We start from the raw sequence: 48,441 nt of genomic DNA on the forward strand, positions 1-48,441 counted from the left end.
TAGTTTTTCTTATGTCGGCGGAAAGTTTTTTATACTCCCTCTATATACTAACGTTTTCTCTTGTTTTCTTCGTTTTTCTTAGAATTTCATTTTAATTAAAAGAGATTATTAACTTTTTTATTTAAACTTACCAAAGAATATATAGCGATTATGCGAAAAAAGGTGTACGTAATAAGCCATTCTTTTCTTTTTCAAAAAAATGGAAATCTATTGTGTTATGATCGCACAATTAATCCCACAATACTCATAGCGACAAACCCTCCCACATCTCACTGCGTCAAATTGCGCATACATTCCTTCGTTCGGTCTATCCATGAAGTGGGGTCGGCAATGCTTTCCTCCAGGGTCATTGCCCGCTAGTATAAATATTTGCCGACTGCTCCGTGCTTCAGATGTTGTTATTTACCCTATATAAATTTAAATGAAATTTGAAAAACTTTTAAAATCAGGAGTAACGCGTTAATTTTTAGTTAAGCTGCATTCTGCAAGCTAAAATGCGGTATATCATTCATCATTTTTTCCGGACTAAATGCCACTTGCTTTTTTCCTACGGTAAACAAAATTCGAATCAACTTGCAACACAATGCAATTAATGATTGTTTCTTCTTCAAAGGATTTTCTTTTCTTGTTGTAAAATATTCATGTAATGCCTTAAATGCGGGGTTGTGATTCACTAATGGCAGAATGACCTTATACAACAGAGCACGTAGTTTTGGTCGCCCTCTTTTGGTGATTATCGTTCTGCCTTTCCATTTTCCAGAAGTGGCCAGCTTTAAATTCAATCCTGCTAATTTAACAATTTGTTCCGGATGACTATAGTTATTTAGATCGCCTACTTCTGCCAAAAATGCAGCGACTGTAATGTCCCCTACACCTTTTATGTCTACCATTTCCTTTACACCAGGAATCGTTCTAGTAAGTCCCTCAATCATTTCCCACATTTCACGAATCTTTTCATGAAGAAGGACATATTGAGCCATTAGGGTTTTGATTTTGAACCTTGCCATCGTTTTACCTTCTAGAATTCCGATAGAATGACGAGCTATTTCTTTTAATTGTCGTACCTTTTTCAATCCAACTCCTCTTTTAACCTCTTTACGGATTTCTTGAAGAATGGTTATTTCATCTGTTTCTACTATTTCATCAGGAAACAAACCCATCTTTAAAACTTGCAAGGATGATTGGCCTTCCCAGTTCGCAAAGACAGTTGTATATTCTGGAAAATACCTGTCTATCCATTGGTGGACGCGTCCTTGTACTGCTTGAAGATCTTTCATTAATTGATCATACATATTCATGCCTTCTCGAAGTTCTGCGTAAATTCCTTCTGGTAAATTCGGTTCAGAATAACGGCCATCTTGGACTAAACGTGAAATAACCCTGGCATCTTTTACGTCATTTTTGGTAGGAGAATTATCATCCAGCTCTTTTGATTTTTTCACATGAGCTGGATTTACGACAACAACCCTTTGGTGTTTCTCTTTTAACCAGTAAGCAAGTGGTAACCAATAATGGCCAGTAGGCTCCATACCAATAGTTCTATTACTCTTATAGTGTTCTGTGGATAATTCATCCATCCACAACATAAAACGTTGAAAACCTTCAAAATTATTTTCAAAGTATATAGCTTTCCCAAATTGAATCCCTCGATTATCTTGGGCACGGGCAACATGCCTCTCTTTAGCAATGTCAACCCCAACAATCAAAGTTTCTTCCGTTAGTTGATTAATCTTTTCATTTTGTTTATAATTCATGATAGTCCTCCTTGGTTTATTTAAGGGTCCATTTTTGCTGAACAGCTGTGGACACCTCGTATCATACCAAGGGGGCTTTTTTTGTACAACCTTCATTTTGCTTTATTACAGGAATGCTTTCCTAACTACTTAAAAATAGTACTACATTCTTTCACTCTAAAATATTGATGACAACGAGTGTTCACCAAAAATTTACGTCACATTTTTTGACGGTATCCCACCCGTACAATACTATATAAGAATAAACAGATTGTTGGGGTGGAATGAATGAAAATCTTATTGGTGGAAGATGATCGAACTATTGCTTCAGGTTTAGAGTACTCATTGAAACAAGAGGAATTCGAGGTCATACTTTGTCATCATGTAGTTTCTGCAATGGAAGTAATTCAAAATAATATAACGGAAATTGATTTATGCCTATTTGACCTTAACTTACCTGATGGTAGCGGGTACGATTTATGCGAGTTAGTGAAGAAAAAGCAGGATATCCCTGTCATCTTTTTAACCGCTTTTGATGATGAAGTAAATGTTGTCATGGGTCTTGATATTGGAGCGGATGATTACATTACAAAGCCATTTCGGATCCGTGAACTTATTTCCAGAATTAAATCAGTATTACGCCGCTATCATCGTCATATGCAATCAAAGAACGTTATTAAAATTAAAGATATACAAATAAACACAGCTGAGGGTAAAGTATATAAAAATGAAAAAGAAATCTTATTGACCGCCTTAGAATATCGGCTCTTCCTTATTTTCGCCAATCATATTGGGCAGGTTTTAACAAGGACACAGCTACTTGATCGAATTTGGGATGTCGCCGGTGATTTTGTCAACGACAACACTTTGACTGTATACATAAAAAGATTACGTGAAAAATTAGAAGATGACCCACAAAACCCAACGCTAATTAAAACGATTCGGGGCATGGGCTATAAGGTAGGTGAATGAGTTGCTGCGTAATAGAGAAATTAAAATCCTACTGACGATTCTCTTTTTAATTAGCTTAATTGGAACTATTGTAGCATTATTTATTTCTATACCTACATCCCTTTTCGTATTGGGTATTTCGATAGTACTGATTAGCTGTATATTTCTTTTTACGAAATGGCGATACCGTGAGATTGAAAAAGTTTCCGAATACTTGCAGCACATTGCAAATGGAGACTTTCGCCTGGATGTCCGTGATAATTATGAAGGGGAACTAAGCCTATTGAAAAGCAATATATACAAAGTGACAAAAATGCTTTCCGAACAAGGAAACGTGTTACACGAAGATAAAGTGAAACTTACAAATGCCATTTCAGATATTTCTCACCAATTAAAGACCCCACTCACTTCGATGATGGTGATGGCGGATTTACTAAGGGATAAACGATTGGATGATGATAAGCGTGCTGAATTCACTCGGAATATACATGTACAACTAGAACGCATGGAATGGCTCGTTTCTTCCTTATTAAAGCTTTCGAAAATCGATGCAGGAACCATTACACTAAAAAAAGAAAAGATTCCAGTGCATTCCTTGATACAGACAGCAATTGAACCATTATTGATTCCAATGGATATAAAAATGCAAACCTATTCTATTACTGGCGATGATCAGACAAGACTCATTGGTGACTTTAATTGGACCGTGGAAGCACTCATTAATATCATCAAAAACTGTGTCGAACATACTCCAGAAAGAGGAGAAATCTCTATTCACTATTCTGAAAATGCCCTTTTCACCGAAATTATCATATCTGATAACGGAAAAGGTATTCCCAAAGAAGAGCTCCCCTATATTTTCAAGAGGTTTTACAAAGGGAAAAATGCAGGGGATGACAGTGTTGGTATTGGCCTTGCGATGGCATACAGTTTCGTCACAAGTCAACAAGGGGATATAAAAGTGACTAGTGAACTAGGTGTCGGGACAACCTTTCATATTAAATTTTACAAGCAGGTGATTTGAGAAATCATTCCCCTGCTTATTTTCATGGTTTCATTAACCTTAGAACATCTCCTAAGTGAATAAACTGTCACTTAAGAGTCACCTTAGAGTCATACTGGATGGATATACTGAGCTATAGACAAAGAACTTATGGAGGTTTTCTTATGAATATATTAGAAGTTAAAAATCTAACGAAGGTGTATGGCAAAGGAGAAACAGCAGTAAAAGCACTTGATGATGTTTCATTTTCTATTAAAAAGGGCGAATTTGTTTGTATTATTGGTCCATCTGGCTCTGGAAAGTCTACACTTCTTCATCTACTTGGCGGAGTAGATAGACCAACGAATGGAAAGGTTCTTATTGATCAAACAGATATTTATGACTTGAATGAAACACAGTTAGCTATTTTTAGAAGAAGACAAATAGGCTTGATTTATCAATTTTATAATCTTATCCCTATCTTAACCGTTGAAGAAAATATTAAATTACCAATGCTTCTAGATGAACAAAGGGTAGACAAAAAACAATTTAATAAGATTACGGAAATTTTAGGCCTAAACCAACGACTCACCCACCTACCAAATCAGCTATCCGGTGGTCAGCAACAACGCGTCTCGATTGGGAGAGCGTTAATCAGCAATCCAGCTATTATGCTAGCTGATGAGCCAACTGGTAACTTGGATAGTAAAAACAGTGAAGAAATTATGGAACTACTTAAGATGTTTAACAAAACCTATAATCAGACTTTAATTGTAATCACCCATGATGAGCGTATTGCGCTCCAAGCAAATCGCATCATCTCCATTGAAGATGGCAAGGTTGCCAAAGATGAGGTGATCCGCCCATGAACATCGTCAATAAAGTCACTATCAGGCATTTAAAAGAGAATAAACGCCGATCACTCGTGACCATTATTGGAGTTATCATTTCGGTGGCAATGATTACAGCAGTTGCGACACTTGGTGTTTCCTTTTTAGATGTGATGATTCGGCAGGACATAGCCAAGAATGGAGAATGGCATGTTCAATATAAAAATGTTATTGCAGAACAACTAGAAACAATTGAACAAGACAGCGAAACAAAAACGCTAGTACTATCTAGTGATGGTTATGCCGCTTTAAATGAATCACAAAATGATAGTAAACCATATTTATTTTTTCAAAACTACAACCAAAAAGGTATGGAACAATTTCCGATAGAAGTACTCGAAGGTAGACTTCCTAATAATGAGAATGAAGTAGTTATTTCAGAAGCCATTCAAACCAATGCTAAGGTAGATTACCAAATTGGTGATCAACTAACCGTTGACATTGGTGAACGCTTGGATAAAACAGATGGAAAAACACTTACACAAAGCCATCCCCTACAACGGGAAATAGACTCAGTGAATGAAGAACTACAAATAAACGAAACGAAAACTGTAACCATTGTTGGGACCATTGAACGTCCTTCCTGGGAACCAACTTGGTCACCTGGTTATACGGTCATTGGCTATGTTGATGAAGAGTCTTTAGCCAAAGATGAAACGGTTGATGCTTTTATCGTATTAAATAAAGTAAAAGGTTCTCTATTTGACCATGCAAAAAGCCTAGCACAAGGACAGGGAATAGAAGCTGTGAATTTTAATAGTGAACTGCTCCGTTATTATGGGGTAACAGCTAATGATAATTTACGCCTAACTCTGTTTTCTTTAGCTGGCATTATTATGGGTGTCATCATTATCGGTTCCGTGGCATTAATCTATAATGCGTTTGCTATTAGTGTATCTGAACGCGCCAGACATTTAGGAATGCTATCAAGCGTTGGAGCAACAAAAAAGCAAAAACGAAACTCTGTCTTCTTTGAAGGAACAGTCATTGGAATAATAAGTATTCCCATTGGGATTATTGCAGGTTTAGTTGGTATTGGAATCACCTTCTTGTTTATTAACACATATTTGGATGGTGCCCTTGGTGTTTCTGAAAAACTAGAATTAGTAGTCACACCTGCTTCAATCATCGTTGCTTGTGTCATTTCAATAGTAACCATTTTTATCTCTACCTATTTACCTGCAAAAAAAGCATCCAAAATTTCGGCCATTGATGCGATACGCCAAACTCACGATATCAAATTATCTAGAAAAACAGTAAAAACATCTAAACTTGTCCGAAAAGTATTTGGTATCGAAGCAGAAGTAGGACTGAAGAACACCAAAAGAAATAAAAAAAGATATTTGGCAACCCTGTTGTCATTAGTGATTAGTATTGTATTGTTTTTATCTGTTGCATTTTTTACCGACAATTTAAAAAAGTCCCTTGAAATGTCTCAGAATGATTATCAGTACGACATACTAATTTACAGTGGTCAGTTAGAAAAGGATGAACTCGCAAGTTATACCAAGTTGGATTATGTAACAGATTATACGATTACCGAGGAAGTATACGAACACTTGCAAGCACCTATGAGCATCGAAGAATTATCACCTGAGTTGAAGAAACAAGTTGAAGCGAATGAGTTACCGCTAGAAGATGGAAAATACCCTTATTATGTTACTCTTCAAAGTTTGGATGACGAAAGTTTTCAAGCTTATGCGGAACAAATTGGTGTAAATCCTAACGATTTCATAAATCAGGATACCACTCTAGCTATTGTTATTGATCAAATTTCGTATCAGAATGGTGCCTCAGGAAAAATGGTTGAAACAAAGTCAATCGATACAGAAGTTGGAAAAACAATTGACTTATATAAAGCTCTGTTCGAGGATATGGAGGGAAATGAACTACAACCGGAATTGATTCAGTCTATTCAAATTGGAGCACTCACAGATATCGTACCAATGGGCGTCCAATCAGCTAGTCTAGGAGGCGTTAACCTAATTATACCCCAATCCACGATGGATAAATTAGGCTTGGAAGTGACACCTTATATCTATTTAAATAGTTCCGACCCAATGGGAACGCAAGAAGCAATCGATGAACTAAAGGATACAAACGTTAACGTGTTTAATGTGTACCAACGACGACAACAAGAGGAGCAAATGATTTTGCTCATGTCCATTTTCATCTATGGATTCATAACACTTATTTCCTTAATCTCGATTGCCAATATATTCAATACTATTTCAACTAGTATCAGTTTGCGAAAAAGAGAATTTGCCATGTTACGATCCGTTGGTATGACTCCAAAAGGTTTTAATAAGATGATCAATTATGAAAGTATTTTTTATGGGGTAAAAGCTTTAGCCTATGGACTGCCAATAAGTGTACTTATTATGTTAGGTATACATCAATCCATGAGCTATACCTTTGAATATGGCTTTCGTCTACCATGGCTGAGTATCTTACTCGTTATAGTTATGATTTTCTTAATAGTAGGATCTGCGATGTTGTATTCCATCTCAAAAATTAAGAAAGAAAATATTATCGAGAGCTTAAAGCAAGAGAATATATAAATATATGCGGTTAGCTAATAGGCTAACCGCTTTTCTATACCCTTTTTCTCTATTAAATGTAAGACTGAATGCCTCTCTATTGCTTTCGCATAAAAAGATTGAAAACTTCTCCTAACCCTCTATCTATTATTGTTACTGATTGCTAATAAGTCATCTGTTTTTCCATACATGTACATTCTTCATTCTAAAATTCATATTTTGTTCACAATGTTAAGTCATGTTGTGGAACCTGTCACACCGCTCAGTTTTATTAATTTATGACGTCGGTTTTGCTTCTATAGGACAAGTATCCTTATAACACAATTGAAATACTCTAAAAGAATGTACTACATAGATATTTTATTTTGTATGTTAAATCTGACCCACAATACACGAATTTCATAATTATGTCAAAACATTGTTACTAATATGTGAAACGATGAGCATTGAGGATTGAATTTTTTATACCCGTGCTATACTTGCATCGTAGCAATATTATATTCGATTATATTGTGAAACAATGAACAAAAAAACACATAATGGAGTTGGTAAGGATGATTATGAATTTTATTCGTAGTAATAAAATAGTAGCAGGTGTTCTTGCACTATTAAGAATATATATCGGTTTAAAATGGATCAATGCAAGTATTTCAAAGATTACTAGTGGTGGCTTTGATGCTGGTGGTTTTATCAAAATGGCATCAGAAAGTTCTGCAACCCCAGAATGGTGGGCTACATTTCTGAAGACAGTAGCTCTCCCAAATCAAGAAATATTTTCTTTCATGGTAATGTGGGGTGAATTGTTAGTTGGTTTCGCTTTAATTGTAGGGATATTTACTAACTTTGCAGCATTAATGGGCATTACTATGAACCTATCATTCCTATTTAGTGGATCAGGTATGTTAGATGCTCAAATGGCTATTCTCACGGTATTCATTGTCATTGCTGGAAGAAATGCAGGGAGAATTGGTTTGGATCGATGGGTACTTCCAACGTTAACAAACCTAATAAAAAATAAACTTCATAAGAAGCAAGAAAAAGACACTGTAGTTCTTGTGTAATAACAAAAGGCGTTTCCTCCCTTCAGCATATGTCTGCGAAGGGAAGAGCAGCCTTTTTTTATTAATTACAGCTTCTTTTGTTATTAATAAGGAGTATAGGAATAACTAACTAAGGGGCCTAATAAGTCATAAAACATCGCACTCGTTTATGTAAATCTAATCTAACAATCACCGACTTTGGCCCGATAAAGGCAGATAACATAAAGTCATAGCTTATTCAATAAATCCCCAATAGCTTCTTCACCAAATTCCTGCCATTTACTTTTATCTCGGATATAACCGTCCTTATCCAATGGTTCCTGGAATTGAGTAAAACCAGTTGCAGATAGTAACGAAGTCTCGTCCTTATCCAGTCCAATATTGACAACATGTTTGATTACAAAAGGCTTTTGAAATTCAATCCATGCGTCTTTTCTATCCAGTTCACCATCGAGCACTTGAAACGGCATGCGAATGTAATATGTTTCACCATTCTCACGGTGCATTATACTATCAAAAAGTCCGCTATCATAATCCCAATTGCCACCAATATGAAAACCGAACTCTTTCAGCTTTTTTTGTGCTTCACCAAATGTCATTTGCTTACCTTCCATATCTGTTTCTAAATGTAACACCAAATCACCTCTTGCCCTATTTTCCTTAGTATTAACAACTATGGAAAATACATACAAACCTATTAAAAGAGCTACTGTATAGAAGTTATACATTATCCCATACTAGAAAAAACTGTCTTTTTTGTAGGTGATAAGATGAAAGCCATACTGATCACTGGAAGTATCGTGCTTCCTTTAATCATGTTTTATTCTCAAAAAACTTGGACACGACTAAGACTTATTTATAATTTAGTAACAATTATAGCCCTATTAGTATTTGGAAATATTGCTTCATTATCGGTGTATCAAATCATTAAAGATAAAACAGTTTTTATGACAGCCATCCATGCAATATTTTTAAATCCTCTATTCTTAATATCGGGAGCATATATAGGCATTTACGTTCTATACAGGATGCTGCTATTAAGCATAGAAGAAAAACAAAAGTAGCAAAGCGAAATTATCTAACAATAAAAATAGGATGTGGGTCTAATGGAAACAGCTCTTTTCTTCTTACTTGCACTCGGTTATATTTGTCTTTTTATATGGGGGCTAATACTTTCGAAAAATCGTGGTTTGTTTAAACTTACAAACGTACTTCTGCTTGTTATTCTTGGTTTGATTTATGATAATGCCATCATTGCTTTCGGAAAATTTATTGGTAAGGGGACGGTACTGGAATGGTTAAGTTATGGTCGATTTTGGCTACATGCCCTGTTTACGCCTACCCTAATTCTTTTCGCCTGGAGTGTTTGTTTCAGGACTGATTTACCATGGGCAAAACATGCTTTTAGCAAAGTTCTAGCCTATCTCCTAACCATCGGATTAATTCTCTTTGAACTGTTTGTATCCATAAGGGGGCTTAAGCTTGAGGCAGTCTGGAAAAACGGTTTATTAACATATGAAAGTGTTGGGTCAACTAATCCTTTTATGGTAATAGTGATCACTTTACTCCTTGGAATTGTTGGGTCAATTTTAATGGTGAAGTTTCGGTTCTTTTGGCTTTTAAGCGGTACAGTCGTTATGGTCTTAGGTAGTGTATTAGCAAATTGGATTAGCTTTCCAATCATGAATGTATTAGAATTTCTTTTTATTGTCTCTTTACTTTTAACAAAGAAATTTATACTTCAGTTTAAAGGAACAGGCTTATAATTACATTGAGGTAATCTCCTTGAGTTTACTAATTATCCAGTTTATCCAGTTTTCACCTTTATTCTCTTCTTATTACCCTGTTTCAAAAGGTCCTAAGTTCCTCCACTTCAGGGTTTTCTTTCTATAGATAAATACTTCTATCCAAATACAGAAAAAAACAGAGTGACATGCACTTTAATTAACAATTAATTTAGGCTGCTTTTCATATTTACAAAAAGTAGTGATACTCCTCCCTAACCAAAAAAAGACCGGATTTAAATAATCCTGTCTTTTTCTAGTTACTTATTCGTGTTTATAATGCTGATACCGGTGGACCGTTCTCTACGTTATACACACAATTATTATATTCACTAAGTGCCTTATCGATTAACTGTTGTATTTTTTGGTTACCGTCTTCAATGTCTTTTTGGTCAAGTTTCAGCCTATCTAATTTTTCGATTATAGATTTAACATTCAACAATAGTTTTAATTCTTCTTTCCTAAAAGAAAAAGAAATCTCCAGCTTAGTACGATTATACCCTTCCTCATCTTGTATTTCGACAACTTTAACAAAATTCCTTGTGATTGCTCCAATTTGATTGATTTCTAGTTTCGCCATATTATTAAAATTAAAGTCATCACAAAAAGTCTCTTGAATCAAATCCTTTAGTTCTAATAACGTATCCTTCATTTTCTCACTCTGAGTATTTTTCTTTAATTTCCTTTCTAAACTTTCAATTTCTACATTTCTAATTTGAATTTCATTCTCATACTGTCCAATTAATTGTTCATTTTCTGTTCGAACAATTAATTTGAGAAAGCGGCTTTGTTCTTCCTTCAAATCCCCTATCTTCCTCGTAATCTTGTCAATCTCTCTTAACCCTTTCTCGATTTCTTTACTAAAACTAGAATAAGTTTGTTTATACATATCTACAAAATTATCCTCCTGAAACAATTCTATTATTGCATCATTAATTATTTGATCAATACGATCAATTCTTAGACCTCTTTTATTTGTGCAGTAGGGTTTTCCCTTTGTTTTATAACCCCCACAAACATAGTAATCAAACTTATTCCCAGAGCCGTTTCTTCTCGGTCCATGATAATATCTATGACCACAGGTGGAACACTTCAATATACCACTTAAAAATTGATTTCCACTTACTCTCTTATCTAAATTCTCAGGTTTGGAGCGATTTCGTTTTTTCATCAACCTTTGGGTCAGTAAATATTGTTGTTTTGAAATAATAGGCGGATGATTTTTTTCAACAATTATCCACTCATCTTTGTCAGTTTTTTTCTTCCTAGTTCTACTAATATTTTTTCGCTTTGAGTATACAAAATCACCAGTATATTGGACATTTTTTAATATAGATTGAAGTGTTCCAACAGAATAATCATCTCTTCCAAGAATTACATTCCAATTTAAATAGTTTCTAATTTTAATGATGCCATCTCCATTTAAATATCTTTCAAAAATCAGTTTTACAACTTCAGCTTCATCTTCTTTTATATCAAATTTTTGAATATCTTCATTTAAATAATATCCAAAAGGAGGGATCCCTCCTAAGAATTTACCCCTTAAAGCCTTGTTTCGCATATTATCACGTACATTTTCGGCAATTTGTTCCCGCTGAAGCTGAGCAACAGCACCAATTATATTAATTAGAAATTTCCCATACATAGTATCAGTTCGCAAAAATTCCTCGGTACATGATACAAAATCAACTTTATGCTCCTCAAGAACAACCAAATATTTATTCAAATCTAAAACATCTCTTGCAAATCTACTTAGACTATATACAATTACTGCGTCGATATCTTGATTTGTCCTTATCTCATGAAACATTCTTTGAAAATCAGGCCGGTCATCTGTACCTCCACTGTAATCTAAGTCTTCATAAATATTAATAATCTCATAACCTTTTTGTTCACAATACCTTTTTATATGCTCCATCTGGGTTTGAGGACTTTCTTTATCTCGATATTTACTATTGGAAGTCTTGGATTTTTCTTTTCCTAACCTTGAAACTCGAATATAAGCTAATGCTTTTTTTAAGTTATTCAATTCCACCCCTCCTTATTTTAGATGTATTATAACGGGCCAATAAAAAAAGAACGAGTCAATACTCGTCCTCTTTAAACCGCAAATCCTAGTTCTTTCATCTGTGAAATAACATTTGTAATCAAAATAAATGAATCATACTCATAATCATCATCGCTAAATTCTAATTCCTCCGGTAAGTTTCTTTGGCCTCTTTTTATAGTAGTCTTAATAGAAGGGATATCTTTTTTAAAAATAATTTCTACTGAAGATTCATTGGAATTACTAATGTCAGTAATAATAATTTCTTCTATATAGTACTTCACCAAGTTTTTTATAGTTCGAAAAGAAAATGTTTTTAAGAATTCTAATTTATATACACTATCCTCTAGTACTTCGATCATTTGGCTGGAATTAGGCAAGTCTTCTTTAATAAACTTAATATTATTTCTGCATACCTGCTTATCTAAATCAGATATTTGTTTGTTAATTTTATTTACCCTTTCTTTGTAATCATCAGTAAGAACACTTATTTCCTGTTTTATCTCATCAGTAATAATATCCAAATAAATATTTTTTTCTTTGATTAAATCCTGAATCTTTTTGTAAGTGTATCTATCATGTTCCAAACTGATGCTTATTCTTTTTATTACTTTTTCATACTCTTCCATATATAATTCCTTAAGTATTTCTGGATTAAGTATCTCTGCAACAGATTGTAAAACGAAGTGTTCAAGTTGCACCTTCCTAATCTTTTTCTGGGAACACTTTTTATCGCTGCACATATAATAGTAATAGTCTTTGTAATCACGTGTGCTCGATGATACGTGATAATGGCTATCACAACGACTACATTTTACTAGTCCTGTTAGAAGTTTCTGTCCCTTAGAAGGCTTTTTGTCTTTAACCGCTTTTATTATTCTTCTATTTACTCTTTCTTTTTGGACTTGCTCAAATATTTCTCTTGAAATTATTGCTGGATGATTGTTATTAATAATCACCCAATTTTCCATGTTCTTTTTCCCATCACCATTTGGATTGTTTTTTGTTTTCCCATATTCGTATTTCCCTGTATATTTTTCATTTGTTAAAATTGTTGCAATAGAACTTTCGTTTAATTTCACTTCTGATTTAGCACGGGCCGATTTAATCTCTTCAACAATTTGGGTAGTTTTCTTACCTTCCAAATAACTATTAAAAATATATCTTACAACCCCTGCCTTACCTTCCACAATTTCATATTTTCCACTTTCCTTGCTTACTTTGTAACCATATGGAACCTTGCCTCCCATATGTTTTCCTTGTCTTGATTTTAACATCATTGCGCTTCGTACAATTTCTGCATTCTGTTCTCGTTGCAGCTCGGCAACGGAACCTAAAATGTTAATCATAAATCCTCTTGCAGAACCCGATAATTCGCAAAATGGCTCCATAACAGATAAAAAATCAATATCGTACTTATCTAGTATTTTTAGATACTCCTTTAGATCCGTTAGATTTCTAGAAAATCTACTTAAATTATATACAACCACAGCATCAATTTCCTTATGGTGTTCTTCCAAAAATGAATACATTAACTGGAAATCAGGTCTGTTGTCATTACCTCCACTATAATTTTTATCAACAAATGATTCTACTATTTCATAATTTTTTCGCTCACAATAACCCTCAATTTCATTCATTTGTGCCTCAATACTTATTTTCTCGTGAAAATTAGGACCCATTTCACTAGTTCTTTTATAAACAATTGCTTTCTTCATTTATGTACTCCCCCTTTAGAGGGAAGGATATGTTATCATAATTAAGTTTATAGACATCCTTCCTTCATAGTATTTTTGGTACTCCTTTTAGTGTCAGGAAGATACCCGATATTCACTTTTGTATCTTCCATGACTATTATTTTACTAATCAAAAATTCATTTTAATTTTAAGACCTTATTTTTCGCATTTACTATATATTGACCAAAAGCATACGAAATTGATATTTCTACCTCACTATTTTTATTCATTGATAATTCCTTAAACATTTTAATCATTTCAGGTGTTGGATCATTAGGTTTGTCCTTTTTATCCTCGTAGATTTTAACTAATTCCCAATCGTTTCTATTACAAACCAATTGAAAACCTTCTAGAACCTTTTTATGTTCTTTACTTCTTGCATCCTTTTTTAGGACAGACACATATCCAACTGCTTTCTTTTTCATAGTAATTCCCCCTCAATTTTGTTTATGACACTTAATTTTGAATGGCCCGCATCAATTAGGCATTTTTCAGACTATAAATAAACATTTCCTTTTCAACTTCTTTTCCTATCTTTAAGTCCTCTATTAACACAAAGTCAATTTCATCAGGTCCATAAATTACATATTCGCCAAAACAAAAAATGATTGTTATATCAGCAGAGTCTTTCCCCGCATTTCTAGTGTCATTAAATAGTTTTCTAGAGGCCTTTTTAGGACTTGATTTTCGAGTAACTTTATCTTGGTAGATTTTAATTAACTCCCAATTTTTTCTTTCACATATTTCTTCCATTCCTTTTTGAACTAATTTATTTAATGGGCTGTTAATAAGATCGTTCCTTACTTTAATATAGCCTACCGCTTTTTTCATAAAACTCCCCCTCTGCGTTAATTTCTTATTTATAGGTTATTCTGTACATTTTTTTTAACGGTGCATTAAAATATATTTCAACTTTTCTCTTCACATTAATCTAACCTTGTGGTAACATATGTGATAACAATAAATTTTTAATAGATACGCCAATATCTATATAACTTCCTAATCTAGTTTATTGTTTTAAATGAATAGTTTTAGTAATTAAAACAGTGTTAGCCTTTTTCTATTAATTCTGGAAAATAGTGTTCAATTTCATTTGTTTTATTCCTTAGTTCTAACCATGTAATTACTTGAAGACTATCCATAAGAATAATAGTTTCGATTCCCCATGTTGAATTATTATTTGATTCACTATATATCGTTAGTGGACCACCTTGAGCATGTAAAAAAAATTGTCCTTTCTTTGTTACATATAAATCCTCATACACGTGACTAAAATCACTATTAGATAACCCATTTGAATACTCTGCTATCAGGGTTGACTCCTCGGTATCATATACTTTCTTATTAATAACTTTTTTCATACAAAGCATCCCCTTTCTTTTATTTTAAGTTAAAAACCTATAATTTTTCCTCCTTTCGTAAGTTACATCAGAACATTTGTTTTTATGTTTTTTGATGTTGATTGTAATTATATAGCACCTTAAAAAACCTTGCAACCCCTGTTCCGACAGTATTTATACCCCCATTTCGTAGATAAAAAATCTTTATTCGATAAAAATACTATTATATCAATTGTTTCTATTACTCTTCTTGTTAAAAATTCCCACAAAAAAATCTATAGAAAAATATTCGTAGATAAAAAATATACTATATTATTCAACCTCAATTCTTGTGTTTATATTGTTTAATCTGCGACATCCAACAGACAAAACAGTACCTCTAGCCATCACTTGATCGTCATCCCACTAAAAATGTCATGAATATGCCGTTTTCCCTATTTTTGGGCGATTTTAACCACTTTATAATTAAAAGACGAATTTATTCGGGCTTTTGCTAATTTCTTATTTTTTTCACTAATATAGATGATAGTAAAATCTATATGTATTACATGAAATAAATTGAAAAAAATGAAAAAAATAAACGATTAGTAACTATTGATAAGAGTTATTAATCGTTTGTTTTCATTAATAACTGCTGTATTTCAATATAAAAGTTAAAATCATTTTAATGAAAATCAACAGTTATAATGATTAACCATAAAAACCAATGATTAATGCAGCCAACTTTCTCAAGCTGACTGCATTAATATTACTTCATAAAATCTATTAATTCTTTTTGTGAAAATGATATGTACTCAGCGCCAACAACAGGTAGATTACTAAGAATAAGCACTTTGGCAGGGTATCTATTTACCCTCGCCCTCCCTATAGCCTGCAACAATTGACTTTCAACAAGATAGAATTGGATTTCCTTCAATAAAGTATCATTGCTATATGTGGTAAAATAGAATCTTAATCCATTTCTTTCAACAGGCCTATACTCCATCCTACTTTCCTCAAGACCCATTCGATAGCCTAAAGTAACGCTTATTAATAGATATGCAATTGGATTAAGATGCGGTGTTCCAATTACTGTGATATTTTCTCCTTTAAGGTTATCAATTCCCTCAGTATTACCAAAATAGATTTCTTCATGTTTGCTACCTGTGGAAAAGTCCTTATATGTAATGATTTCGCTTTCTGGGTTATAATGTTCCAAAAGGTTTTCCGCAAGGGTTTTTAACTCCTTATGATTTTCTTTGATCGTATATCTACTAAAACTCTTAGATGTTACTTGAAGAATACTGCCAGTAGGTTTAACCAATCCCAAATCTACAAATGTAACATCCTCTCCAAATACTAGTTTAGAAATCTTCTCATTTATAGTTGCACTTAGAATAATAGTCTTTTTACTCATAGATAGTTTTTTTCTTTGTATAAAATATATGTAGTCTGTATTATGAATTCGCATTTTTATGAAATAATCGCAATTCAGAAACCCTAATATATTTGAACTTATGGTCCTTTCCTCAACTATTGTTTGTTCAAGGTCTTTTACAGATGGTAATAAAAATGATGACCGTTCCTGAACAATATCAAATGGAGCATTCAATATCATGTTTTGAAAAGTAATGATAACATCCTTGTTCACTTCGTTGTCCTGTAATTTCGTGAATGCAAAAACTAAATCGGATACTTTCATTTGAGATATTGGAAAAAGACTAGGTATTGGGTCCTCATCGAAAATAACAGTTGAATTTGAATCATCATTAGTGAAAATCGAACGTTGATGAGTTGTTAGTAACAACTCATTTTTTAAAGTCTTTACTTTTTCCAAATCCTCAAGAAATATTGACACATCTTCATTTTCATTGGAAATCTGTCTGAGGTACTTATTAACTGTCTTATATGCACCAATATTATATAGATGCTCAATCTTTTCTGAGAATGGCTCTTCAAGTAAAGGTAATTCCGGTACTTTTATGTGCTTTATCTTTTTAGAATTTAAACGTTGTGAAACTTCCTCTTTCAACCTATGTGTAGGAAAGGCAATGCTAAAGTTATTTTCTGCTGCAAATTTGACAATGGCTACCGTCTTCCCAATTCCAGTAGGGGCTTTTATGACATATACACCATTATCAGTACTATTTAACATATCCCTTAATACATTCTCTAATTTCTTATATACCTCATTAACATCTTGAAATTGGGGCTGGTGTAAAACTTGCACACTACCACGCGGCAACTTCCCTTGCTCTATCATATTTGTTGAATGGATACATTCATTAGCAAAAGGACAATATGTATTGCACCTTGTTGGCGCATAATTCATTTTCCTAATCTGGTTCATCATTAATGACCATTCTTCTTGTTTTTCAAGATATTCTTTCCTAGAATTAATAATTTCTACTATCTTGGATTTTCCACCTTCTACATTTAACAGATTCGTCATTAAACCAAACATTTCATTATGATACAACCAATAGTCCCCTGAGATTCCTTCCCGATAAAGTTCGCATCTCTTTTGCAAATTTTCAAAAGGAAAGTTTCGTACCTGTTTCACTTCTTGTTCTTCATAGGTTTTAGATTCATAGGAAAAGCATTCATTATCCTGAATGGAATCCTTAGAGAAGACTAAGTAGTAGTCAAAATGACTATTTTCTCCACGCGTACTATAGTAATTAATAGTGTTGGTGCGGTTTTTAGTCTTAGAAATAAATAGATTATCCCAATTACTTGGTAATTCCATTTCCTCAACCTTCTTATAATGAGGATACCCTTTATGAAAAGCCAGTCCAGAGGCTTTACAGAATCTCTTCATCTCTCTTGTTGAATTTGAACTTGATTTGATCTTACGTACCACCCCATCTAATATATCTGGTATACTCACAACTCCCTTATGTAGAAATTCAATTTTCTTACCTCCGAATAGTACCCTGGCAGCATCATTAGCATTTTTATCAGAAGTCGGAAATAATGTCGTTAATGCCGTTTGAATTACATTCCGGACACGTATATCTTGAATTTCCTCATCCAAAACAAATATCATTCTAAACTTGTGAGATTGATCCGAATGACTAAAGGTTGAATAAATAAAGGTAGGTTTAACTCTCCATTTAGCACTGAGTTGAACTGCCTCCTCAATCGCTAGTCCCGAATCAATATCTAATGCAAATATCTGCTGACTTTTCCAATTTTGATTTAACCTTTTCGAATTAACAAATGTAGCAGGTGTAAATGACTTTGCGTAAGGTAAAGTTACACTATCCATTAACTCTTTAATTGTAATCGTAGTTACCTGACCTGCTATTCTTTCCGATATCCTAACGACTTCTTTCTTGTCAGGTTTTTGATTAAAACCTTCTTGATCTAAACATACGTTAATTTTCTCTTCTAAAAATCTTTTCTTATTAACCATCGTATCCCTCCTCTCAAAAAGGAGGAGCATGGTATTCTTAATAATAGTATGATAATATTCTATAATTTTTCTTCTAAATCAACTCCTCGATAAATTATTTCTCAATGGTTACAGCTATATAATATGTCACTTAAAATTTCCTATCAAATTTTTAGGGTAGGTATTTTATAATATAAACGTTTATATATACAGATTTGATTTATTAAATTCCCATAAAAAAAAGCATCTAAATACAATTTTGTGTTTGCATTTAGATGCTTTTAAAAATATTTTTTATAGAACTAGACTATTTATAGTTCGTTGTATACTTATCTATAAACTGTGCTTCTTTAAAAGAATATCTTTTCAATAATTCATCAACTTTGTTAACATCGTTCGCATTTGCAGCTATTCCTTGAGCGAAACTCTTCAAATTTGTTTTTATGTTTTCCAAATTAGTTTCATTTATAATTTTTATATTTTTATTAGGAGATGCTGCATACTCAAACTCATTAGACCTATGCACCATAATAGGTACATGATGGTTTCCCTCATCATATTTTTCATAAAACCAATTTATTGACCCATTCAGTTGATTACAGTCACTTTTACTAATATATTCTGTAACGGCGCCATTTTTACACTCAATCACAAAATAGTTCGATTGTCCAACAGACCATAGGTTATCTGGACCTTTTCTAAACTGTTTTTCAGGTCGTTGTCCTCTAAAGCCTAAGACAAATGCCAAATCCATAATTGCTTGTTCAAAAGTATTTGCAGTTTTAGGTAAGAAAACCAGTTGCTCTATTAATTTATTTACAAATAAAATATATTTATTTGGTCCCCTAAACTTTTGATTAATGTAATTTGCTAATTCTTGAGCTTGAGAAACATCTGTTGGTATTAGCCTATCATATTGAATCCCCTCAATCGGGTGAATAACTTGACTATTATCTTTCACAGCAGACATAAGGGTTTGTTGAGTTTCAACAGGGTCATAAAAATGGAGGTATTCTGCTAATTTTTGCTTCATAACTCCTCTTATAATTTGGTTTTCCTCCTCATTAATTACGTTTAATAAGATTTGAGTCGATTCTCTATGATTATTATTAAGTGCATGGTTGTAAGCTTCACGTTCTTTTATAATTCTATCATCAAATTTAACACTTGGATCATATTTCACTTTCACTAATGCACCTCTTGAGGTTCTAATCCAGTCCTTATCCCGATTTAGTGAATAATTTATTACATCTTTAAGTTCTTCCAAATCTTTACCACGTAGTTGTTTTGATAACTGGGATGAGAGTTCAATCTGCTTTCTCGTTGCTGCAGTAAATCTAGATATTGCACCATTAACATATAAATGATTGACTAGAGAGCGCCCCATTAGAAATACAACACAATAATCATCTTTTGATCGAATTCCCCTACCCATCCCTTGTTCAATTTTTTGTATTTTATTATTTAGTAGTAATTCATTACCTTGTAATGCAGACTCTTCTATTTTATCTATCTTTCTCCTAACATCAGGAAGTCCATCTATTACTAACACCGTACAAGCACTTTTAGGTAGATCAATTCCATCATATTTATTTATTACTACAACTAAACCTACATGTCCTTTTTTTAGTTCTTCAACACCGGCGTGTAAATTTTTAGAGTTTAATATCTTATCAGCTACGTCTTCCCAATATTTTGCTCTATAATTAGATGGTACTATTATTACAACATTTTGAGTTTGGGAAATTTCTTTATAAAATATTTTTAATTGATCATCAGAAATATCAGGATTTAATTCTTGAGGTACAATTATCATTCTTTCACCAATATCGTTTGAACTGTTAGGCGTAATAGCCTGTGATATCATGGTATGATCTATATTAAAATGGGAAACCAGAACACTATCATCAGAAATTGTCGCACTCATAAAAATTCTTCTTTGTGCATTTTGAAAACTTGGGATATTATGTATAGGTAAAAATTTAGGTGATATTTCTAATCCGTCACTACCTATTACACAATAACAATGTTCTATATTATTTTTTATTAATGGCCAGCCAAACATTAATGACTTTAAATTTTCATCATTACTATCCTTATTATTGTGTAGTATTCTAATGATTTCGCTTTTATTATCAATCCAACTCCAAAATGGTACAATTCTATTAGCATTAGGGTCCCCTGCTTCTAATTCTATTAATCCTACTTCTGACTGCTGTTTTATACTTTCTCGAAACAAATTTAGGAATTCCCCATATACTTCGGTATTATAAGGTATTTTTATGGAGAATTGATTTTCAGCAATATCAAGGCACGCGTGGGCATCATCAATTATAATGCTTCCTATATTAATCTTAACATTTTCAGTTCCAAAAACTGACTTGCCATTTATTAGCTTAAATATATTTATAATTAGGATTGATTCACCTTTCAAGAAACTAGGATCATTCGTATTTTCCGTAACATCTATACCTAGACTCATAGCCTCATTTACTACTTGTTTAACTAAATACGGATCGGGAACTACATACACTGCTGGACCATTATTTTCATTGAGACAACTCTTTAGCATCAAAAGTCCAACGACGGTTTTGCCGCTACCCGTATTCATTTTAATAATAACGTCTTTTTTGTCCCGATAATCTTCAAACCATTTATTTAGCACCTCAGTCTGGACATCTCTTAAATATTCTTCATATTTATCATCCTTTTCTGGTAAAACATCAAATAGCTCTCTTGGATTAATAACTGTGTCTACCGAGTTGTTACCATTTAATTTTCCAAAATCAATAATCACAAATAAACCCCTCCGCATCTTATTATTTATCACTACCTATTTTAAACCTTTAAATAATATTAGAAAAGTATGACAACATTTCATACGAGTTTATATACCTATAAGTTCCTTTTATCACCAATTAATAATATTTAACAGGAAAACAACTTTCCATATTGAATCATGACAAAGAAACAGTATAAATCTTTACACAAGACACGAAAGGGGATGTCGTAGAAAAATTGCGTGGAACTATTATTCTACGACATTATAGACTTTATTTACATTTGATTCCGGCCAAAAAATGTACATTAACTCAAGAAAATTTTGTCGTGGAATTATTTAACTCTAAAAAGAGGTGATTTTATGTTAAACACTTATCAGGAAGATGGACTTAGAGGTAAGTCGAAACAAACTAGGAAAACCTACCTGTTCTGTTTATCAAAATTTGAAGAATGGCTAGATGGAGCTGGCACAGATTTAGAAGAATACTCCCGATCAGATGTACAACAATATATTGATTATCTTGTAAGCAAAAGATATTCAGCAACAACAATTAATAAAACTTGGAGTGCAGTAAAACATTTTAGTCGCTGGCTGAATAAATTAGATGCCATTGAAGACATCTCAGTCATTACCCCACCGAACATTCTAAATCAAGCGCCAAAAGCACTTTCTAGAAATGAAGTAAACAAACTAATTAGAGAAATTGATCGTTCTGGTAATGATAGAAACTTTGCCATCACACACACATTAATTAATACGGGCATTAGACTTAATGAACTTGTCAATTTGGATCGTGAAGATCTTGAGATTAGCAAAAGAAAAGGGACCTTAAAGATACGTTTTGGTAAAGGAAACAAAGAAAGAAAACTACCATTATCATCAGAAACTAGGAGAGCAATTACGAAGTACTTAGACACAAGAGACGATTCGGTAGAGGCAATGTTCCTTTCTAATAGAAATAAAAGAATATCGGAACGAACAGTTCAGCATATTTTTGAGAAGCATGGAGTCAATGTACATTCATTAAGGCATACGTTTATTACAAAACTTGTGCGGAATGGAGAAGACTTCAGTTTAATACAATCTTTATCTGGCCATTCTAACGCGGATATGATAATCAGGTATTCTGCTCCAAACGAAGAGGATAAAGAAGAAGCGGTATCAAAATTATGGTTATCAGATTAAAAGAGGTGGATTTGTCTAACGGGTTCCGTTTCCTATCACAAAACTCTATTTTGTATATCGAAATGTAAGAGGAAATGTATATTAAATTGCGCTGTATATTGCAGCGCTTTTTGTATGTAAAAAAATAACCCAGTTCAATATGAACCGAGTTATAACTAGCGTATTTTTATTTATCTCTTCTTAAACTAAAGCACCCGTTACTTTAAGTACACTAATTCACAATCCAAATTATAATTTTAACATAAATTGCCAATTACTTAGTTATTTATCAGAGGAATTAGCTTAGTTATTAGGGGGTGTTTTGCTAATGAATTATGCAGTTGACACAAGTTTATGTCATCTTGGTAAAATAAGTGCCAAATAAGTAGCCATTTCTCTTTCTTTTTGTAGATAAACATTGTTAAATCAACAAAAATTAGCAATCCATTTTATATGCTAATTGGATTGCTAAAAGGTTTGTTATTTTATGTTTTGTACTATTAAACTTAACACGTTAATGATGGCACGCTACTCTGCTTATATTTATTCAGTATGAAGTAACAATTGATCTAAATCCATTATTTTAATTTTCTTTTTCGGTAACTGTTTAATCAATCCAAGTTCTTCTAGAGTAGTAAATTTACGGCTGATTGTTTCTGGTGTGGTACCAAGATACGAGGCTAAATCCTTTTTGGACATTGGTAAGATAATCGTTGGACTATTGCCACTTCCCTTTTCAATATTCTCAGCTAAAAAGGATATAATGCGGGTTTCTACATTTTCAATCGCTACTTGTGTGGTTTGTTTTTCAGAATCCTTTAAACGCATCGTTACTTCTGACAGTATTTTTAATGAGATCTGCGGATATTCCACCAAATACTTCTGTAAATCACCTCGTTTAATTAAACAAATAGATGTATTTTGTAGTGCTTCCGCATAATTCTCATGAATCCTTCCAGGTTGGAAAATGGCGACTTCACCTGTAAAATCACCAGGATTTAAAATGCGAACAAGTTGTTCTTTTCCAGAATCCGATAAGCGGTAAATCCGAGCCTTACCTGAATTGATAATATATAAGGTATCATCTTCCTCATCTGCACGGAATAACATTTCCCCTTTTTTAAGATGAAGTGTCTTGGCAGATTCCGCAATCAAATCCATTTGTGAGTCTTCCAAATGGTTGAAAATGGGAACAATACGAATACATTCTGCATGTCCATGTTGGTGATGACAACATTGGTTTTGTTCCAAAATAACCTCTCCCTTTTATAAAAAGCCTAAGAGGGCATCCTAGGCTTTCTTTCTATTCACTCGATTAAGCAGGTTTTACCTTTGATTTGACAACAGGATATCCTAAGTCTTCAATTGCCTTTTCGATATCGTTAATAGCGACTGCTTCTGAATCAAAATCTACTTTTACTTTACTTGCATTGAACATTACTTTCAAGCTATCTTGATTCACACCGTTTATTCCTTTCACCGCATTTTCAATCTTTTGGAGACAAGATGGGCAAGATAAGGTTTCTAATTGAATCGTTGCTTTTTGCATAAATCATTTCCCCCTTCATTTTTTAACGACCGTAAACCAATCTATTCTTTTGTTTTTGAGTTACTTTAAGCCTGATATGCTTTATCTACTTCTGATAACATCTCGAATGTGCCTGCATACGTTTCACATACATCTCCAGGAATGGTGTAGTTGTCTGTGATTTTTCGTAATTGAGCAAATTCAGCATCTAAGTCAGGTTTGTTCGTACCTGCGTCTTTTACTTTTCCACTAATTGTTTCAAACAATTCACGTACTTCAAAGGCTTCTGGGTGATTCTTACCATGGGCCCGTGTAATTGCAGTGGTGTATAAATCCAGCTTTTCAAAATGGTTTGTTATTACTTCGTTAAATGTTTGTTCAGACATTATTCGTTCCCTCTTTCTTGTGGTTTTTTGGTCTTAGGCCGATTTTACTTTTGATTTGACGACTGGATATCCTAAGTCTTCAATGGCTTTTTCGATATCGTTAATGGTGATCGTTTCTGAATCAAAATCTACTTTTACTTTACTGGCATTAAATAATACTTTTAAGCTATCTTGATTAACCCCGTTTAATCCTTTCACCGCATTTTCAATCTTTTGCATACAAGATGGACAAGATAATGTTTCTAATTGAATAACTGCTTTTTGCATGAATTATTTCTCCTTTCATCTTATCTTTGATTTTTTTGTTTTCCCTCTTCTTCTTTACAATTTAAGTATAGTTCAGGTTCAACGAAATGAAATTGATGCAAATCAAGTTTTAAGAAAAAGTAGGGGAGTATTTTGTTCTTCCTACCTGAATACTTCCCCTTTATCATTCATCAAGACTGCTTTCTATTAAAATTATTCTCTCAAACGGTATCGAAGCAATCTCATACCATTCAAGATGACTACTAAGATACTTGCTTCGTGAACCAACATCCCGATTGACATATTCATCCATTCACTAAATAGTAGGCTGGCAAGTAAGACTAATACCACACCAACTGCAATGGTAATGTTCTGTTTCATGTTTCTTGAAGTTGATTTTGTTAAGCCTAATGCGTGTGGTAAACGACTAAAGTCAGAATTCATTAAAACAACATCTGATGTTTCAATTGCAACATCTGTTCCACTTCCCATGGCGATTCCGATATCTGCTAAGGCTAGTGAAGGACTATCATTCACTCCGTCACCGACAAAGGCAATGATCCCGCCTTCTGCTTGCATTTTTTCGATATAAGCAGATTTTCCTTCCGGTAGCATATGACCATGTGCTTCTGTTAACCCAAGTTCTCGAGCAACTAAATCTACGGTTCCTTGGTTGTCCCCAGAAAGAACGACAAGGTTTTTGACCCCTAGTTTTTTCAGTTTTTGAAGATCTTTTTTAACACCTGGACGGATTTGATCCCGAATACCCATCAGAACGTTTAATTCTCCGTCGACCGCAGTTAACACAAGAGAATTCCCATTTTTCTCAAAGCGTTCGACGTCTTTTTTAGCTTTTTCGCTTAATTTCACATTTTCCTTTTCCATTAAAGCTACGTTACCAACGGCTACACGATGAACACCTATTTTTGCTACAATTCCGCCACCTTTAACGACTTCGGTTTCTTCAACAGTAGAGAAAGTTGTCTCGCCAATATCCTGTAGAACAGCTTTCGCTAGTGGGTGGTCCGATTCACGCTCCACACTTGCTAAATATCCTAGAACCTCTTCAGTATTTTTTCCGTAAAATTCTTTTTCGGCAACTTCAGGGTTTCCTACTGTCAATGTTCCTGTTTTATCAAAAACGATAGTATCTACTCTGCTAAAGTCATTGATAACTTCACTACCTTTTAGGAGGACACCATTACGTGCACCGTTTCCGATACCGGCAACGTTGGATACAGGAACCCCGATAACTAATGCACCTGGACATCCTAAAACAAGAATCGTTATAGCTAGTTCAATATCTTTTGAGAAAAACCAAACAATAAAACCAAGGACTAACACAGCTGGTGTATAGTATTTTGAGAATCGGTCAATGAAACGTTCTGCTTCTGATTTTGAATCCTGTGCCTCTTCCACTAATTCGATAATTCTACCAAATGTTGTATCTTCTCCAACACGATCAGCTCGAATTTGGATCGTTCCATTTTCTAAGATAGATCCTGCAAATACTTCAGAATCAACCTTTTTACTTACAGGTAGAGATTCTCCAGTAATACTTGCTTCATTAATGTGACCTTCACCAGTTAACACTGTTCCATCTACCGGAACTTTTGCACCCGTTTTAACTAATAAAATATCACCTTCGTCTACATCATCGACATCTACTTCTTCAAATTCTCCGTTTTCCATTTGCTTTAAAGCGCTTTCTGGTGCCAGCTCTGTTAATTCTTTAATGGCAGAACGTGTTTTGTTCAAGGTACGTTGCTCCAAGTAAGAACCAAATAAGAATAAGAAAGTAACGATGGCTGATTCCTCATAATTTTGAATCAATACTGCCCCAATAACTGCAATGGTAACTAAAACATCAATACTGACAACTTTTACTTTTAATGCCTGATAGGCTTGGATTGCAATCGGCGCCACACCAAGAATGGATGCAATGATGAGCGACCAATTGAAAATGGCCATGTTGTCTAAGGAAAATCGTCCGAAGAATGCAAATGCAATCAAAATTGCACTGATCAGTGTAATAGAATTCTTTTTACTTAATATATATCTTTGCATGTTGATTCCCTCCAATTTCATTTTCATTTGTATTCCTTGTTGATGACTCTAGTATAGGATGTTTCTATGAAATAAAAATTGATTCGAATCAAGTTCTATTGTAAAAGTGAAAAATTATAAAGAACAGCAAAACAAAACCAACTGTTTTACGGAATAACTCTTATATATTATCGAACACCGACATACAATCACAAAAATTCATTATATTGTTCATTCTTTATTCAGCAGGCTTTAGAAAAGCATTATAAACAGCAAACTAAAACGCTCAGAAAATATTCTGAGCATTATTATCTTAATATTTAATTTTTCTTCCTCAACTAAACTGCCCAGTTAGTTTAAGTACAATAATTCACATATTCTATATCTATTTTAACATAAATATTCAAAATACCTTACACATTCAGTTAAATGCAAATTAAATAGTATTGTTACATTGAAAATTGTACCTTAAATTGTAGGCTTGTATTGCAAAATGTTGGGGTACAACAGCCATTGTCATTATACAAATTAGGCTACATTTTCCTATACATATTGAACACGAATTTTGACCAAAATCCTATTAAATCAATAAAAAACGACTAACAAATTACTCAACAATTTGTTAGTCATTTTAACTTACATTTTTAATGATTGCGATAGGTAACGGAACCCGTTAGGATTTGTCCCACCTCTTTCAATTTCATCTGTAACTATCAATGGAAATTATTTTTCTAAAATAGGTTTTAATTCCCCTTTTATAACTTCTGGAAAATATTTTGACGATATTTCAAAATGGATTGTGCTAGGTATAGTCTGAAATACAATAATCGATGGAAAATATATATTTGTGTTCTGTTTTATATATGATTGCTTATAGCAAATAACATCAAAGCCATCTTCTTGAAAGTAATCATAGCAAAAGATGTCATCAATTGACTCCAAATATTCTTCTTTATAGGACTCAACTTTCTCTTCATATGAACGAGTAAGGCCATACAAATGGATATCTGGGGGAGACACAGACACATATTCAGGATAATCATCATATTCAATTACTGAAAGTGATTTTTTTGGCTTAAAAAAGGGTTCAGTAAAATTGATTACTGTTTCCAAAATATCGTTATTGGGTAATGGTAATTGTTTACCAATACACAATTGACCAGTCTTTACATATAACTTAATATCAACATCCTCATCATAGCTTGTTCCAAAATTAGATAAGCATAAATCTATATAAAACTTAGAATCTAAACTCTCAAAGTAAGATTTCCACTGTCTATATTCACTAATTTTTTCGTATAATTGATCTAATAGTCTATATTTTTCTTTTTCATCATCGGATCCAACTAAAGAATGGGACGACCCTGTACCAAATGGACCACCACCAAAAGGTTGCTTTTGCTTGGATAACTCACCTATATTAAAAAAATCATTATAATTTAATTCTATATTAAACTCTTCTGCAAATGATTTTATTTCATTTTGAAGTTCCTTTTGTAAAGTTATTTCAACAGAACCAAATATCGAATTAAAGCCTTTAAGTTGATCTTGCCATTCTTTATTTGCCTTTCCAAAATTGGCTAATGAATTATTGACATCTAGAGCCACAATTTTTTCATCCTTTTCAGATTCCGATTCAGATTCCGAAACATCAACTACTTCGGTTTGGTCAGGCAGTCGAATATTCCTCACCTGTTCAAATAAACTATGAATATTTGACTCTATATCTGCCATGAATTTTGAGTTTTGATAACTTCTCTTATACATTATTGGATTTTCGGTAATTTTCCCGTGCCTAACACCTTTAACAGATAAATTACTACTATTAGTAGATTTGTTTTCATTTCCATTTGCAAGTAAATTCACAAAATATAAGGACAAATGGTTTAAAAAGTCCTTTTTAAATTCTGCCAAATCAGAGTATGGAGCATAAATGCCTTTATCTTTATATCTTTCCCTAAAGTCAATTACTTTTTTATACTGTTCTGGTTCAAGTGAAGCGGGATTAATCTGTCGGTCACTGAAATAAAGAAACACTTGTTTACCACTATTTATTAGTTCTTCAATTTCCTCTTCTGTACCAGATCCATAATTATCTGTAGGCGTACCAAATCTAGTCCAAAACACTGCAACAGCTGCATCACATTCTAGAACAAATTGTTTGTTTAATAGATTCTGTGGTTTCCCACCAGATTGAGGGTAAGAGTCTGTAGACCAATGCTTTGTAACTATTGATGTATCATTAGCCGCACCATACATGCGGTTAAAATCTGCAACAGTCTCTTTTATTATTTCTAGCTCTTCTTTCACATCGGAAGGGCAAGATATTAATAAATCAAACTGAGTTACATTCCTTGGCATGATAACGCCCCTTTCAAACAAAAAGTTTAGAAATATATCTTCTTTAATTCTATCACATATATATTTGTATTTGTTTTTATTCATATCAGTTTCATATTAGTTAATTTAATTCTTTTGATTGAAGTTAAAAAAGAATGATCCAGTATTTACACCAGACCATTCCCTTAACTGATTTAAGTTGGTTTAAATTTAATTCATTTCCAAATTTTTACCTATGAACTCTAATTTTTCTAAATTACCCTCAATAGCATTTTTCAAAAGGAAACTCTTCGCCCCATTAAAATTGTTACAAATCGCTGCATCCACCATAACAAATTCATCACCAAACATTTGAGCGACACATGCACCAAATTTATCAGTCCCATCAAATTTTACAATTGCAAACCGTATTGCAATTCCACAAAAGTCAACATCCTCTTGCCATAAAAAATCATTCTTCATGTAGATTCCCCCTTTCTACATGAACTCTTAAACATATAATAAACTTTTCCTTTTCAATAATTAAAAATATCATAAAATACCTACATTGTTTTTTCAAGAAACATAATCAGATATGCTATAGCTTAACAAAAAGAAAGCAAGGGGATTATCCCTCGCTTATTTTTTCGAACGCTAATTGATTTGTTCTACTAACTATACTTTCTACAAGTTTTTCATCAAATACATAATCCGGTAAAATTGCGGATAGGTATTTCATTGTTAAGCCAATAGTTGTAAATACCTTTAGATGCAAAACTTGTTGTCTCTCTGCTCCCATGTCCTTTTCAATCATTACATAATACAGTGGTTCAGATGAATTTTTCCCCATCCATCCATAACCATTTTCCTTTGAAATGACAATGTTGTAATCACCAAAAAAAGAGTAAACCAAATTGTCTTCTTGCAGTACCTGATCCTTGTACTTATCCATATAAATCTCCCTCTCTAGAGTATATTATCTACACTGTTAACTTATATGTAGCAAGCCGAATACCTTGTTTATCAGGAGATAATTTCAATCTTTTCCAGTAATTAATTCCTGAATGGCATCGTATGTTTCTTTTATAATTTTTTTCTCAACAAAATATTCTGGAACAACCGATAATAGAAATCTAGCGAGATGCCCAGTATTAAAAAATCTTTTTAATAGAACATCGTTTTGCTCACCCTTAAGGTTTTCCTCATTAACAATTACTACATAATTACCTACTCTCAAAGAATTGTTTACTTTTACAACTGAGACATAATATTCACCACTTTTAGCCAAAACCATATTATTATCAGCATGCACTATGGTTGCTTCCTCTCTTTTGTCCATTACTATTCCCTCTTTCGTATAGAATTTTTATCATGATGATATTCCACACTTGGACGGGGAAACCTGTTAAAACACATCAAAAATCAAGGGTAAACTACCTCTTAAATCAAAGTTATGAAATGCGTTAAAGGAATATATGGTTATATCTATCAACGGGCATTGCTACTATACAAATTTCATTAGCTGAAATAATTTCAAAAAAATGCTCTATAGATTTGATTCATTATTTTATTTGTTTTATAAATAGATTGTAGGACAATAAAATAACAATCAAAACAATCAATCACAAAACTAATTATAATCAGCCTACCAAAATTTCAAAGGAGGTAGATGATTATGACAAATCAAGAAGAAATTCTAGATATGAGAAATAACGAATGGATGGCGACTTTGGAGAAGGTTGAGGAATTAAGGGAACTTCTTCTAGAAATACAGAGCGGTGAAATTTCATTTTGGATAGATGGTGAATGGCATTATCGAAGCAACGAGTACAATTTCCCTAAAGGTTTCACTACTCCCCATTTTATCCTTAATCCAGAAATTCTAGGAAGCATCGATGAAAAAAATGTGGAGAATGTTATCTTAAATATTCTTAGATTGCTAGATTTTTATATTACGTACGTTAATTTTTATTTTGACAGCGGCATTAATTTTGAGGATTATTTAAGGAAAGAAATTAATAGTGACATTTGCACCATTTTACATGAGAAACACGATATTTTATGTAACTCCTATAATTTTTACGGATACAATGACAGGATTGCATTCAATTATATTTTTTCATGGAATGAGAATGGAAAAGGTATTCAAATAGTTTTTAATAATTCAAAGTACGGGTATACATCCTTTTACGATTTGACAATGTATCTTCTGGAAGAGTCAAGGGGAATTGGTGATTATGAGTTGTATACTCATTTCTGTAGGAAAATGAGGGAATTCCAACATAAGTATTATGGAACTACTTCAAATGCCGATAGAGATTTATATACTTCTGAAACAGAGGTACAATTATTAAATCCAGAAAATAGAGCGAACCGTTTTGACCCCAGTAATGATTTTTATATAGTAAATTGTGCGGTTAAGATAGCGGATATTATTGATTACTTTAATTTAAATATTGAGGTAACTGATAAAAAGTTATTGGAGAAGTATATTGATACAAACTATCTATATACTCAATTTGGGTACTATGAATTTTTCAATAACATAACTGTCCCGGAAGTACAACAGATAGTTATTGATACAATTGAAGGCAAGTTACAGGAGCCATTCTCAATTAGAAAATATACTTGTAACTATGATAATAGATTTCATTTTCAAGTTGAAAATGAGGCAAATAAAAGCGAATGTCTAGTAGAATGGAATTACCAAGGGGAATGTTACAGATTTAAAAAGGGAGAAAATAAATATACGTATTTTGAATCTTACACTCCATTATTATTCTACATACTACTTGATTTCAAAAATGAAAGCAAATTTACTTGGGATAAACTTATAGTAGATTGTGTGCAATTAATCAATGACATCGAAAAGTCCTCAAAAGTGGATATAAATCTAGAATATCTAATCAAAAGAATTAAAAAGCCTAACGTCATTGAGGATTTGCTTTTCGGCGACGATTTACCAATTTAATTTCATCATCAAAATTTAAATTAATTAAAACTGTCCTCCGTCACTACAGAGGACAGTTTTTTATTAAGTTGGACTATTCCCATCAAACCGATAATCCATTTCAAACATCTTATCCGTGTACCACTCGCGAAATTCTTCATTCTCTGTAAATTTCTGATACATATCAAACTGATCAAACATATAATCTTGGAATACTTCCTGCATAATTCTTTTGAAAGCAATCTTGGCATTTTGACGATCCGAGTGGCTTTTCGTGTTCTGGTACTCTTCTTTTTCCACTACTTTTTGCGGAAGCTCTTCCATCATAAATTTTCGAATGGAATCATTTTCGGTCAAGTCTTTACCAAACTTATCATTAAAATCCCGAACAATTTCACTTAAATATTCTAATTGTGGGTCGTTTATGACACTTGCTCCACCCGTAGAAGCGGGATCTAATTCGATATTACCTTCCAAAGTAATGTTTTGCATCTCCTTTTGGTCTACGCGGTAACTATCTATATCTATAGCTTCCAGAATCCCTTCTGATAAGTCATCGTCAGAGAGCTTTGGTAATTTAGGCAGTAGATATTTAACGGTTGTTGCCAAAGCCGTCCAGTCCTGTTGGTTATAAGGCAAGATTTGTGATAAGAAAGAATACGCACGGTGAAATGCCCTTGCTTTCGATTTAAATTTTACTTGATCATCATATGGAAGTTGTTTGAAACGTTCAACCATTGCCTCTAGCAATGGATCGATAATTTCTCTACTTGCCCCATCAAGATATTTATCAATTACCTGCATAATTTCTTCCTCAGAAAAAACCTGCATTTCTACTATATCATCGTATAAATCATTTAATCTATTAGGATCTGTTCCTTCACTTAATACGGTAGTCTTATAAAACGGGTCGAAGGCTTCTTTGATTTCCTGTGCAGTATTTGCAAAGTCCAGAACAAAGGTCTCCGTCTTATATGGCTTATATGCCCTGTTCAATCTAGAAAGCGTCTGTACGGCTCTAACGTTATTAAGTATCTTATCTACATACATGGTGTGTAGAAGCGGCTGGTCGAACCCTGTTTGGAACTTTTCTGCAACAATTAAGAACCGATATTTATCCTTTTTAAATTCTTTCCGTATATTATCACTCGGAAAACCATTCATTGATGATTCATCATAAGATTTTCCATCAATGGTTCGGCTTCCCTCAAAGGCCACGAGTGCTTTAATATCTATCTTTCTCTCTTTTAATATTCGATCAAAGGCTTGTTTATAACGTATGGCACTAATAACTGAACGTGTAACAATCATTGCTTTGGCTTTTCCATTTATTTTTCTCTTACGATATACTTTATCTAAGAAATGATCTATCATGATCTCTGCCTTTTTAGCGATGGTTAATTCATTTGTTTCCACAAAAATTCTCATTTTTCCTCTTGCACGGCTACTATCGAATTTAGGGTCATCTTCTATTTTTTTGTAGAGTTTATAAAAACTTTCATAAGTGGTGTAATTCTTAAGAACATCCAGAATAAATTCCTCTTCGATTGCCTGTTTCATACTGTAATTATGAAATGCAGCATAAGTACCATCTTCTTGCACATCCCCGAATATTTCCAATGTTTTATTTTTAGGTGTTGCCGTAAACGCAAAATAACTTACATTCTGAGGCATTCGCTGGCTTGCTACAAATTCATTTATTTTATCTTCAAGGGTTATTTCCTCTTCTACTACAACATCTTCCTTTGATAAAGCTGCATTCATTTTACCAGCAGTATTACCACCCTGTGAGGAATGTGCTTCATCAATGATTATTGCAAAGTTATAACTCTTTAATTCTCCGATGTCCTGAACAACATAGGGGAATTTTTGAATGGTAGTGACAATGATTTTTTTTCCTGATTCGAGAAATGCTTTTAACTCACTACTCCTTGTTGCTGCTGCCATTACACCATCTACATGTGAAAACTGTTTGATATTATCACGTATCTGTTTATCTAGTATTTTTCTATCTGTTACAACAATCACACTATCAAATATATTCTTCTCTCCACTGAGATCTTTAAATTCAGTTAATTGATGAGCTAGCCACGTTATCGAATTACTTTTACCTGAACCTGCACTATGTTGTATTAAATATCTATGTCCGGGTCCATCTTCCTTAACTTTGTTTAATAACTTTCGAACCACCTCTAATTGATGATATCGCGGGAAAATCTGCTTTCTAGTTACCTTCTTGGTATCTTCATCTTCCTCTTCTACCAATTGTGAAAACCGTTCAATAATATTCGCCATACTATTCTTTTCAAGGATATTTTTCCAAAGATAATCTGTCTTTAAACCGTTGGGGTTAGGAGGATTGCCCTTTCCAAAGTTGTGTCCTTTATTAAAAGGCAAGAATGTTGTATTATCACCCTTTAATTCCGTTGTCATATAAACCTCTTGGTCATCAACAGCAAAGTGAACAAGACATCGACCTAATTTAAATAATTCTTCTTTTGGGTCTCTATCGGTTCTATACTGTCTAATTGCATCCACAAAAGATTGTCTTGTTAATGTATTTTTTAACTCCATAGTCACTATTGGTAGACCATTTATTAAGAGAACCATATCGAGTGATTTATTTGGAGTTGACTCGGAATAATGTACCTGTCGCATTACTGAAAAAATGTTTTGTTGAAAGTTTTGAACTGATTGTGCGTTAAGTACATCTGATGATGGTTTCTTATAATAAAGTTTAATTTTGACATCCCCATCACGAAAACCGTCCCGCAGAATTCTTACAATCCCTTTTTTCTTAATCTGGTCACTAATCCGTTTGAAAAAGCGCTGGTCAAAATAAGCACCATGTCGGTTTCTAAGAACTTCAATTGCATCACTTTGGGTTGCTTTTAGGAACTGCATTAGCAGCTCCTTATCAATACAGTAATGAGGATCATAGTCAATATACTTACGAGGAACGTATCCATTATCGCTAAGATGAAGTTCTATAATATTTTCAATCCCTCGTTCCGACATATCTGTTTGCACCAGTTTCACTTCCTTTCTCAAATTGATGGTGAACGTTTACTTTACCTGTCACAACACTCGACACCAATGTTCTCTTGTAATTTTTCATTGTAGTAACTTGTTTTTTTATCAATTCAATAGCGTTACTAATTTCTTCTACTCTATTATCAAGATATTCTGCTATTTGCTTTTGTTCTTTCAATGGTGGAACTAAGATTCGAAACTTATTTATGTCCTTTTGGAATAGATGTGGCACTCCCATTCCATCTTTTATACGTTTTATTACATTTTGCATATGATTTGACTTTAGAAAGTAATGTAAGAAGATACTATCAATATTTTCATTAGGTCTTATAACCGCTATAGAGCTATTAACTGTTGCTTGAGAGGGAAGATTGCGAACAACATTTACTGTACCTAATGTACTTCCATCTTTGGCAAGCAAAACATCATCTTCTTTTAACATTATTTCTGGAGATTCTAAATATCTCTCATTTGAGATATAATCTACATTATCAAAATCTATGAATCTTCCTTTAATATTGGGTATTGCTAAAAATATATTACCTTGTTCAGTATATTCAGAAGCCTTAAGTCCTTTCCAACCAAGTCTTGCTTTTATCGTTGCAAGAGAATATAGTGGGTAAACACTCCAGTGCTTGGGTATTTTACCTATCTCATTAAAATCTGTTTCTTTTGTTAAAGATGTTTTTTCCCTTCCTTGAAGAACAGTATTTGAAATAATTGTATTCAGTTTTTCTTCCAGTAAATCACGCTGTTTTTCTTTTATTTGAATATATCTATCTATCTCAATCAGTTTCTCTTCTAAATATGAGACAATAGATATTTGCTCTTGGTAATTAGGTAATACTAAAGGTAGATTTTTAAAATCCTCATAATGCAAGTCCCATTGTCCGATTCGCACACCCTTAGAAATACTATTGTATCCTGCAATATATTCATTTGACCGCAATAGGTAATGTAAATATTTTGGGTAGACTTTTTTATCGTCTACCTGACAGATAATGTAAGCGGGACTTATAATTCCTTGGAATTCCGAGATAGCTAAAGAACCTTGCCAAGCCTTCATCTTATTAATAACAAGATCACCCGGTTCAACGAATTTATAATTTGATAAATTGTCTGATTCCACATTATGATTATCATCTCTAGAGTCTTTATATATAACTCCATACTCCCGATAAATTGAAAGCAATCGCTCCTCTGGCTTGTTTCTTACTGATTTGAGTTTAGTAACGCCTTTTACTCTAATAATGTTCCAATGAGATGGCACTTTTCCTAGCCACTTTATATTACTATCTTGATAGCTATCATAACGTTCCATATTAAATAACCTCACTAATAATCCGATGAAGTAATCCTTCTGATTGTCTTTCTAATTCAATTAATTCATTAGAAATATCTTCTATATTACGTACTTGTTCGTATTTATAAAAGTATTTATTGAAAGAAATCTCATAGCCCACTGTTGTTTTACTCTCATCAATCCAAGCATCAGAGGCATACGGCAAAACTTCGGTTTGAAAATAATGTTGTATATCTGCTTTTAATGGTACATTTTCCGTATCTCTCAACTGTGGATCTGGCTCATATTCTGTCCCATTTTTAGTCTTTTTCTTAATAACTCCCTCAGCTCTTTCATCTCTCACCGTATAGTAGTTAAGTATTTTCTTGATATCTGATTTAGTCAGTTTAATACCATCGGATTTTACAGACCTTTCAAATTCTTTTTGTACTCTATTGAAGTCCCAATGTTCCTCCGTTCCAAAACATTGAATTAACAATTCTACTATTTTATCAACAATTGGAATTAATTTTTTATGTTTTTTTATATCGTCGTTAAATGATCTCTTCATCAAATTTATTTTGTCGTTGGTAATTTTTGTTAGTAAACGGAGAGGACGCTCAACTGTAATTTTAGAATAGCCAAATTCATTATTTGGAATAATCAACGCATTCTCGGCACCCTTAAAATTCATATATATATCAACAATTGATTTAATGTGTTCTTCACTTAACTCACAGTTTTTCTGACCTAAATTACGCCGAATTTTATCATAAAAACTTGTAGCATCTATTAACTGAACCTTACCTTTTCGATTAACAGGCTTACGATTGGTTAGTATCCATACATACGTTGCAATCCCAGTATTGTAGAACATGTTTTCTGGTAGAGCAATGATTGCCTCTAGCCAATCATTCTCAATAATCCATTTACGAATATTACTTTCCCCAGAACCTGCATCACCCGTGAACAGGGCAGATCCATTATGGATTGTTGCAATTCTACTGCCCATTTCAGTGCTTTCTTTCATTTTTGAAAGCATATTCACCATAAATAATAATTGACCATCATTAGATCTTGGTACTCCCATTTGAAATCTAGGATCTTCAATATTATTTGTAACAGGGTCCGTTAATGTATCCTTATCAACTTTCCAACTCTTCCCATAGGGAGGATTCATTATCATAAAGTCAAATTTCATATCCGGAAAATGATCATTGGACAATGTCGACCCATATTTAATATTTTCTGGACTATTTCCTTTAATCATCATATCGGACTTACATATTGCGTAGGTTTCTGGCTGAACCTCTTGGCCGTACAAACCAAGATTTATCTTTTTACCTTTATTAGCGGCTAGTTCCTTTAAAAAGTTCTGTGACTCTGTTAGCATTCCACCTGTACCACATGCTCCGTCATAGATAAGATAATCTGAACTCTCAATTTTATCTGCAATAGGTTCGAACATTAAATGTGTCATCAATGCTACTACATCACGAGGGGTAAAGTGTTCCCCAGCTTCTTCATTGTTTTCTTCATTGAATTTCCTTATTAACTCTTCAAATACATAACCCATATCAAGATTGGTTAGATTCTCTAGTTTTAAATCTGGATCGGTGTATCTTTCAACCAATTTAAATAACACATTGGCTTCTTCTAGTGTCTCTAGCTGATTATGAAACTTAAACTTTTGTACAATTTCACGAACATTAGGGCTGAACCCTGAAATATATGTTTCGAAATTTTCACGAATTTGACTAGGTTCATCTAGCAATCTACGTAACGTGAACTTTGATGTATTATAGAAAACATAACCAGATGCTTTTTGTAGTGCAGCATCTTGATTTACCATTCCTTTTTCATTTAAGAATTGATGTACTTTTTCTACTTCCCCCTTTGTTGGTTCAAGAAGGGCATCTATCCTTCTTATAACTGTCATTGGAAGTATTACATCTCTATATTTCCCTCGAACTAAGACATCCCTTAAATAGTCATCAGCGATGCCCCAGATATAACTAATAATTTGATTAATATTGATATTATTCATTAGACTTTCCTCCTAATTTCATTCCAATTCAATTGTACTATAATACTAGCAAATTCTCTAACCCATTTAATATAGAACATCAATACTATGTTTATTAATGTAATAGATATGTCTATATGATATTCTGTCTTTAAAATAAGTAATACTTTCTGGAAGGAGGATTTAAGTTGGATAAGTATCCAAGTAACTCTTTTGAAGGACTTATTGAGAGTATTGTTACTGAGGAAATATCCCAAATACTTACAAACTATAAGGAGCCTAAAGGTAGTACAGAGAGGAAGGAATATTTAACTATCAAAGAAATTTCATCATTGACTGGAATCGGTATCTATACACTTAGACAACTAACATATCGTAGAGCAATGCCACATCTAAGGGTGAAATCAAAACTATTATTTGTTGAGAAAGAAATCACTCAGACTATAAGAGATTATAAAGAGTATGGTTGGAGTGACCCAGATAGTAACTGGGACGTTGAAAAAGTTCAATCTGAAATCGAGAAACTTCAGGCAAAAAAGGAGGACCCTGTTATGATAGATGAAGCAGTAAGAAAGATTATTAGAGAAGAACTTGAAGATTTTTCTAAAGAGATATTAAGCCTAACAAAAAAAGATAAAGAAAAATATTACGGAAGAACTGTGTTAACTATCAAAGAGGCTGCAAATTATTTCAGAACTAGTCCAGCTACAATCTATTCATTGATAAAAGAAGATGGCATGCCTCACCTAAAGATACATAGTCGTTTTCTTGTTGTATTAGAAGAGGCAGAGGCTTTTCTCTGGAGAGAAACTGCCAATTCTTATGCCGAAGAAGGAAATATCTATTGGCAAAGAATTTTACAAAGATTGGATTGGGAAGAGAATGAAAGAAATTTAGCATATGAGAAGGCTCTTAAGCGATTAGAGGAAAGTACATACAATTAGATAGGATCATAGTATTCATTTTTTGTTTTGCTTAACAATTCAACACTGTTATTTTTATAGGCCTTCTGTAAATTATATTATGTATTTAGGAGCGCGATTAAATGTACTTATCGGAACTTTCTATAAAAAACTTCCGTAAATACGGAAATCCGGGGCTTAATCTAAAATTCAATAAACATCTAAATGTACTTGTTGGAGAAAATGATTCTGGAAAAAGCACTATAGTTGAAGCCATAAAATTTGTACTTAATACACACAGTAATGATTATGTCAGATTAAATACAGAAGATTTCCATTTAGCAAAAGGGGTTAATGAAGAGGAACGGGCTAATGAGATTGAGATTGTATGTGTATTTAGAGGATTTACTATTGAAGAAGCAAAACACTTTTTAGAGTGGCTACACATTGAAAAAGTTGAAGAGACACCAACATACAGCCTAAAAGTTATTTTTTCCGCCAAGAGAAAGGATAAGAAAATATACCATGATATAACAGCTGGAGGAATTGATACAGGAAAGTATTTGAACGGTGAGGCTAGAAATCTATTAAAAACCACCTTTCTCAAGCCACTTAGAGATGCAGAGATAGAAATGACCTCAAGAAGAAACTCAAGGCTTTCTCAGGTGCTTATAAATCATTCAGCATTCGAAAATGAAGAGGAACATGAATTAGTGAATGCAATTAAGGATGCTAACGCTAGGATAATGAACTATTTTATTGAGGAAAAAGAGGAAGAAGCAGGAGATGAGCCTGTTCAAGATCATAATACCGAAGAAGAAACCGGTGCACAGATACTAAAAGATATAAATGAATATCTCGAAAATTTCTCAAGTAATAGAAATATATTAAAGTCCCGATTCAACATTTCGGATATAAAGTTAAAAAGCATTTTAGAGCGGCTGCAATTAAATCTCGAAGATGCAAAACCCGGTTTAGGCTCGCACAATATATTATTTATTGCAACGGAATTACTCTTTCTTCAACAAAAAGAATACGAAGGGCTTAAACTGGCCCTTATTGAGGAGATTGAAGCACATTTACATACACAAGCACAAATGAGGCTAATTGATTACCTACAAAAACGTTCAGACGAGAGTGATATACAAATAATACTTACCACCCATAGCACATCACTAGCTTCAAAAATACCACTAGAAACTATGTTTATATGCCAAAACGACAAAGTGTTCTCTCTAAACCCAATTGAAACCGAGCTTTTAAATGGGGATTATTTATTTATAGAAAGATTCTTGGATTCTACAAAAGCAGATTTATTTTTTGCACAAGGGGTTATTATGGTTGAAGGGGATGCAGAGAATATATTAATTCCGACGATTGCTAAAATAATAGGAATCCCATTATCTAAGAACGGTATTACTGTTCTTAATGTGGGTAGTACAGCGTTTCTACGGTACTCAAGAATATTTATAAGATCGAATCCTGAAAATGGAATTATAAATATACCCGTTTCATGTATAACAGATTTGGATTTAAAACCAGAAATAGATGACCAAGACAAATTAATCAACCCTCCCCAAGAGTCTGCTGATGAAAAAAGAAAAAGGATAAAAGCTAGACTAAATAATCAAAACGTAAAAGCATTCATTTCGCCAATCTGGACTTTAGAACATGACTTTGCAAGGAGTTCTTTTCAAGAGGACGTACTCAGAGCGGTATTATGGGCTAAGAAAATACAGAATAGCGATACTATAGGGCTCACTGAGAATAAGAAAGAAAAAGTAGAAGAAGACATAAATCAATACACGGAAGAAAATAAAGAAAAAAATTATTCTTCAGAACGTATAGCTTATGAAATTTATGAGAATATCATTACAAAAGACAATGATAAAGTTTCTAAAGCAATTATTGCTCAATGCCTTTCTGACATTTTACTAACAAAGTTTAAGAAGGATCCTGACACAATTAGAGCACAAATACTTTCTGAACCACTATTAGAATATCTTGTTAACGCAATAAAATATGCTGCAGGTATTAGAGAGGTGAAGGAATAGTGTACCCTATAACCGATGAAGACATTAATTGGGCTGAAGAGATACTTCTTCCAAACGGTGCAAATTTTGATGAACAAAGAAGACAAGTTATTAAATGTTTAACATCCAAGGATATTCTAGCATGTCCCGGAAGCGGTAAAACAACTACTCTTTTAGCAAAACTATTAATTTTAGAAAAAGAATTACCCCTAGATAATAATCAGGGAATCTGTGTTCTTACACACACTAACGTAGCAATTGATGAAATAAAGGGTAAAATAGGGAATCCTAATGCTAGACTATTTAATTATCCAAATAATTTCTCAACCATTCAGTCTTTTGTAAATAGGTATTTAGCAATCCCTGCTTACCAATATTTTTTCAAAAGTGATATCCATATCATTGATAATGAATATTACAAAAATGAATTTTATAAAGAATTCAATCGGATTTTTAGCGGTTATAGAGAAAATATTATTAATAAAGCAGCCTTCTCCCCAGTACACTCTCTATTACGTTTAGATTATCATGGAGATAATATCAACTTTATGTGGGGTAAAAAGCCACTAGAACAGGTTTATAGTAAGAAAACTAAAACATATAGGATATTATCAAATCTTAAGAGAAGAATACTTAAACGAGGAATTTTAACATTCCAAGAAGCATTTGTTCTTGCACAAGAATATATTAAAATTTTTCCGGAAATTAAAACATTATTCTCCGCAAGATTTAAGTATTTGTTTATAGATGAAATGCAGGACACATCATATGCTCAACAACTAGTTATTCAGAGTCTATTTGATTCCGATAAGGTTGTTACCCAATTCTATGGTGATCGCAATCAAGCAATATATGAGGGAAATAATTCTAATGAAGTCGACAACTTTATTCAAGGAGAACCCCTTCCATTGGACAATAGTTTAAGGTTTTCACAATCTATCGCTAATTTAATCAAAACAATCTGTGTTAGCCCACAAGATTTAAAGGGAAATGATAGCATTCGTGGGTTAAAACCTACTATTATAAGGTTTAATAAAGATAATATACAAAAGGTTCTTCCTACCTTTGGAGAATTAATCAATAAGAACGGATTAGCACAAGAAGGCAATCGAACATTTAAAGCTGTAGGAAGGGTAACACATAACAGCGATAGCGAAAAAATAGTAATTCCTAGTTACTATCCGTATTTCAAAAAAAGAGAAAAGTCTCCTTTTGAGAATGCAAATAGTTTAAATGACTATATAAGTCATTTAAATGAACTAAACACTACATCAGCAAAAAAATATAGAGAAACATTCATTAAATGCTTTATCAACTTTTTGCGGTACCTAAATATAAAAAATGAATCTCGCAATTTTACTGAAAAAAGTCTAATTGATTATCTCAATAATAATTCACAAGAAGGTTTCATTCGTATTGAAAAATTAATGTCAGAGTGGACATTAAAATTAAATTCTGGGATTAACATAGAAACTCCCCTTAAAAATTTCTTAAGTAATGAGTTTTTATCATATTTTGAGGTAACAATATCAAAAGAGTCTTTATCTAGTTTCTTAACCACCAATTTAGAGGTTTCAAATGAAGAACAAGAAAAGGTAGCCGACTATCAAAGTGATTACCTTCATGTTTCAGAAACTGGGGATAACATACTTATTAATATTGACACTATTCATGGTGTCAAAGGTGAAACACATACAGCCACACTATATTTAGAAACTTTTTCTTATGCTTACGAATTTGACAAAGGGAAGATTCTCGACTATCTAAAGGGGCATCATACAAAGCCAAAGAAAAGACAAGAGCAAATGCTAAAACTTGCATATGTAGGTATGTCACGCCCTTCTCATTTGTTGTGTGTAGCAATTCGAGAAGAAGCATTAGAAGGTCATGAAGTGGATCTTGTTGATTTGGGTTGGAATATTGTAGATGCTCAACCCTCCGAATATAAAGCAGAAGAAAAACAAACAATTGTATCACAAACTTAAACCTTTATTTATGTAAGTTTTAATAAGCATTGGGCAATGTATACCCAATGCTTATTAATTAAAACCTTCATGTAGAAGATATTTTCGCATCTTCCCTACTACCTTCATTTATAGACAGTTTATTTAGTACCTTAAGAGCCCTCTGGCTACGCCTAATATTTTGATTAATAGAATCCTTTAGTAATAGAACCTTATCAATGTCTGCCTTTCCTACGTTATCTTCTAGACCATTTAGTATTCTCTCATTTACAAAACTGAAATCACCAAACAAATAATCTACAATATTTCTATTCAATGCCCTTAACTCTGTTATGTCAAAACAATCTTGATTACTCATGGTGATACAATTATGAAATATAGATATTATCTCATCAAATGCTTCTGATTTATTGGCAATTTCATCTTTATCAAGGTCCTCAAATGATTTTCCAGTCCTTGAAAATGTCATGTAGGTAATAAGCCCAAATATTATAGCATCAATGTTATTTTTACTGGATATCTGTGTGTTATGTCTATCTTTAAAATGTTCTTTGATTTTTTTGGATGAGTATTGAAAGAACTCTTCTAGGAAATCAAATTCCCATGTATCCAATATATAATCAGAATTCCCCACTAAATAATCTACTGATGTGTTAAACAAATATGCAAGTTGAACAATTTCTTCTAAAGATGCTTCTCGTTCATTATTTAAGTATTTCTGCAGAGTTGTATGGTCAAATTCTAGACACTCCATTAGTGAATTTCTAAAAACATCGAAACCATTTATTTCTATCAAACGCTGTAATTGATCACTTAACATTTTTTTTGGTAGTTCGCTATTCATTGTCATTCCGCCCTTCATTCACTGATTTTTTATCATCGTAATTTACGGACCCTATATTAAAATTTAATAGCTGTGGTTAAATAATGTCTAATACTTTTTATTAGAACATTTTAGGTACTACCTACAGCTATAACAATATAGCCTGTCAAAGAAGCATTATATATCCAATTACTAAAGAAGCGGGAATAGAAAATACGATTACCTTCCCTTGCGAGGTAATACTATTATTAATTTCAGGACCATTATAATTGTTCCTTGCTAAGATATAACCTTGAAGAATGCAATACCAAAAATATCCCCCCGACATTAAAAACATTAGAAGATATATGCTTAGAACTACATTATTAGTTAATACATAAATAGTAGAACAAAATAATAAATACAAAATAAACTTTCCTAAAAATACGATTATGATAAAACTTTTTGGAAAACCCTTCTGTAATTCTTCTGCTTTTATAGGATATATCTTCGCAAGAATGATATTAAAAATTAAACCACCAAAGAATAATGTGCAAAGTGAAAAAAAGTAATAATTCGAAGTAGGAATTTTATAATACCACCACATTAAAGGTAAACATATAGTAGTAAAGCATAAAGAAAAATAAAACATAATCGCGATCATACCAATCTTATGCCAAGGAAATTCAATTATTTTTCCCACATGTGCTCACCTCCATATTTTGCTATAATTTTAACGTAGATGGTAAAATAAATCCGCTAATATGTGCACATTCTGTTTTGAAAACCAAGAACAAAAAAAAGACAGGCAATTACCTGTCTTTTCTGTTACGATAATAATATTTTGTAGTTTGTGTGTATAACGTAGATACCGGTGGTCGGGGTCGAACCGACACTCCCCAGGGGGAACGGGATTTTGAGTCCCGCGCGTCTGCCAATTCCGCCACACCGGCATAATAATAATTGTCATTGGCTTCTGACTGACAAGTAATAATATAGCACGGAATGGGGTTTTAAGTCAAAGGAAAAGATTACTTGATCACTTCATTTTTCTTTTTCCATTTTATCACAAGCACTTGAATCATTTTCCCAATAAAAACACCTAATATTAAAGATAGAATTGGCAACCAAATTACCCCTAGATACACTCCATTTATATTAAATACAGGCGAATATACGACACCTACCGTACCAACAAATGCAGAAAAAACGAATGGTAAAAAAGCATAAGGGGCAGTTCCCCCACCAGCATCACGGTATGCATCCCACATCGCAAATAAATATAGACATGGGTAAAACATTAACCACTGAAAATCAACATGAGCAATTCCCTCATGAATATTTCCATAAAAACTTGGTAATATTGCATAATTCAATCCTGACATCACATTTACAATGAATTCTAGGAGAATTAATACCGTTCCTTTTATAACCTTTCCATTCAGATACTGACCAAACCCCGGTAGGGCAATACTCCAAAACAGTACCTCAGATTTTCTGCTTTTTTCCATTGTTCACACTACCCATCTGCTAAGTCACTTCGATTTGGAGCCATCGGGGGTTCCTCAAACCATCCATTATTTATCATAATATTCGCTCCATCCTCAGCATACTTCATAATTTCAGCAGTCAACCGAGTAAAATGAGTAGAAAGATCTCTCCTCATACTTTGTGCCAATGCTAGTCCATAATAGCCTATACTAGTTGTAATTAAGGAAGTAGTTTCAAACATAATTAACTTGTCTGAAAACACAAAAGACGTATTCTCTGTGACTTCTGAGCTCCACGACATTGGTGTAGGAAGACTTTCTTCATTCAGCAAAGAACCAAATATCTCGATATGTTTAGCTGCTATTTCCTTACCTCTTATGGTAAATTTCTTTACTTCTTTAGATTGTGCAACTTGTGAAAAACCAATTAATGTTGATGATCCCAGTGTATTTCGTTGGATATTAGCATATAAGCTAGTAATTTCCATACCCGTCAATGGTCTTCTCTCTCCAAACCAACCAGTTAGAAAGCCTTGCTTCTTTACGTATTCTGGTTTTTTTGGAGCTTGCAGGTATGGACTTCTTATATAAATACCTTTTTCAAGCATCAGATTATTTGCCAATCGATGTAATCTATTCGTCTTAGCAAAGCAATTAGAAAAGAATTCATATACGTCATCTCTTGCGGTCAATCCTATACATGCACCATACGTATTCATCCCTATGCCTGCCATATCCCGTACATTATTAAGAATATAACTATCTGAAAAGAGTTTAGGAGCATGAATATCTACATCTTCTTTTTCACTAAATCCAATTGGTGCTGGATAATCTTCCCTTTCGAACAATTCCTTCAGTATTTCATTGTTAGTCTTTGATAAGTCCAATGCAAATTGAATAATCTCTTTTACACTTTGGTCCTCTACACCATTTAAGAAGTACTTAAAAACACAAGTCGACAAACTGTTAGTCATATATGCACTCCACATTTGTGTTATCTCAACTGATGTTAATTTAGGGTTATGTTCTGTTGCCATTTATTATTACCTCCGAATACAAATACTAATCTTTAGTATTCCCTAGATGTAAATATTATACAGTCCTTGTAACCCTATCGAAATATGGATGAAATAAAAAAACTCCTTTGTTTTAATTGCCATAATTATAGCAGTTAAAACAAAAGAGTTTATTTTGAGAATAAGCATATTATTTATTTATATAAGGTAATTTTGGAGGCGGTAACCGGATTTGAACCGATGATAAAGGTTTTGCAGACCTCTGCCTTACCACTTGGCTATACCGCCATATTTAATGGAGCGGAAGACGGGATTCGAACCCGCGACCCCCACCTTGGCAAGGTGGTGTTCTACCACTGAACTACTTCCGCGGTTGGCTGGGCTACCAGGATTCGAACCTGGGAATGACGGGACCAAAACCCGTTGCCTTACCGCTTGGCTATAGCCCAATATGTATGGGGCGATCGATGGGAATCGAACCCACGAGTGCCGGAGCCACAATCCGGTGCGTTAACCCCTTCGCCACGACCGCCATCATATAAAAATGGCAGGGGTAGTAGGAATCGAACCCACATCAAAGGTTTTGGAGACCTTCGTTTTACCATTAAACTATACCCCTACTGTCAAAAATATGACTATAAAATTTAAAAAAATGGTGGAGGGGGGCAGATTCGAACTGCCGAACCCGAAGGAGCGGATTTACAGTCCGCCGCGTTTAGCCACTTCGCTACCCCTCCATAAAAAAGAAAAAACATAAATGGTGGCTCGGGACGGAATCGAACCGCCGACACACGGATTTTCAGTCCGTTGCTCTACCGACTGAGCTACCGAGCCATTTTGTGTTTTTAAAGATTTATAGTGGCGGTCCGGACGGGACTCGAACCCGCGACCTCCTGCGTGACAGGCAGGCATTCTAACCAACTGAACTACCGGACCACTATATAAAGTTAATTTTTAATGCATTTTGGTTGCGGGGGCAGGATTTGAACCTACGACCTTCGGGTTATGAGCCCGACGAGCTACCAGACTGCTCCACCCCGCGATAATAATAAGTATTTAATTCGGCTTATTTACTATTAAGCCATTTATGGTGGAGGATGCAGGGCTCGAACCTGCGACCCCCTGCTTGTAAGGCAGGTGCTCTCCCAGCTGAGCTAATCCTCCATAATGGTGACCCGTACGGGATTCGAACCCGTGTTACCGCCGTGAAAGGGCGGTGTCTTAACCGCTTGACCAACGGGCCATTTATAAATGTAAGTGGCGGAGAGCGAGGGATTTGAACCCTCGAGACCACTTTCGCAGCCTACACGATTTCCAATCGTGCTCCTTCGACCACTCGGACAGCTCTCCATGGCTCCACAGGTAGGATTCGAACCTACGACCGATCGGTTAACAGCCGATTGCTCTACCACTGAGCTACTGTGGAATAATAATAATTTGTCCTTAACCTGAGTTTTGAAGGAATATTTTTTACTGCCTGGCGGCGTCCTACTCTTGCAGGGGCAATGCCCCAACTACCATCGGCGCTGAGAAGCTTAACTGCTGTGTTCGGTATGGGAACAGGTGTGACCTTCTCGCCATCGCTACCAGACAATATTTATAGTTTAAGAAGTAATCCTATTTTTTCAGTAACAAACATTATTATAATCGTTTTTCAGAAAAAATCAAGAGTTTTCTTTAAAGAGTATTTATACCCTAAAAACTAAATAAGAGTAAACAACGCATATCAAAAAGTTAGTTAAGTCCTCGATCTATTAGTATCCGTCAGCTCCACGTGTCACCACGCTTCCACCTCGGACCTATCAACCTCATAGTCTCTAAGGGATCTTACTCACTCGAAGTGATGGGAAGTCTCATCTTGAGGGGGGCTTCATGCTTAGATGCTTTCAGCACTTATCCTTTCCACACGTAGCTACCCAGCTATGCTCTTGGCAGAACAACTGGTACACCAGCGGTGTGTCCATCCCGGTCCTCTCGTACTAAGGACAGCTCCTCTCAAACTTCCAACGCCCACGACGGATAGGGACCGAACTGTCTCACGACGTTCTGAAC

37 protein-coding genes, 14 tRNA genes and 2 rRNA genes are annotated in these 48,441 nt (G+C 33.6%); 12 read left to right on the top strand and 41 right to left on the bottom strand.

Going from position 1 to position 48,441, the window contains the following annotated elements:
- Nucleotides 1-470: 470 nt before the first annotated feature.
- Nucleotides 471-1,754 carry an IS110 family RNA-guided transposase gene (locus K332_RS0110450; protein ID WP_026906195.1) on the bottom strand — a complete coding sequence of 428 codons (1,284 nt, stop codon included), beginning with the start codon at nucleotides 1,752-1,754 and terminating at the stop codon, nucleotides 471-473.
- A 267-nt stretch (nucleotides 1,755-2,021) separates the two neighbouring features.
- Between K332_RS0110450 and K332_RS0110455 the strand changes: the two genes are divergently transcribed.
- From K332_RS0110455 to K332_RS0110475, 5 genes are all read left to right on the top strand, one after another.
- Nucleotides 2,022-2,705: a response regulator transcription factor gene (locus tag K332_RS0110455; RefSeq protein ID WP_026907413.1), complete on the top strand. Its 684-nt coding sequence runs from the start codon at nucleotides 2,022-2,024 to the stop codon at nucleotides 2,703-2,705.
- A 1-nt stretch (nucleotide 2,706) separates the two neighbouring features.
- Nucleotides 2,707-3,708 (top strand): sensor histidine kinase, encoded by a 1,002-nt coding sequence (locus tag K332_RS0110460; RefSeq protein ID WP_026907414.1) that lies wholly within the window; start codon nucleotides 2,707-2,709, stop codon nucleotides 3,706-3,708.
- A 143-nt stretch (nucleotides 3,709-3,851) separates the two neighbouring features.
- Nucleotides 3,852-4,535: an ABC transporter ATP-binding protein gene (locus K332_RS0110465; RefSeq protein ID WP_026907415.1), complete on the top strand. Its 684-nt coding sequence runs from the start codon at nucleotides 3,852-3,854 to the stop codon at nucleotides 4,533-4,535.
- Nucleotides 4,532-7,117 carry an FtsX-like permease family protein gene (locus K332_RS0110470; RefSeq protein ID WP_026907416.1) on the top strand — a complete coding sequence of 862 codons (2,586 nt, stop codon included), beginning with the start codon at nucleotides 4,532-4,534 and terminating at the stop codon, nucleotides 7,115-7,117. Before K332_RS0110465 ends, K332_RS0110470 begins: the two co-directional genes overlap by 4 nt.
- A 533-nt stretch (nucleotides 7,118-7,650) precedes the next feature.
- On the top strand, nucleotides 7,651-8,157 hold the full coding sequence (locus K332_RS0110475; protein ID WP_036688676.1) for a DoxX family protein: 507 nt from the start codon (nucleotides 7,651-7,653) through the stop codon (nucleotides 8,155-8,157).
- 206 nt (nucleotides 8,158-8,363) lie between these two features.
- Here K332_RS0110475 and K332_RS0110480 read toward each other — a convergent pair whose 3' ends face one another.
- The gene (locus K332_RS0110480; RefSeq protein ID WP_026907418.1) at nucleotides 8,364-8,771 is read right to left on the bottom strand and encodes a YugN family protein; all 408 of its coding nucleotides are present in this window, start codon (nucleotides 8,769-8,771) and stop codon (nucleotides 8,364-8,366) included.
- 135 nt (nucleotides 8,772-8,906) lie between these two features.
- On the opposite strand from K332_RS0110480, the gene K332_RS0110485 reads away from it, so the two are divergent.
- A complete protein-coding gene (locus K332_RS0110485) occupies nucleotides 8,907-9,200 on the top strand; it encodes a hypothetical protein (RefSeq protein ID WP_026907419.1) in 294 nt (97 codons plus the stop codon).
- A gap of 42 nt (nucleotides 9,201-9,242) precedes the next feature.
- Complete coding sequence (locus tag K332_RS22350; RefSeq protein ID WP_051359428.1) at nucleotides 9,243-9,902, top strand: hypothetical protein; 660 nt, start codon at nucleotides 9,243-9,245, stop codon at nucleotides 9,900-9,902.
- Between the two features lie 292 nt (nucleotides 9,903-10,194).
- Here K332_RS22350 and K332_RS0110495 read toward each other — a convergent pair whose 3' ends face one another.
- The 7 genes from K332_RS0110495 to K332_RS0110525 all read right to left on the bottom strand — a co-directional run bounded on the left by K332_RS0110495 (nucleotide 10,195) and on the right by K332_RS0110525 (nucleotide 21,217).
- On the bottom strand, nucleotides 10,195-11,949 hold the full coding sequence (locus tag K332_RS0110495) for a recombinase family protein (protein ID WP_026907420.1): 1,755 nt from the start codon (nucleotides 11,947-11,949) through the stop codon (nucleotides 10,195-10,197).
- 71 nt (nucleotides 11,950-12,020) lie between these two features.
- Nucleotides 12,021-13,685, bottom strand: coding sequence for a recombinase family protein (locus K332_RS0110500; protein ID WP_026907421.1), 1,665 nt, complete (start codon nucleotides 13,683-13,685; stop codon nucleotides 12,021-12,023).
- Nucleotides 13,686-13,841: 156 nt separating this feature from the next.
- Nucleotides 13,842-14,129: a hypothetical protein gene (locus tag K332_RS0110505; protein ID WP_026907422.1), complete on the bottom strand. Its 288-nt coding sequence runs from the start codon at nucleotides 14,127-14,129 to the stop codon at nucleotides 13,842-13,844.
- Nucleotides 14,130-14,184: 55 nt separating this feature from the next.
- Nucleotides 14,185-14,535, bottom strand: coding sequence for a hypothetical protein (locus tag K332_RS0110510; protein ID WP_026907423.1), 351 nt, complete (start codon nucleotides 14,533-14,535; stop codon nucleotides 14,185-14,187).
- 218 nt (nucleotides 14,536-14,753) lie between these two features.
- Nucleotides 14,754-15,065, bottom strand: coding sequence for a hypothetical protein (locus tag K332_RS22355; protein WP_036688679.1), 312 nt, complete (start codon nucleotides 15,063-15,065; stop codon nucleotides 14,754-14,756).
- Between the two features lie 727 nt (nucleotides 15,066-15,792).
- A complete protein-coding gene (locus K332_RS0110520) occupies nucleotides 15,793-18,441 on the bottom strand; it encodes a hypothetical protein (RefSeq protein WP_026907424.1) in 2,649 nt (882 codons plus the stop codon).
- A 286-nt stretch (nucleotides 18,442-18,727) separates the two neighbouring features.
- Entirely contained in the window at nucleotides 18,728-21,217 is a 2,490-nt protein-coding gene (locus K332_RS0110525) for a DEAD/DEAH box helicase family protein (RefSeq protein ID WP_026907425.1), read from the bottom strand.
- 345 nt (nucleotides 21,218-21,562) lie between these two features.
- On the opposite strand from K332_RS0110525, the gene K332_RS0110530 reads away from it, so the two are divergent.
- Nucleotides 21,563-22,387: a tyrosine-type recombinase/integrase gene (locus K332_RS0110530; protein WP_026907426.1), complete on the top strand. Its 825-nt coding sequence runs from the start codon at nucleotides 21,563-21,565 to the stop codon at nucleotides 22,385-22,387.
- A 522-nt stretch (nucleotides 22,388-22,909) separates the two neighbouring features.
- Here K332_RS0110530 and K332_RS0110535 read toward each other — a convergent pair.
- From K332_RS0110535 to K332_RS0110575, 9 genes are all read right to left on the bottom strand, one after another.
- Nucleotides 22,910-23,617 (bottom strand): Crp/Fnr family transcriptional regulator, encoded by a 708-nt coding sequence (locus K332_RS0110535; RefSeq protein WP_026907427.1) that lies wholly within the window; start codon nucleotides 23,615-23,617, stop codon nucleotides 22,910-22,912.
- Between the two features lie 64 nt (nucleotides 23,618-23,681).
- A complete protein-coding gene (locus tag K332_RS0110540) occupies nucleotides 23,682-23,915 on the bottom strand; it encodes a heavy-metal-associated domain-containing protein (protein WP_026907428.1) in 234 nt (77 codons plus the stop codon).
- 65 nt (nucleotides 23,916-23,980) lie between these two features.
- Entirely contained in the window at nucleotides 23,981-24,280 is a 300-nt protein-coding gene (locus K332_RS0110545) for a hypothetical protein (RefSeq protein ID WP_026907429.1), read from the bottom strand.
- Nucleotides 24,281-24,313: 33 nt separating this feature from the next.
- Nucleotides 24,314-24,547 carry a heavy-metal-associated domain-containing protein gene (locus tag K332_RS0110550; protein WP_026907430.1) on the bottom strand — a complete coding sequence of 78 codons (234 nt, stop codon included), beginning with the start codon at nucleotides 24,545-24,547 and terminating at the stop codon, nucleotides 24,314-24,316.
- Between the two features lie 192 nt (nucleotides 24,548-24,739).
- Nucleotides 24,740-26,593, bottom strand: coding sequence for a heavy metal translocating P-type ATPase (locus K332_RS0110555; RefSeq protein WP_026907431.1), 1,854 nt, complete (start codon nucleotides 26,591-26,593; stop codon nucleotides 24,740-24,742).
- Nucleotides 26,594-27,295: 702 nt separating this feature from the next.
- Nucleotides 27,296-28,933: a hypothetical protein gene (locus K332_RS24295; protein ID WP_026907432.1), complete on the bottom strand. Its 1,638-nt coding sequence runs from the start codon at nucleotides 28,931-28,933 to the stop codon at nucleotides 27,296-27,298.
- 189 nt (nucleotides 28,934-29,122) lie between these two features.
- The gene (locus tag K332_RS0110565; protein ID WP_026907433.1) at nucleotides 29,123-29,374 is read right to left on the bottom strand and encodes a hypothetical protein; all 252 of its coding nucleotides are present in this window, start codon (nucleotides 29,372-29,374) and stop codon (nucleotides 29,123-29,125) included.
- A gap of 145 nt (nucleotides 29,375-29,519) precedes the next feature.
- Nucleotides 29,520-29,843 carry a hypothetical protein gene (locus tag K332_RS0110570; RefSeq protein ID WP_026907434.1) on the bottom strand — a complete coding sequence of 108 codons (324 nt, stop codon included), beginning with the start codon at nucleotides 29,841-29,843 and terminating at the stop codon, nucleotides 29,520-29,522.
- 84 nt (nucleotides 29,844-29,927) lie between these two features.
- Nucleotides 29,928-30,230 (bottom strand): hypothetical protein, encoded by a 303-nt coding sequence (locus K332_RS0110575; protein WP_026907435.1) that lies wholly within the window; start codon nucleotides 30,228-30,230, stop codon nucleotides 29,928-29,930.
- A gap of 336 nt (nucleotides 30,231-30,566) precedes the next feature.
- Between K332_RS0110575 and K332_RS0110580 the strand changes: the two genes are divergently transcribed.
- Nucleotides 30,567-31,862: a hypothetical protein gene (locus tag K332_RS0110580; protein ID WP_026907436.1), complete on the top strand. Its 1,296-nt coding sequence runs from the start codon at nucleotides 30,567-30,569 to the stop codon at nucleotides 31,860-31,862.
- A gap of 63 nt (nucleotides 31,863-31,925) precedes the next feature.
- Here K332_RS0110580 and K332_RS0110585 read toward each other — a convergent pair whose 3' ends face one another.
- From K332_RS0110585 to K332_RS0110595, 3 genes are read right to left on the bottom strand one after another with little or no spacing between them, the layout of a single operon-like run.
- Nucleotides 31,926-34,871, bottom strand: coding sequence for a type I restriction endonuclease subunit R (locus tag K332_RS0110585; protein ID WP_026907437.1), 2,946 nt, complete (start codon nucleotides 34,869-34,871; stop codon nucleotides 31,926-31,928).
- Nucleotides 34,840-36,195, bottom strand: coding sequence for a restriction endonuclease subunit S (locus tag K332_RS22360; RefSeq protein WP_051359429.1), 1,356 nt, complete (start codon nucleotides 36,193-36,195; stop codon nucleotides 34,840-34,842). Before K332_RS22360 ends, K332_RS0110585 begins: the two co-directional genes overlap by 32 nt.
- 1 nt (nucleotide 36,196) lies before the next feature.
- Nucleotides 36,197-38,203, bottom strand: coding sequence for a type I restriction-modification system subunit M (locus K332_RS0110595; RefSeq protein WP_026907438.1), 2,007 nt, complete (start codon nucleotides 38,201-38,203; stop codon nucleotides 36,197-36,199).
- Between the two features lie 167 nt (nucleotides 38,204-38,370).
- On the opposite strand from K332_RS0110595, the gene K332_RS0110600 reads away from it, so the two are divergent.
- The 3 genes from K332_RS0110600 to K332_RS0110610 all read left to right on the top strand — a co-directional run bounded on the left by K332_RS0110600 (nucleotide 38,371) and on the right by K332_RS0110610 (nucleotide 43,102).
- Nucleotides 38,371-39,126 carry a helix-turn-helix domain-containing protein gene (locus K332_RS0110600; protein WP_026907439.1) on the top strand — a complete coding sequence of 252 codons (756 nt, stop codon included), beginning with the start codon at nucleotides 38,371-38,373 and terminating at the stop codon, nucleotides 39,124-39,126.
- A gap of 101 nt (nucleotides 39,127-39,227) precedes the next feature.
- Nucleotides 39,228-41,138 carry an ATP-dependent nuclease gene (locus K332_RS22365; RefSeq protein WP_051359430.1) on the top strand — a complete coding sequence of 637 codons (1,911 nt, stop codon included), beginning with the start codon at nucleotides 39,228-39,230 and terminating at the stop codon, nucleotides 41,136-41,138.
- Entirely contained in the window at nucleotides 41,138-43,102 is a 1,965-nt protein-coding gene (locus K332_RS0110610) for a UvrD-helicase domain-containing protein (RefSeq protein ID WP_026907440.1), read from the top strand. Before K332_RS22365 ends, K332_RS0110610 begins: the two co-directional genes overlap by 1 nt.
- 67 nt (nucleotides 43,103-43,169) lie before the next feature.
- Here K332_RS0110610 and K332_RS0110615 read toward each other — a convergent pair whose 3' ends face one another.
- From K332_RS0110615 to K332_RS0110710, 20 genes are all read right to left on the bottom strand, one after another.
- A complete protein-coding gene (locus K332_RS0110615; RefSeq protein WP_026907441.1) occupies nucleotides 43,170-43,925 on the bottom strand; it encodes a hypothetical protein in 756 nt (251 codons plus the stop codon).
- 145 nt (nucleotides 43,926-44,070) lie between these two features.
- Entirely contained in the window at nucleotides 44,071-44,586 is a 516-nt protein-coding gene (locus tag K332_RS0110620; protein ID WP_026907442.1) for a hypothetical protein, read from the bottom strand.
- Between the two features lie 166 nt (nucleotides 44,587-44,752).
- A tRNA-Leu gene (locus tag K332_RS0110625) sits at nucleotides 44,753-44,836 on the bottom strand.
- A gap of 78 nt (nucleotides 44,837-44,914) precedes the next feature.
- Nucleotides 44,915-45,394 (bottom strand): hypothetical protein, encoded by a 480-nt coding sequence (locus tag K332_RS0110630; RefSeq protein WP_026907443.1) that lies wholly within the window; start codon nucleotides 45,392-45,394, stop codon nucleotides 44,915-44,917.
- 8 nt (nucleotides 45,395-45,402) lie between these two features.
- Nucleotides 45,403-46,410 (bottom strand): DUF3231 family protein, encoded by a 1,008-nt coding sequence (locus K332_RS0110635; RefSeq protein ID WP_026907444.1) that lies wholly within the window; start codon nucleotides 46,408-46,410, stop codon nucleotides 45,403-45,405.
- 193 nt (nucleotides 46,411-46,603) lie between these two features.
- Nucleotides 46,604-46,677 (bottom strand) — tRNA-Cys (locus K332_RS0110640).
- A gap of 8 nt (nucleotides 46,678-46,685) precedes the next feature.
- Nucleotides 46,686-46,760, bottom strand: a tRNA-Gly gene (locus K332_RS0110645).
- 3 nt (nucleotides 46,761-46,763) lie between these two features.
- Nucleotides 46,764-46,838: transfer RNA gene (locus K332_RS0110650), tRNA-Gln, on the bottom strand.
- A gap of 7 nt (nucleotides 46,839-46,845) precedes the next feature.
- Nucleotides 46,846-46,921: transfer RNA gene (locus K332_RS0110655), tRNA-His, on the bottom strand.
- Nucleotides 46,922-46,934: 13 nt separating this feature from the next.
- Nucleotides 46,935-47,008 (bottom strand) — tRNA-Trp (locus K332_RS0110660).
- A gap of 34 nt (nucleotides 47,009-47,042) precedes the next feature.
- A tRNA-Tyr gene (locus K332_RS0110665) sits at nucleotides 47,043-47,126 on the bottom strand.
- 21 nt (nucleotides 47,127-47,147) lie between these two features.
- A tRNA-Phe gene (locus K332_RS0110670) sits at nucleotides 47,148-47,223 on the bottom strand.
- Nucleotides 47,224-47,248: 25 nt separating this feature from the next.
- Nucleotides 47,249-47,325: transfer RNA gene (locus tag K332_RS0110675), tRNA-Asp, on the bottom strand.
- A 29-nt stretch (nucleotides 47,326-47,354) separates the two neighbouring features.
- Nucleotides 47,355-47,431, bottom strand: a tRNA-Met gene (locus K332_RS0110680).
- A 46-nt stretch (nucleotides 47,432-47,477) separates the two neighbouring features.
- A tRNA-Val gene (locus K332_RS0110685) sits at nucleotides 47,478-47,553 on the bottom strand.
- A 4-nt stretch (nucleotides 47,554-47,557) separates the two neighbouring features.
- Nucleotides 47,558-47,632: transfer RNA gene (locus tag K332_RS0110690), tRNA-Glu, on the bottom strand.
- Nucleotides 47,633-47,647: 15 nt separating this feature from the next.
- Nucleotides 47,648-47,739 (bottom strand) — tRNA-Ser (locus K332_RS0110695).
- Between the two features lies 1 nt (nucleotide 47,740).
- Nucleotides 47,741-47,815 (bottom strand) — tRNA-Asn (locus tag K332_RS0110700).
- 49 nt (nucleotides 47,816-47,864) lie between these two features.
- Nucleotides 47,865-47,980, bottom strand: a 5S ribosomal RNA gene (gene rrf / locus K332_RS0110705).
- A 143-nt stretch (nucleotides 47,981-48,123) separates the two neighbouring features.
- Nucleotides 48,124-48,441 (bottom strand): 23S ribosomal RNA (locus tag K332_RS0110710); the annotation flags it as partial.

This window comes from Paucisalibacillus globulus DSM 18846 (assembly GCF_000482485.1).
Taxonomy (GTDB): domain Bacteria; phylum Bacillota; class Bacilli; order Bacillales; family Amphibacillaceae; genus Ornithinibacillus; species Ornithinibacillus globulus.

Coding starts and splice junctions, on each gene's coding strand:
- K332_RS0110580 (WP_026907436.1), top strand. CDS start 30,567: ATGACAAATCAAGAAGAAATTCTAGATATGAGAAATAACGAATGGATG.
- K332_RS0110595 (WP_026907438.1), bottom strand. CDS start 38,203: ATGAATAATATCAATATTAATCAAATTATTAGTTATATCTGGGGCATC.
- K332_RS0110510 (WP_026907423.1), bottom strand. CDS start 14,535: ATGAAAAAAGCGGTAGGCTATATTAAAGTAAGGAACGATCTTATTAAC.
- K332_RS0110470 (WP_026907416.1), top strand. CDS start 4,532: ATGAACATCGTCAATAAAGTCACTATCAGGCATTTAAAAGAGAATAAA.
- K332_RS0110635 (WP_026907444.1), bottom strand. CDS start 46,410: ATGGCAACAGAACATAACCCTAAATTAACATCAGTTGAGATAACACAA.
- K332_RS22355 (WP_036688679.1), bottom strand. CDS start 15,065: ATGAAAAAAGTTATTAATAAGAAAGTATATGATACCGAGGAGTCAACC.
- K332_RS0110455 (WP_026907413.1), top strand. CDS start 2,022: ATGAAAATCTTATTGGTGGAAGATGATCGAACTATTGCTTCAGGTTTA.
- K332_RS0110545 (WP_026907429.1), bottom strand. CDS start 24,280: ATGTCTGAACAAACATTTAACGAAGTAATAACAAACCATTTTGAAAAG.
- K332_RS0110565 (WP_026907433.1), bottom strand. CDS start 29,374: ATGAAGAATGATTTTTTATGGCAAGAGGATGTTGACTTTTGTGGAATT.
- K332_RS22365 (WP_051359430.1), top strand. CDS start 39,228: ATGTACTTATCGGAACTTTCTATAAAAAACTTCCGTAAATACGGAAAT.
- K332_RS0110575 (WP_026907435.1), bottom strand. CDS start 30,230: ATGGACAAAAGAGAGGAAGCAACCATAGTGCATGCTGATAATAATATG.
- K332_RS0110630 (WP_026907443.1), bottom strand. CDS start 45,394: ATGGAAAAAAGCAGAAAATCTGAGGTACTGTTTTGGAGTATTGCCCTA.
- K332_RS0110485 (WP_026907419.1), top strand. CDS start 8,907: ATGAAAGCCATACTGATCACTGGAAGTATCGTGCTTCCTTTAATCATG.
- K332_RS0110520 (WP_026907424.1), bottom strand. CDS start 18,441: ATGGTTAATAAGAAAAGATTTTTAGAAGAGAAAATTAACGTATGTTTA.
- K332_RS0110500 (WP_026907421.1), bottom strand. CDS start 13,685: ATGAAGAAAGCAATTGTTTATAAAAGAACTAGTGAAATGGGTCCTAAT.
- K332_RS0110505 (WP_026907422.1), bottom strand. CDS start 14,129: ATGAAAAAGAAAGCAGTTGGATATGTGTCTGTCCTAAAAAAGGATGCA.
- K332_RS22360 (WP_051359429.1), bottom strand. CDS start 36,195: ATGGAACGTTATGATAGCTATCAAGATAGTAATATAAAGTGGCTAGGA.
- K332_RS0110550 (WP_026907430.1), bottom strand. CDS start 24,547: ATGCAAAAAGCAGTTATTCAATTAGAAACATTATCTTGTCCATCTTGT.
- K332_RS0110570 (WP_026907434.1), bottom strand. CDS start 29,843: ATGGATAAGTACAAGGATCAGGTACTGCAAGAAGACAATTTGGTTTAC.
- K332_RS0110465 (WP_026907415.1), top strand. CDS start 3,852: ATGAATATATTAGAAGTTAAAAATCTAACGAAGGTGTATGGCAAAGGA.
- K332_RS0110530 (WP_026907426.1), top strand. CDS start 21,563: ATGTTAAACACTTATCAGGAAGATGGACTTAGAGGTAAGTCGAAACAA.
- K332_RS0110450 (WP_026906195.1), bottom strand. CDS start 1,754: ATGAATTATAAACAAAATGAAAAGATTAATCAACTAACGGAAGAAACT.
- K332_RS0110615 (WP_026907441.1), bottom strand. CDS start 43,925: ATGAATAGCGAACTACCAAAAAAAATGTTAAGTGATCAATTACAGCGT.
- K332_RS24295 (WP_026907432.1), bottom strand. CDS start 28,933: ATGCCAAGGAATGTAACTCAGTTTGATTTATTAATATCTTGCCCTTCC.
- K332_RS0110555 (WP_026907431.1), bottom strand. CDS start 26,593: ATGCAAAGATATATATTAAGTAAAAAGAATTCTATTACACTGATCAGT.
- K332_RS0110475 (WP_036688676.1), top strand. CDS start 7,651: ATGATTATGAATTTTATTCGTAGTAATAAAATAGTAGCAGGTGTTCTT.
- K332_RS0110540 (WP_026907428.1), bottom strand. CDS start 23,915: ATGCAAAAAGCAACGATTCAATTAGAAACCTTATCTTGCCCATCTTGT.
- K332_RS22350 (WP_051359428.1), top strand. CDS start 9,243: ATGGAAACAGCTCTTTTCTTCTTACTTGCACTCGGTTATATTTGTCTT.